This is a genomic window from Caulobacter sp. Root655 (assembly GCF_001427665.1).
Taxonomy (GTDB): domain Bacteria; phylum Pseudomonadota; class Alphaproteobacteria; order Caulobacterales; family Caulobacteraceae; genus Caulobacter.
Genome location: NZ_LMHC01000001.1, coordinates 1 through 55569 on the forward strand (window position 1 = coordinate 1; position 55569 = coordinate 55569).

Consider the following 55569-nt stretch of genomic DNA (forward strand, 5'->3'; position numbering starts at 1 on the left):
TGTTCAGCCCGGATAGAGAGGTGACAGACCAGCCCGGATAGATGGGTAACAGTTCTCGCCTGATAGGTTGGAGGGCTGTGCGATGCCGTGGCGAGAGCGCTGTGCCATGGACGAACGGATACGGTTTATGGGCGATTGGCTGGGCGGGGAGGTGTCTCGCACGGAGCTTTGCGAGCTCTACGGGATCAGCCGCAAGACCGGGTACAAGTGGGCGGAGCGCTACGAGGCGGCGGGGATCGCCGGCCTGGCCGAGCGATCGCGCGCGCCACTGGACCATGGCCGGGCGACGGCGGCGGATCTGGTGGAGAAGATCGTCGATCTTCGACGGGCGCGCCCGACTTGGGGGCCGCGCAAGATCATGGCCAAGCTCGGGATGCTTCATCCGGACCTGGCATGGCCCTCGCACTCGACGGCCCACGAGATCCTCAAGCGGGCGGGACTTGTGTCCGGCCGCCGGCTTCGCCGCCGCCCGCCGCCCTATCCCGGAGTGCTGACGGCGGCCCAGGAGCCCAACCACGTCTGGGCGGTGGATCACAAGGGCTGGATCGTGCTGGGCGACGGCGGCCGCTGCGAACCGCTGACCCTGGCCGACACCTACAGCCGCTTCCTGCTGGCGGCCTCGGCGGGTTCCAGCATCCGGGCCGACCAGGCCAAGCCGGTTATGGAGCGGGCCTTCAGGACCTATGGCCTGCCGCGTGTGATCCGCTCGGACAACGGTCAGCCCTTCGCCTCGACCGGGGCCACCGGCCTGACCCGCCTGTCGGTCTGGTGGATCAAGCTGGGCATTCATCCCGAACGGATCACGCCTGGGCGCCCCCAGCAGAACGGCCGCCTGGAGCGCCTGCATCGCACCCTCCTCGAAGCCATGCGGCCCGCCGCCCGGACGCGCACCGCCCAGGCTCGGCGCCTCGACGCCTTCCGCCACGACTACAACCATGAACGGCCTCACCAGGCCCTGGGCCAAACCCCGCCCGCCAACTTCTACGCCCCCTCGCCACGCCAGATGCCAAGCAGGCTCGCCGACCCCGACTATCCCGCCGGCATGATCACCCGGCGGGTCCGCCCCAACGGCGAGATCAGGCTGCGCGGCGCCAGCGTCCACATCAGCTCCGCCCTCGCCGGCGAGGGCGTCGGCGTCGAACAGACCGAGCAAGGATGGTGCGTCTGGTTCTACCAGGAACCCATCGGGCTCCTCGACCACAGAGGCCAAAAACTGTCACCCATCCAACCGGGCTAAATCGTCACCTCTCTATCCGCTGGACANTGGTTCTACCAGGAACCCATCGGGCTCCTCGACCACAGAGGCCAAAAACTGTCACCCATCCAACCGGGCTAAATCGTCACCTCTCTATCCGCTGGACAAGGGGCCCGCGCCGCAGGCGTGGGAGGGAGAGGGGTTACACCCCTCGCAGGTTCATACCAAAAGCCCTGCCGGCACGCCGGCAAGCGGTGAAACCTCTCACCCTCCCACCGCTTCGCGGCGGGGCCCTCCCTCTCTCAAAGAGAGAGGGGTTCCAGGGGGATCGACGGCGCTCAATCCCCGGGCGGGTCGACGGGGCCGGGAGGTACAAACCGGCCTGTTCCAGGATCTGTCGGAGTCGCTGACGGCTCCTTCCGGGCGACTTTGATCCTCCCCTCTGGGGAGGTGTCGGCGGCAGCAACAGAAAAGGCGGCCGGTTCACACCGGCCGCCCTCAATGTTTCACGTGCGACAATCTGGCGCCGTGGCCGTCCTAGGTGTTCATCGACTGGAAGAAATCGCCGTTGGTCTTCGACTGGCGCATCTTTTCGAGCAGGAACTCGATGGCGTCCGAGGCGCCCATCGGGTTGAGGATGCGGCGCAGGACGTAGGTCTTCTGCAGCTGGTCGCGCGGGGTGATCAGCTCTTCCTTGCGGGTGCCGGATTTCAGCACGTCGATGGCCGGGAAGATGCGCTTGTCAGCCACTTTCCGATCAAGCACGATTTCCGAGTTACCGGTGCCCTTGAACTCTTCGAAGATCACTTCGTCCATCCGGCTGCCGGTGTCGATCAGGGCGGTGGCGATGATCGACAGCGAGCCACCCTCCTCCACATTGCGCGCCGCGCCGAAGAAGCGCTTGGGGCGCTGCAGGGCGTTGGCGTCGACGCCGCCGGTCAGCACCTTGCCCGACGACGGGACAGTGGTGTTGTAGGCGCGGCCGAGGCGGGTGACCGAGTCCAGCAGGATGACGACGTCACGCTTGTGCTCGACCAGGCGCTTGGCCTTCTCGATGACCATCTCGGCCACCTGGACGTGGCGGGTCGCCGGTTCGTCGAAGGTCGAGGCGATGACCTCGCCCTTCACCGTGCGCTGCATGTCGGTGACTTCTTCCGGGCGCTCGTCGATCAGCAGGACGATCAGGTAACACTCGGGGTGGTTGGTCTCAATCGACTTGGCGATGTTCTGCAGCATCACCGTCTTGCCGACCCGCGGCGGGGCGACGATCAGGCAGCGCTGGCCCTTGCCGAGCGGGGCCACGATGTCGATGACTCGGCCCGAGCGATCCTTGATGGTCGGATCGGGCAGTTCCATGTGCAGGCGCTCTTCGGGATAGAGCGGCGTCAGGTTGTCGAAGTGGACCTTGTGCTTGACGTTGTCGGGGCTCTCGAAATTGATCAGGGCCACGCCGGTCAGGGCGAAGTAGCGCTCGCCCTCGCGCGGCGCGCGGATGGCGCCGTCGATGGTGTCGCCGGTGCGCAGGCCGAACTTGCGGATCTGCGAGGGTGAGACATAGATATCGTCCGGACCCGGAAGGTAATTGGCTTCCGGCGAGCGCAGGAAGCCGAAGCCGTCCTGCAGCACTTCCATGGTCCCCGAGCCCGAGATCTCCACGCCTTCCTCGGCGAGGGTCTTGAGGATCGCGAACATCATGTCCTGCTTGCGCATGGAGTTGGCGTTCTCGACCTCGAAGGTCTCGGCGAAGGCCAGCAGGTCGGCCGGGGATTTCTCCTTCAGCTCCTGCAGGGACATGGTCTTCAGACCCATCGCCGCCACGGTGGCGCCGACTTCGGAGTCTTCGTCGCCGCCGGCGTCGTCGCCTTGCGGGTCGACCGAGGCGGCCAGGGTCGTCGTATCGACGATGGGCTCTTCGGCCCCGTTGGCGGTCTCGGTCTGGTTTTCAGTTTGATCGGTCATAGTGACACTCAACGTCGCGCGGCCCGCGAAGGTGCGAGCCGAGCCTTGGTTCTTGCTTGCTCGTCGCTGGAGAGCGCCGAGGGTTCGCGCCATGACGACGGCGCGTATCGGATCTGGGGAACGGACCTTCGGAGCGGGGCTCCGGGGGCGCATCAGGACGAGCGCCGGCCCGTGAAAGGCGGGAACGCGGAGCCTGGGCGCCGCGCCTGGCTGGATGGGAACCACAAGCGGCCCGCCGGGTCAAGCGGAGCGGGGAGATGACGACCGTGGGATCAGTGATTGAGGAACTTCGTCGTCACAGAAAGCACGATGACGATCGCCGCCAGGAACGGCAGCTCGTTGGTCATCCGCCAGAACTTTTCGCTGCGGGTGTTGAGGTCGCCGGCGAACAGCCGGCGCGACTTCGACATGAAGCCGTGCCAGCCGAACAGGAACAGCAGGGTGGCGATCTTGGTCAGCATCCAGGGCTGAGCCAGGAAGCTCCAGCCGCGGATCTGGCTGTTGGCCAGGATCAGCAACAGGCCCATGGCGAAGGTCAGGATCATCGCCGGATTGATGATGATTTTCATCGTCCGCAGTTCGGCCAGCTTGAACACGGCATCCATCTCGGAGCCGCGCTCGGACTTCATGTGGTAGACGAACAGCCGCGGCAGGATCAGCATGCCGGCGATCCAGGCCATCGCGAAGACGATGTGCAGCCCGCGGATCAGGTTGAAGTTGGCGACCAGGAAGTCGATCACGCCCGGGCTCCTTGCGGGTTGGGACATTGAATGCGATCGCCGCCGCAGCGCCAGGCGCAGGCGGCGGCCACGGGGGCGGGCGAGGCAAGCGCGGCCTGTACGATGCGGCCCAGGCTACGGATGAAGCCTGGCGCGACGCCCAGGGCTGGAACCCTGATGTAGACTGGGCAACCGGCCTCGAAAGCCGCCGCGCGATACTCGTGGTCGAGCTCGACCAGGGTCTCGATGTGCTCGGAGACGAAGGCGATCGGCGTCACCACCAGGGCCAGGCCCTGGGCGCTGGCCGCCTTGATCTCGTCCTCGGTCGAAGGGCCGATCCACTTCATCGGCCCGACCCGGCTCTGGTAGGTCACCCGCCAGTCCCAGTCCTCGCCCAGCCGGGCGGCGACGGCCGCGGCGGTGGCCTCGACCTGTCGCTGGTAAGGGTCGCCCGCTTCGATGACCTTTTCCGGCAGGCCGTGGGCCGAGAACAGCAGCCGCGCCGGACCCGGCCGACCAGCCTTGTCATAGGCCGCCTCGATCAGGTCGGCATGGACCTGGATGAAATCATCGTCGGTGGGATAGCAGCAGACGGTCGAAACCCGGCCTGGACCCCTGCGATAGGCGCGCTTCCAGGCCTTCAGCGACGAGCCGGTCGTGGTCGACGAGAACTGCGGATAGAGCGGCAGCAGCACGACCTCGTCCGGGGCGAAGGCCTTCACGGCCTTGGCGGTCTGGTCGGTCAGCGGCTTCCAGTAGCGCATGGCGATGAAGCAGCGGGCCTCGGCCTCCGGGAAGCGCGCGGCCAGGTCGGCCTCCAGCGCCCTCGCCTGCTTTTCCGTCTCCGGCAGCAGGGGCGAACCACCGCCCATCAAGGCGTAGTTCTCCTTGGCCAGCCTGGTGCGCGCGCCAGCGATCAGGGCGGCGATCGGATAGCGCAGCAGGGCCGGGATTCCGATGATTGCCGGATCACGGAACAGGTTGAACAGGAAAGGCCGCACGGCGTCCGGACCGTCGGGTCCGCCCAGGTTGAACAGGACGACGGCGATCTTCCGCTTGGTCATTTACCGGTGACCCGGGCCAGCACCGCCTCGACATGGGCGATCGGCGTGTCGGGCAGGATGCCATGGCCGAGGTTGAAGATGTAGGGGCCGCCGGACCATTGCTCGAGCAGTTGGTCAACCCGGGCCAGCAGCGCGTCGCCGCCGGCCCGCAACAGCAAGGGATCCAGCGCGCCCTGGATGGTCTTGGTCTTCTGGATCGACTGGCCCAGCGCCGCCGAAGCCTGGGTGTCGAGCGCCACGCCCTGCACCGGCACGATCTTGGCGTAGGTCTCGACCAGGGTTCCGGCCCCGCGGGGGAAACCGATCACTGGAGTGGTCACGCCCTTGGCGCGCAGGCCTTCGACGATCGCCGTGTGCGGCTTGACCACCAGGCGCTCGAACTGCGGTTCGGACAGGCCCTCGGCCCAGCTCTCGAACAGCTTCAGCACCTGGGCGCCGGACCGCGCCTGCATGGCCAGATAGTCCACTGTCGCATCGACCAGCACCTGGATCAGGCGGTCAAGCTTGTCGGGGTTCAGATAGGCGAAGGTCCGCGCGCCGCTGCGGTCGCTGGATCCGCCCTCGATCATGTAGGTCGCCACCGTCCACGGCGCGCCGGCGAAGCCGATCAGCGCCCGATCCGGCTCCAGGGCGGCCCGGACCCGGCTCAGGGTCTCGCCCACCGCGCCCAGCGCCTGGCCGGCCTGGCCCGTCAGTTCGGCCATCGACTCGATCGACGGAAGTTCGCCCAGCTTGGGTCCCTCCCCCGCCTCGAACCACACCTTCTGGCCCAGGGCCTGGGGGATCAGCAGGATGTCGGCGAAGACGATGGCGGCGTCATAGGGGAACCGTCGCATCGGCTGCAGAGTGACCTCGGCGGCCTTTTCCGGGTTCAGGCAGAAATCGATGAAGGTCGGCTCGGTGGCCCGAACCGCCCGATACTCCGGCAGATAGCGTCCGGCCTGGCGCATGAACCACACGGGCGGCCGCTCGGCGGTCTGGCCATCCAGGACGGAAAGGAGCTTGGGCTTTTGGCCAGGGGAGATCGAGGACGTCGTCATGATGGGCCTTAAATCCCGTCAGGCCCGTGGGCTCAAGCCCGTATCTCCCCGGAGGCCTTTCTTCCCTTCTTCTTATCTTTAAGAAGATTTTAAGGAAGTTTGTAGGAGATGGTGAGCAAGTGCCTAACGGGGAAAACCCCGTTGCGGCGCACCATGCCCCCCGCCCATCTCATATCCATCCCAGCTTGGCCCACATGTGGGTTCGAGCCTGTGAACTATGGGGACAGTCCGGTAGCCCTTCGAAATTACTAACGAAACGTTAAGATGGTGAATGGCGGCGTAACCATGAGCGCGGACTCATCCCGCGCTTGGGGGAATCGAGATTTCACGGCTTGTGCAAGCAATCCGAGACTGGGGATTGTCCGGAGTCAACGTGACCGTTTAACACAGGGGTGGCCGGTCAAGCCGTAACGGCGCGGGATTCACCCCCGCTCATCCCCAGAGGCCAAGCGAGTGGTTAAGCAACCGTTAACGGATGATCCACAGGAAACCGGCCAGGCTGAGGGCGAACGCGCCGCGCCGAGGTTCGCCACCTACTTCCATATCCACCTGGTGTCGGACTCCACGGGCGAGACCTTGAACGCCATGGCCAGGGCGGTCTGCGCTCGCTTCACCGACATCCTGCCGATCGAGCACATCTACGCCCTGGTGCGCTCCACCCGCCAACTGGACCGGGCGCTCGAGGAAATCGGCGGCGCGCCGGGGGTGGTGATGCACACGATCATCGATCCCAATCTGCGCGCGGCGCTGGAAGAGGGCTGCCGCCGGCTGGAAATGCCGTGCATCGCCGCGCTCGACCCGGTGGTCAGCGCCATGTCGCGCTATCTGGGCGCGCGGATCTCGACCCGGGTCGGCGCCCAGCACGCGCTGAACAACGACTATTTCGACCGGATCGAGGCGCTCGACTACGCCATCGCCCATGACGATGGCCAGGGCGGCCAGGACCTGACCCAGGCCGACGTGATCCTGGTGGGGGTGTCGCGCACCTCCAAGACCCCGACCTGCATCTATCTGGCCCATCGCGGCGTGCGGGCCGCCAATGTGCCGCTGGTGCCGGGACGGCCGCCGCCCGAGGAGCTGTTCCAGCTGAAGAGCACGCTGATCGTCGGCCTGATGACCTCGCCCGAACGGCTGATCCAGATCCGCCGCAACCGCCTGCTGTCGCTGAAGGAGAACCGCGAGAGCGACTATATCGACACCGACGCGGTGCGGGCCGAGATCATCGCCGCCCGCCGGCTGTTCGAGAAGATGGGCTGGCCGATCATCGACGTCACCCGGCGCTCGGTCGAGGAGACGGCCGCGGCGATCATCAACCTGCTGTCCGGCGGCCGCGGCCAGGTCGAGGTGCTGGGTTGACCGCCCTGACCCTGGCCTCGACCAGCGCCACACGCCAGGCGATCCTGCGCAACGCCGGCGTCGCCTTCGAGGCCGTGTCGCCCGGCGTCGACGAGGAGGCGGCCAAGGCCGGCCTGCTGGCCGAGGGCGCGACGCCGCGCGACGTCGCCGACGCCCTGGCCGAGATGAAGGCGTTCAAGGTCTCGACCAAGCGGCCCGGCCTGGTGATCGGCTCCGACCAGACGCTGGACCTGGACGGTGTGTTGCTGGACAAGGTCGATACCCTCGAGGCGGCCCGCGAGCGCCTGCTCCAGCTGCGCGGCAAGGCCCACAAGCTGCACTCGGCCGTGGTGGTGGCCCGTGACGGCCAGCCGATCTGGCGCGTGGTCGAGACCGCCAAGCTGTCGGTCCGCGATTTCAGCGACGCCTGGCTGGACGGCTATCTCGAACGCAACAGCCCCGACATCCTGTGGTCGGTTGGCTGCTACCTGCTCGAGGGCGAGGGTGTGCAGTTGTTTGACCGCATCGAGGGCGACTATTTCGGCATCCTCGGCCTGCCGGTGACGCGATTGTTCGATTTCCTGCGTCTGCACGGAGCCCTGCAAGCATGAGCGCGACCATCACGGGCGCGGCGGTCGTCGCCGGCATCTGCGGCCGGCCGGTCCGCCAGTCCATGAGCCCGGTGATCCACAACGCCTGGATCGCCGCCGCCGGGCTGAACGCCGCCTATGTGCCGTTCGGACCGGGCGAAGAGCAGTTCGAAAGCTTTGTCGAAGGCCTGCGCGGCGGGGCGATCCGCGGGCTCAACGTCACCATGCCGTTCAAGGAGCAGGCCCTGGCCTGCGCCGACCGCTGCAGCGACCTGGCCCGGCTGGCCGGCGCCGCCAACCTGCTGGTCTTCGAAACCGACGGAACGATCGTCGCCGACAACACCGACGGGCCTGGCCTGATCGAGGCGATTGCCGTCCAGGCGCCGGGCTTCGAGCTGACGGCCGCGCCGGTGGTGATCCTCGGGGCCGGCGGCGCGGCGCGCGGGGCGGCCGCCGCCCTGGCCCTGGCCGGCGCGCCCAAGGTCAGCATCGTCAACCGCACCGTGGCTCGGGCCCAGGCCATCGCCCGGACGATCGGCGGCGTGGTCGAGGCGGCGTCCGACCGCGAGCTCGACACCCTGCTGGCCGGGGCGGGTCTGGTGATCAACGCCACCTCGCTGGGTCTCGGCGGCGGCGCGGGCCCGGAGGCGCGCCTCGAGCTGACCCCGAAGGCCGCCGTGGTCATGGACATGGTCTACAAGCCGCTGCGCACCGAGTTCCTGCAACGCGCCGAACAGGCCGGCCGCCGCACGGTGGACGGGCTGGAGATGCTGCTGCGCCAGGCCGTTCCGAGCTTCGAGGCCTTCTTCGGCGCCGCGCCGCCGGCTTCCGTCGATGTGCGGGCCCTGGCCCTGGCCCAGCTGGGCGAGACTTCTCAATGATCATCCTGGGCCTGACCGGATCGATCGGCATGGGCAAGTCGACGACGTCCAGGATGTTCGTCGCCGAGGGCGTGCCGGTCTACGATTCCGACGCCGCCGTCCACGCGCTCTACGCCCAGGGCGGCGCGGCGGTGGGGCCGGTCGAGGCGGCGTTTCCCGGCGTCGTGGTCGATGGGGCGATCGATCGCGCCAGGCTGAGCCAGCGGGTGGTCGGCAAACCCGAAGCCCTGAAAGCCCTGGAAGCCATCGTCCATCCGCTGGTCGGCGCCGACCGCGCCGGGTTCTTCGAAGCCGCCATCCAGGCGGGGGCCGACATCGTGGTGCTGGACGTCCCCCTGCTCTACGAGACCGGCGGCGACAGGAAGGTCGACAAGGTGGTGGTGGTCTCCGCCCCCGCCGACCAGCAGCGCCGGCGGGTCCTGGCCCGGCCCGACATGGACGAGGCCAAGTTCGAGGCCATCCTGGCCCGCCAGACGCCCGACGCCGAGAAGCGGGCCCGCGCCGACTTCGTCATCGACACCGGACAGAGCCTGGAACACGCCCATCAACAGGTTCGCGACCTCCTGTCGCGGCTGCGGACGCCGCCCGCGCTTGATGGCGACGACGAAGCGGCTCATTGAAATCGGATGGCGCGGGAAATCATCCTCGATACCGAAACCACCGGCTTCGATCCGAAGACCGGCGACCGGCTGGTGGAAATCGGCTGCATCGAGGTGGTCGACTACATGCCCACCGGGCGGTCGTTCCACGAATATTGCGACCCGCTGCGCGACATGCCGGCCGAGGCCCAGAAGGTCCACGGCCTGTCGTCCGAGTTCCTGACCGGCAAGCCGAAGTTCCACGAGATCGCCGACCGGTTCCTGGAATTCGTCGGCGACGCGCCGGTCATCGCCCACAACGCCGCCTTCGACCGCAGCTTCGTCAATTTCGAGCTGGAGAAGTGCAATCGCGGGCCGCTGCCGGAAAGTCGCTGGATCGACACCCTGGCCATGGCCAAGAAGCGCTTTCCGGGCATGTACAACTCGCTCGACGCGCTCTGTAAGCGGTTCAAGATCAGCCTCGACAGCCGCGACAAGCACGGGGCGCTGATCGACGCTCACCTGCTGGCCGAGGTCTATCTCGAGCTGCAGGGCGGCAAGGAACGGGCGCTGGAGCTGACGGCGGTGGTCGCCGTCAACGCCGTGTCGGCGGCGCGGCAGGGCGCCTACGGCGCGCGGCCCCGGCCGCTGGCCCCGCGCTCGACCGAGGAAGAGCGCCAGATCCACGCCGCCTTCGTCCAGAAGAACTTCAAGGACAAGGCTGTCTGGATCCAGTTCGGCGTCGGGATCGTCGTCGAGGGCTGAGGCTGGGACATGCACTTGTGCGTGTCCCCATCATGCCCTGCGTCGGTTAGGGACACGCACAAGTGCATGTCCCCGGCCGGGATACCAGACCTCCACTAGACCAAGGGCGTCATGGCGTCGGCCCGGCTCTCCAGCAGGCCCGGCCGATGCGATTTCACCTCCGCCCGCAGGGCCAGCAAGGCAGTCTTCCGCTGACCCGGTGGCGTTCGGCTGACGATCTCGTCGATCTTTTCCAACAGAGCGTCATTCAGCGCCAGTGCGGCCCGGACTCCTTCGAGCATCAGGACGCGAAGGTCGTTGCCTCGGCGGATCTTGCGGCGACGAGGGGGCTTGGACTTGGGCATGGTGGGGTCCTTTCTTCTATGTCAGGGACAGGCGCATGCGCCCGTCCCCAGCCATGGCGCGGCGACCTCGGGCTTTCGCCGCGAGTGGGTGAGGAGGCGCGGAGCGGCCGGGCCAGGCCCGGAGACCGTGAGTGTTGTGTTGCGTTTCGGCGTGGACCGACCGCTCCGCGAAACCGTTATTCTCAAGGGACGGCGACTGAGGGCCTGTTTCATCCCGGTCGACGTTCCCCCTCGGACGCCCGCCGCGGTCCGATCGCCAGGCCCAGGCGGCCCCGCTCGGTTCCATCTCCATCGCCGCTTCGGGTCGGTACCAAGCGCCCTCCTCCGCGACGGAGACAGGATCGATTGTGCGCGCGGTCCGAACCCTGGCGGATCGGTGACGCTGATTATTTTTCAGGGCGTTGAGATCGTTGGGGTTGTTTGTGACGCCGGCGGGGATAGACACGGCTGGATCCCCGTTCGGGGACCGGGCGGAAGCCGCCCATCGAAAACCCTCTCTCTTAGAGAGAGGGAGGGGCCCGCCGCCGCAGGCGGTGGGAGGGTGAGAGGTTTCACCGCTGCCGGAAAATCTCGATTCCTTTCGTTGATCGGCCCAAGTTGCCCAGCCAGACTCTGCCCATGGACAAGACCACCAACGAGATCCTGGTGTTGTTCGGATACGTCGTCCTAAGGTTCCGCAACGAGCAGGTCCTGGCCGATCCCGGTGGAACGGCGGACGACATCCTGACGGCGCTCCGTTCGGCGAGCCTGTAACCTCTCACCCTCCCACCGCTTCGCGGCGGGCCCCTCCCTCTCTCTCCATGAGAGAGGGTTCAAGAAGGCTGTCGCCTTCCGCCAACGCGGAAAGCTGACCACCGCCCCTAGACCAGCAAGTCCGCCGTCACCGGCGCGTGGTCGCTGGGCCGTTCCCACTCGCGCACCGTGTCGTGGACCCGCGACGAGACCTTGCCGTCGATGAACGCCGCGTCGCGCAGGCCCGGGCTGGCGAGAATGTGGTCGAGGCGTAGGCCGCGGTTGGACTTGCGGAAGTCGGCGGCGCGGTAGCTCCACCAGCTGAACAGCTTGTCTGGCTCGGGCGTGGCCAGGCGCGGCAGGTCGAGGAAGTCCATCGAGCCCACGAGGCCTGCAAAGGCCTCCAACTCAATAGGCGTGTGGCTGACGATCTTCGACATCTGGCGGTGGCTCCAGACGTCGTTCTCGCCGGGGGCCACGTTGAGGTCGCCGGTCAGGATCAGCGGCGCCTTGGGGTCGCGCTTCTTCATCTCGGTGGTCAGGGTCTCGTAGAAGTCGAGCTTGTGGTCGAACTTCAGGTTCAAGGCCCGGTCGGGCGTGTCGCCGCCGGCCGGGATGTAGAAGTTGTGGATCTCGACGCCGGCGACGGTCGCGGAGACGCAGCGGGCGTGGCCCTCGCGGCAGGCGTCGAGGACCGGAGCGTCCTCCAGCGGCAGGCGCGAAGCGATGGCCACGCCGTGCCAGCCCTTCTGGCCCATGATCTTCAGGTGCGGCAGGCCCATGTCGATGAAGGCTTGGCGGGGGAACTCACCCTCCTGGCACTTGATCTCCTGCATGCACAGCACGTCGGGGCCCTGCTCGTCGACGAAGCGGGCGGCCTGCTCGGCGCGCAGGCGGACGGAGTTGACGTTCCAGGTGGCGATACGAAGGCGCATGCCGCTCCCTACCTTGGTTTCGGGGCCCGGCAAAGAAAAACGCCCGGACGCACGAAGCGTCCGGGCGAAAGTCGGGTCTCTCATGCCGCCGCCGGGAGGGGATAGTGTCCGGCACGGTTGCGAAGAGCGGGTCGGGCGCTCCTCGCCATGCGTGTTAAATCTGCCACGCCGCACGACTAAGTCAAGCGCAATCGCAATCCAAACTTGCATGTTGTGAAATTGTCGCATTTTGGCGCGGTTTAAGCGTCATAATACAACTAAGGCTTTCCGACGCGGCGGCGAGGATCGGTAAGGACGAACAGCTTGGGATCCAGGCCCGAGGTTTTCTCGAAGTCGACCAGGCGCACGCGGGTTTCTCCGCCCTTCACGTCGGTGACGGTCCAGCCCATCAGGGCGGCGTCGGCGCCAAAGTCGAGGCTGATGCGGCCCAGCGTCTGGCGCTTGGCGTCCTGGGCGGTGATCGTGAAGCCGTCGGCCAGCTTGCGCACGCCGGTGATGGTCACGCCGCGATCCAGCCGCACCTCGCGGGCCAGCAGCAGGGCCAGCGGCGTGCGGCTCAGCGGATAGCTCTCGAAGGTCTTCAGCCGGCTGTCGAAGATGTTGACGTTGTTGCCGTTGGAAACCACCAGCAGGCCGGCCGGGCCGTCATAGGCGAAGCGCGCCTTGCCGGGGCGTTGCAGCCAGATCGTTCCCTGGGTCCGGGTCCCGCGGGCGTCGGTCTGGACGAACCGGCCCTTGGCCGAGCCGAGGGTCTGGATATAGACCGTGGCCTTGTCGACCAGGGCCTGGTCGTCGGCCGACAGCACGGCGGCGGCTTGCTGAGCCGCCAGGGCCTGGCCGCTCAGGGCGGTCGCCAGGCCGAAGCCGGCGGCGGCGAGGACGAAGCGGCGGGTCGGGGTCGTGGTGGTCATGCGATCTCCTAGCCTCCCACCTTTGCCCTGCCCGCGCGTCCGACGAAAGGCCGTCGCGAGACCATTTTCCGGCGCGCGGATGAAGCGTCGTTCATCGACGGCTGGGGACACACACTCGCGGCAAGGCCCCATGAAATCTCGCCGAGGTCTTGCCGCGAGTGTGTGTCCCCGTCCAGGTCGCGCTACATCGGCGGCGGGGGCGGCGCCAGGATCTCCCGCTTGCCGGCATGGTTGGCGGCGCCGACCACGCCCTCCTTCTCCATGCGCTCCATCAGCGAGGCGGCGCGGTTGTAGCCGATCTGCAGGCGGCGCTGGATGTAGCTGGTCGAGGCCTTGCGGTCGCGGGTGACCACCGCCACGGCGTGGTCGTAGAGGTCGTTGGCCCCGTCGCCGCCCGCGAAGGCGCCCTCGATGGCCTCTTCCTGTTCCTCGTCGCCGCCGGCCGTGACCTCCTCCAGATAGTTGGGGATGCCCTGGTCGCGCAGGAACTTGGCCACCGCCTCGACCTCGCCGTCCGACACGAACGGGCCGTGCAGGCGGGTGATGCGGCCGCCGCCGGCCATGTACAGCATGTCGCCCTGGCCCAGCAGCTGTTCGGCGCCCTGCTCGCCCAGGATGGTGCGGGCGTCGATCTTGCTGGTGACCTGGAAGCTGATCCGGGTCGGGAAGTTGGCCTTGATGGTGCCGGTGATCACGTCGACCGACGGGCGCTGGGTGGCCATGATCAGGTGGATGCCGGCGGCGCGGGCCATCTGGGCCAGGCGTTGCACGGCGCCTTCGATGTCCTTGCCGGCCACCATCATCAGGTCGGCGACTTCGTCGATGACCACCACCAGGAACGGCATGGCCTCGGGGCGGATCTTCTCGGTCTCGTAGATCGGCCGGCCGGCGTCATCGAACCCCGTTTGCACGGTACGTTCAAAATGTTCGCCCTTGTCGAGCGCCTCGTTGGCCTTCTCGTTATAGCCGGCGATGTTGCGCACGCCGATCTTGGACATCCGCCGATAGCGGTCCTCCATCTCTCGCACGGTCCATTTCAGGGCCACGACCGCCTTCTTGGGATCGGTGACCACCGGGGCCAGCAGGTGCGGGATGCCGTCATAGACGCTGAGTTCCAGCATCTTCGGGTCGATCATGATGAAGCGGCACTTCTCGGGCGGCAGCTTGTAGAGGATCGACAGGATCATGGCGTTGACGCCCACCGACTTGCCCGAGCCGGTGGTGCCGGCGATCAGCAGGTGGGGCATCTTGGCCAGGTCGGCGATGTAGGTCTCGCCGCCGATCGTCTCGCCCAGGGCCATCGGCAGGCTGTGGGTGGCCTTGTCGTAGTCGGCGGACGACAGCAGGTCGCGCAGATAGACCGTCTCCTTGCGCGAATTGGGCATCTCGATGCCGATGGCGTTGCGGCCCTGGGCCACGGCCACGCGGCACGAGATCACGCTCATCGAGCGGGCGATGTCGTCGGCCAGGGCCACGACCCGAGCGGTCTTGGTGCCGGCGGCCGGCACCAGCTCGTACATGGTGACCACCGGGCCGGGGCGGATCTGGTCGATCTGGCCACGCACGCCGAACTCGGCCAGCACGCTTTCCAGCAGGCGGGCGTTCTGGCGCAGGGCCTCTTCGTCGAACTCGGCCGAGCGCGGCTTGGGCTTGGCCAGCATGGCCAGCTCGGGCAGCTGGAAGCCGCCCTCGTCGGTGAAGTCGAAGGCCTTCTGCTGTTCGCGCTGCTCGCGGGTGTTGACGCGGTTGGGGGTCTTGGGCTGGGCGATGGCCAGGGGGCGGACCTCGAAGCTCGGCTCGAAGGCGTCGTCGTCCTCGGCCGGCGCGGGTTTGGCCGGCTTGCCGGCGCGGCGCGGAATCTGGGCGGCTTCGGGCGCGGCCTCGATCACCGGGGCGGCCGCCTTGCGCGGGGCGCGGGGACGGGCGGCGGCCGGTTCGGGTTGAGGCGCGGCGGGGGCCGCAGCGCGTTCGCGCGGCTGCATCAGGCCATGCAGGGCGTCGGCCACCGCTTCGGGGTCGATGCGGCGCAGGCCGATCGCGTAGCCCAGGGCCACGGCGGCCCCGATTCCCAGCAGCAGGGCGGCGATCAGGTGGGCGCCGGGCAGGCGGGCGAAGGCCAGCAGTCCGGCCACCGTGTTGAGCAGGCCGTCGCCCCAGAAGCCGCCCAGGCCGCGGGCCAGCTTCCAGACGGCGGGGGTCGGCGGGGCGGCCAGCAGGCCGGCCAGGGCCAGCAGGCCCAGGCCGCCGACCAGGGCGCGGAGGCGAAGGTCGCGGCGATGGGCGGCCGGATCGGCCTGCGAGACCCGGGTCATGCCGAACACCAGCATCAGCAGGGCGGCGACCCAGCCGCTCAGGCCCAGCGACTGCATGACGATGTCGGCCAGGGCCGCCCCGGGTCCGCCCAGGGCGTTGGTGGCCGGCAGGCCGGTGGCGGCGTTGAAGCTGGGGTCGGTGGCGTTGTAGGTGGCGACCGCCAGCAGCAGGCCGGCCCCGACCACGCAGATCACCCCACCGCGGAACCGCGCCGACCACGGCTGAGCCCAGCCGTAGCGCACCGCGTCCCAGACCAGTTCAACGCTCGATCGCCGCGCCGCTCGCGCCATGGACAGTCACCTTGCACTCGTAGACCCGGGCAGTTGTGCCGCAAGAGGGTTAAGGGGCGTTTACGCTGACGGTGTGGCGATGTGGTTTGAGGTCGCGGGTTCGCGACCCTTGGGCAAGAGACTTCCCGTCCCCGCGCACCCTTTGGACCATGCTCCTCGGAACAGGTCCGGGCTCCCATCCGCCGAGGACAGGCGAATTGATCGCGTCGAGTTTGGTCCTTCAGAGTAGCACGCGTGATCGTTGCCGGGCGGCGGCGATTTGTATAAAGCCCGCCGTGACGATTTTACTGGCGGACGCTACGTCGGAGCCAGGCATTGGTGCAATCTTGCGAGGGGACAATTTCGATGGTGAACATGAAAAGAACCGCCGCAGTCGCCGCGGCCTTGTTCTGTACTTTGGCGGGATCGGAAGCGAATGCCTCGTCGACCGGACCGAGCACTGTAACTGTTGTGCTGTCAGCCACTGCAGGCTTCGCCATGTTCGAGGTGGACGGGCAGAGGTCGCCGCGGCCAAGTTGCGGAGCCGCGTTTCCGACGAGATTTGCCTTCAATATCACGACCCCCGCCGGCCAGGCGATGCTGTCGACGCTTCTGACCGCCGCCACGGCGCATAAATCGATCGTCGTCTGGGGCAGCGGCGCCTGCGATCAGCCGACGCCCGATACGGAGGGTGTCCTCTATATCGAGATGAGGCCTTGAAATCCGGCTAGCGATCGGTCGCTCGCGCCGACAGGCCTGGCGGATGCGTGGTCAACCTTCCCAACGCGGCTGGAATAGAACAAAAAGAGAACATACGTCCGGACTCGACGTGGCCGGGAGTCATTCTGGCGCGTAACCCGCCGCTGGTTGGCGGGTCAGCTGGGCGCCGGTCATGGACAAGGAGTTGTTGAGTCAGTTGCCGATCATTCTGTCGGCGGTCGCGGGGGTGTTCACCGCCCTGGCGACCTTGGTGTGGGCGTTCCGGCGGCGGCCTTAGCCGCCGGAACCGACCCTTCGTTCTCAGGCCGTGCCCAGATAGTCCTTCTTGCCGATCTCGACGCCGTTCTTGCGCAGGATCGCGTAGGCGGTGGTCAGGTGGAAGAAGAAGTTGGGCTGGGCCTGGCCCTGCAGATAGGCCAGGCCCTTGACCACGCTGGTCTCGCCGCGTCGCACCAGGGTGATGTCGCGGTCCTCGGCGCCCGCGAACCGGGCGGCGTCCAGGCCCTCGACATAGGCGATGGCGCGATCGACGCGGGCGATCAGGTCCTCGAAGCTGGTCTCGGTGTCGTCCCAGGCCGGAACTTCCTCGCCGGCCAGGCGCGCGGCGCAACCCTTGGCGAAGTCGGTGGCGATCTGCGCCTGGCGCAGCAGCGGGAACATGTCGGGATAGAGCCGGGCCTTCAGCAAGGACTCGGGGTCGAGTTTCTTCGCGTCAACATGTGCGGCGGCCTTGGTCAGCACGCCCTTCAGGCCCTTGAGGCCCTGGACGAAGACCGAAACGCTGGCCTGGTGGATGGTGAGGGTCATGGGAACTCCGGGATGGGATGTGGGCTGGTTAGCGTGTGTCGGGGTTGGGTTGAAAGCATCCTCCACATCGTCATCCTCCGACTTGTTCGGGGGACCCAAACGGCGGGGATGACGAGTTTTGGAGGCCGAGTTACGCCGCCGCCGCCTCGGCGTCGTAGCGGGTCCGGGCGGCGCGGATGTCGGCGTGGTTGCGCTCGGCCCAGGTCACCAGCACGGCCAGGGGCTCCAGCAACGAGGTCCCCATCGGCGACAGGCTGTATTCGACGCTGGGCGGCTTGGTCGGGAACACCTGGCGAGCGATCAGGCCATCGCGCTGCAGGTCGCGCAGGGTCTGGGTCAGCATGCGCTGCGAGATGTCGGGCACCGTCCGGCGCAGGACGCCGAACCGGCGCGGCCCGTCGGCCAGGGCGATCAGCAACAGGGTGCTCCACTTGTCGCCCAGATGGTCGATCACGTCGCGCACCGGGCAGGCGGCCGGGCTGAGGTCGGTCGCCGACATCCAGCACTGGAAGGTGTGGGCGAGGCTCGCCGCCGCGCTGGGTGGTTCCCTCAAGGTGCCTATCTCCCACAAAACTGCCGTCTTTACGGCGTCGCCTAGGTCTCACATCTACACGTGGTCTCATTTCGAGACCACAGAAAAGGACAGACCCATGAGCGCCTCCTCTCCCCGCCTCCTGGTCACCGGCGCGGGCGGCCAACTGGGCCGTCGCGTGGTCGAACTGCTGCTCGAGGCCGGGGCCGGCGACATCGTCGCCGCCAGCCGCGATCCCGCCAAGCTGGCCGACCTGGCGGCGCGCGGCGTCGAGACCCGCCGGGCCGACTTCGACGATCCGGCCTCACTGACCCAGGCCTTCGCCGGCGTCGATCGCCTGTTGCTGGTCAGCACCGACGCCCTGGGCCAGCCCGGCCAGCGCATCGCCCAGCACCGCGCCGCCGTCGCCGCCGCCACGGCGGCTGGCGTCAAGCACGTGGTCTACACCTCGGCCCCCGGCACAAGGCCGCAGGTGGGCGGCGGGGTGATCGACGACCACTTCTGGACCGAGCAGGCCCTGGCCGCCAGCCCGACCCTGGGCTGGACCATCCTGCGCCACAACCTCTATGCCGAGCTGATCCTGCAGGGCGCCGGCCAGGCCCTGTCCAGCGGCCTGCTCCATTCGGCCACCGCCGGGGCCGGCCGCGCCTATGTCACCCGCGAGGACTGCGCCCGCGCCGACGCGGCGGCCCTGATCAAGGGCGAAGGTCGCCAGATCCTCGACGTCTCCGGCCCCGCCGCCGTCACCCAGGACCAGGTCGCCGCCTTGCTGTCGCAGCTGTCGGGCAAGCCCGTGGCGCACCAGAACCTGCCGCTGGACGTCCTGCGCCAAGGCCTGGCGGCCGGCGGCCTGCCGCCGTTCGTCGTCGATGTGCTGGCCGATTTCGACCAGGCCGCCAGCCAGGGCCAGCACGCCATCGTCACCGACGTGGTCGAGACCCTGACCGGGCGGGCGCCGACCTCGGTCCAGGCGTTCCTGGAGGCCAACCGGGCGGCGCTGGTCTAGGCGAAGCGGAACAGGCGCGGCGTCGCGGGGGTTTCGTAGGGGTCCCATTCACTCCACCAGGAGCTCCCCGATGAAAGTCAGCGACGCCATGACCAGCCAGGTCTCCACCGCCGCCCCAACCGACAGCGTCCGCAAGGTCGCCCAGGTGATGGCCCACGTCGAAACCGGCGCCGTGCCGATCGTCCTGGACGGCAAGGTGGTGGGCCTGGTCACCGACCGCGACATCGTCCTGCGCGTGGTCGCCGAGGGCCGCAGCTTCGACAGCCCCATCTCCGAGGCGATGAGCGAGGGCGAGGTCCAGAGCGTCAAGGAGGACGACATCCTGGCCGACGCCACCGCCAAGATGGCCAGCCACCAGATCCGCCGCCTGATCGTGCTCGACGAGGCCGGCAAGCTGACCGGCATCCTGTCGCTGGGCGACGTGGCCAAGGACTACGGCGCCAAGCAGGTGGGCAAGACGCTGGAGGAGATTTCGGCGGAGCCGGCGGATGCGACGCAGTAGAAACCTTCTCCCAGAGGGAGAAGGAGGGGCCCGCGCCGATAGGCGTGGGAGGATGAGGGGTTAAGACGTCGGCCGGCGTGCCGGCAGGGCGCTCGGAGAAAACGTTGAGGGCGTGATCCCTCACCCTCACCCTCCCACCGCTACGCGGCGGGCCCCTCCCTCTCCCGCTGGGAGAGGGCGAAAAGAAAAAGGGCGGCCCCGCGAGGAGCCGCCCTTCCTTGTGTCTGAAAGCTCGGAAAGCCTAGACCAGCGACGGGTCGATGGCCTTGCAGGCTTCCATCAGGCCCTTCACCGACTCGACCGACTTGGCGAACATCGCCTTTTCTTCGTCGTTGGTTTCGAACTCGATGACCCGCTCCGCGCCGCCGGCGCCGATCACGACCGGCACGCCGACATAGAGGCCTTCCAGGCCGTACTGGCCGGTCAGGAAGGTGGCGCAGGGCAGGACGCGCTTCTTGTCCTTGATGTAGCTGGTGGCCATGGCGATGGCGCTTTCGGCCGGGGCGTAGAAGGCCGAGCCGGTCTTCAGCAGGGCGACGATCTCGCCGCCGCCGCCGCGCGTGCGCTTGACGATGCCGTCGAGCTCTTCCTGGGTCATCCAGCCCTGGCTGACCAGGTCCGGCAGCGGCAGGCCGCCGACCGTCGAGTGACGGACCATCGGCACCATGTCGTCGCCGTGGCCGCCCAGGGTCCAGGCGTGGATGTCTTCCACCGACACGCCGGTCTTCTCGGCCAGGAAGTAGGCGAAGCGCGCCGAGTCCAGGACGCCGGCCATGCCGATGACCTTTTCCTTGGGCAGGCCCGAGAATTGCTGCAGGGCCCAGACCATGGCGTCCAGCGGGTTGGTGATGCAGATGACGAAGGCGTTGGGGGCATGCTGCTTGATCCCTTCGCCGACGGCCTTCATGACCTTCAGGTTGATGCCCAGCAGGTCGTCGCGGCTCATGCCCGGCTTGCGCGGCACGCCGGCGGTGACGATGCAGACGTCGGCCCCGGCGATCTCTTCGTACGAATTGGCGCCCTTCAGGACGACGTCCTTGCCGAACACGGCCGAGGCTTCGGCGATGTCGAGCGACTTGCCCTGGGGCGTGCCCTCGGCGATGTCGAACAGGATCACGTCGCCGAGTTCTTCACGAGCGGCGATGTGGGCCAGGGTGCCGCCGATCATGCCGGCGCCGATGAGGGCGATCTTCGCGCGAGCCATGGGGTCTCCGTCAGGGCTGTGGACGAGTAATGTCGGGGCGCGGTCTACGCCCGCTAAGGCTCGGCCTCAAGCCCCCTTTCCCGTTTCGCTGCGGTGCGGCAAGACTGTGTGAACAACGATAAGGACGCACGGGGATGAGCAAGACCGATCCGGGGAACTATTTCGAGGACTTCAAGCTTGGCCAGGTGATCGTCCACGCCACCCCGCGCACGATCACGGCGGGCGACGTGGCGCTGTACACGGCGCTGTACGGCCCCCGGTTTTCGCTGTTCTCGTCCGACGTCTTCGCCGCCGATTGCGGCCTGGCCGGCGCGCCGGTCGACCCGCTGATCGCCTTCCACGTAGTGTTCGGCAAGACCGTGCCCGACATCAGCCTCAACGCCGTCGCCAACCTCGGCTATGCCGAGGGTCGGTTCCTGGCCTCGGTGTATCCGGGCGACACCCTGACGGCGCGTTCGGAGGTGATCGGGCTGAAGGAGAACTCCAACGGCAAGACCGGGGTGGTCTATGTGCGCACCACCGGCGCCAACCAGCGCGGCGTGGCGGTGCTGAGCTATGTGCGCTGGGTGATGGTGCGCAGGCGCAACCCGGGCGCGGTGGTCGAGGGCCAGGTGACGCCTCAACTGGCCGGCGCGGTGACCGCCCAGCACCTGACCCCGCCGCCGGGCCTGAACTTCGCCAAATACGACTTCGCCCTGGCCGGCGCCCCGCACGCCTATGAGGACTACGCGGTCGGCGAGAAGATCGACCATGTCGACGGCATGGTGGTCGAGGAGGCCGAGGCCCAGATGGCCACGCGGCTGTGGCAGAACACCGCCAAGGTCCACTTCAACCAGTTCGAGCGGTCCAAGGACCCGTCGGGCCGGCGGCTGGTCTATGGCGGGGTGGTGATCTCGACGGCCAAGGCCCTGTCGTTCAACGGGCTGCAGAACGCCGGCCTGATCCTGGCGATCAACGGCGGCCGCCACGTCGGCCCCTATTTCGCCGGCGGCACGGTGTTCGCCTGGAGCCAGGTGCTCGACAAGGCCGACTTATCTGCGTCTGGGGGCGCCTCGGTCGGCGCCCTGCGCCTGCGGCTGGTGGCGACGGTCGACCGGCCGTGCGCCGACTTCCCGGACAAGGACGAGGCCGGGGCCTATGCGCCGGGCGTCATCCTCGATTTCGACTACTGGGCGGCGGTTCCGAAACGTGGCTGAGTTCGTCCTCGACCCGGCCTTCGTGGCCACGGCCGCCGAACTGGGCGAGCTCCCGCTGTGCCACGCCCGCCTGCAGCTGGACGCCCGCTATCCGTGGGTGGTGCTGATCCCCCGGGTCGGCGAGGCGCGGGAGCTGGAGGACCTGTCCCCGACCGACCGTGCGAGGCTGATCGAGGAAACCGTCCTGGCCGGCGCCGCCGTCCGGGCGGTCGCCGCCGTGCTCGGCCTGGGCGTCGACAAGCTCAATGTCGGCGCGCTCGGCAACGTCACGCCGCAGCTGCACGTCCACGTCCTGGGCCGCCGGGTCGGCGACCCGGCCTGGCCGGGACCGGTGTGGGGGCATTCGGCCGCGATGGCCTATGAGGCCGAGACGCTGGAGCGGGCGGTCGCGGCGGCGCGGCAGGCGTTGGGGATCTGAAGCCCCACAAGTTCCGCTCATCCCGGCGAATGCCGGGATGAGCGGACAATCCCTAACGCTTCTTCTTCCCCGACTTCTTCGCCGTCGCCTTGCCCTTGCTCGTCACGGCCTTGCCCTTGGCCGAGGTCTTGCCGCGCAGCGTGGGGCCCTTGCCGCCCTTCTTGCCCTTCACCGCCACGGCCTTGCCCTTGCCGCCTTTCCTGGCGACGGCGGCGCACTTGGCCTTGGCGGCTTTCAGGGCCTTGCCCTTCTTGCCCTTGGTCGAGCAGGCGGGCGCCCTGGCCGGGGCCTCGGCGACCACCCGGGGCGCGGCGACGACCGGGCGCGGCCAGATCACCGGGCCTCGGCCGGCGGGCGCGTAGCCGGGCGGCAGGGTGGCCTGGGCCACGCGGCGGGCGGTGACGGCGGTGTCGGCGCCGTTCTCGCTCAGCGAGCCGACCCACGCCCCGTCGCCGCGCGGCCGCAGGGTGACGGTCGCCGACTGGCCGGGCCGGGGCGAGAAGCGGGCCGTCAACTCGCCGGTCGAACGGTCCACGAAGTCGATCAGGCCGGTCGAGCCCACGGCGCCGGGACGCCGCACGTCGCGCCAGGCGCCCTCGAGCCCGCCATAGCCGCCGGCCGGGTCGACGATCTGCAGGTCGTACAGCGTCGCCCCGTCGGGTCCGTTCAGCGACCAGGCCCCGTCCATCGGACCTTGCAGGCCCTGGGCGGCGAGGATCGAACCCTTGATCCGCAGGTCATAGGCTTCGGCGATGGGCATGTAGCCGCCGGGCGCGGCGCCAGCCGCCTGGGCGGGCGCCTGTCCGGGCGGGGGCTCCGGCGCGGGGATCGGCAGGATGGTCGGCTTGTGCGGCGGCAGCGGGGCCTGGGCGGCCGGCTCCTCCTCGTCGGTGGTCTGTGGTCCGCTCTGGGCGATCAGGTCGGCCAGGGGATCGACGGCCTGGTCGGCCGAGACCGCGGTGTCCGGCGCCGGCGGGGCGGCCACCAGGGGAATCGCCGCCTGGGGGTCGCCCACGACCGGCGGGGCGGACGGAAGGGGCGTGGCCGGAGCGCTCTGGACGCTGGGCGCGGTCGCGACGGGAGCCTCTTGAGCGAGGACCGGAGTGGCGGAAAACGCCAGCAGGAAGATCAGGAGGGCGCGCATTGAACCGATGTCGTCCTCAGGCCGCCGAGCGTGCGGCGATGGCGGCGGCCACCGCCACCAGCCGCTCGGCCTGAACGAGGTGCAGGCGCTCGGCCATCTTGCCCTCGACCCGCAGCGCGCCCCTGCCGGCGTTCTCGGGCGCGGCGAAGGCGGCGATCACCGCCCGGCTCCAGGTGATCTCGTCCGGCGTCGGCGAGAAGGCGCGGTTGCAGATTTCCAGGTGCTTGGGGTGGATCAGGGTCTTGCCGTCGAAGCCGAAGTCCACGGCCTGGCCGCAGACCGCCTCCAAGGCGTCCAGGTCGTCGATGTCGTTGTGCACCCCGTCCAGGATGGTCAGGCCGTGGGCTCGGGCGGCGGCCACCGACAGCGACAGGATCGGCAGGAAGGCCTCGCGGCCGGGGGTCTGGCGGGCCCGCATCTCCTTGGCCAGGTCGTTGACCCCCATCACCCAGCCGCTCAGCCGGGTGGTCCGCGCGGCGGCGGCGATCTCCCACAGGTGGAAGACGGCCTTGCCGGTCTCGATCATCGTCCAGAGCCGGGTATGGGCGGGCGCCGCGTGCAGGGCGGCCTGGTAGGCGTGGACGTCGGCCGCGTCATTGACCTTGGGGACCAGCACCGCGTCCGGGCCGGCCTGCGCGGCGGCCTTGAGGTCGGCCTCGCCCCAGGGGGTGTCCAGGCCATTGACGCGGATGACGACCTCGCGGGGGCCGAAACCCCCGGCCTTGACCGCGGCCACGGCGGCGGCGCGGGCGGCGTCCTTCATCTCCGGGGCCACGGCGTCCTCCAGGTCGAGGATGATCACGTCGGCGTCCAGGGTGCGGGCCTTGTCCACCGCCTTGGCGTTGGAGGCCGGCATGTAGAGGGCGCTGCGGCGCGGCCGGGCGATGTCGGACATGAGGCTCCCGCTCGAGTTCCTGGTCTTGCCGTTCCTCTTAAGCATCTGGCGAGCGTCACCGGAAGTCGTCACGCATCCTGATGGCTGAACGGTGTCGAGATTCCCCCAAACGGGGGTAAGCTCACGACATGACCACGCGCTATGACGATACCGCCAAGAACGTCCTGGGCCAGGAGCTGCAGCCCTGCTCGCTGAACCCGGTGACAGGCTTCTACCGCAACGGCTGCTGCGAGACCGGGCCACATGACCTGGGCCTGCACACCGTGTGCGCGGTGATGACCGAGGAGTTCCTGGCCTTCTCGCGGGCCACCGGCAACGACCTGTCGACCCCGCGCCCGGAGTTCGCCTTCCGAGGCCTGCTGCCCGGCGACCGCTGGTGCCTGTGCGCCGGCCGCTGGAAGGAAGCCCTCGACGCCGGCGTCGCCCCGCCGGTGGTGCTGGAGGCCAGCCACGAGGAGATGCTGGCGGTGGTGACCCTGGGGGTGCTGAAGGACCACGCGGTGGCGTGATCAGGAGCCGGGGACACGCACAAGTGCATGTCCCCGGTCGAGGATCAAACCAGCGGTTTCAGCTCGCCCAGCATCGTCGGGACCAGCTCCGACACCGTCGGGTGGATGTGCACCGCCCGCTGGATCGTCGTGTAGGGCGCCTTGGCGTACATCAGGTCGAGCATGCCGTGGACCACTTCGTCGCCGTTGAGGCCGAGGATCGCCGCGCCGAGGATCTGCTTGGTCTGCGCATCGACCACCACCTTCATGAAGCCCAGCGTCTCGCCCTTCTCGACGGCGCGGCCGACCCGGGTCATCGGCCGCGCGCCGACCAGGGCCGGGCGGCCCGAGGCGCGGACCTCGGCCTCGGTCATCCCCACGCGGCCCAGCGGCGGATCGATATAGAGGCCGTAGCAGGTGATCCGGTCGCTGACTTTTCTGGGATCCCCTCCCTCAAGATTTGGGTCCAGCAGGTTGGCGGCGATGATCTCGAAGTCGTTGTAGGCGGTGTGGGTGAAGGCGCCCTTGCCGTTGCAGTCGCCCATCGCCCAGACGCCCGGAACCGTGGTGCGCAGCTGGTCGTCGACGACGATGTAGCCGCGCTTGTCCACGGCGATCCCGGCCACTTCCAGGCCCAGGTCGTCGGTATTGGGCTTGCGGCCGATGGCCAGCAGCACGTGCGAGCCGGTGACCTGGGGCGCGCCGGCCTGGCAGGTGACGTGGACGCAGACGCCTTCATCACAGGGGGCGAAGGCGATGCATTCGGCGTTGAGGCGGACGCTGATCCCCTCGCCTTCCAGGATCGTGCGCACCGCGTCGGAGATTTCCGGGTCCTCGCGGCCGATCAGGCGCGGGCCCATCTCGACCACGGTGACCTCGGCGCCGAAGCGCCGGTACATCTGGGCGAACTCCAGGCCGATATAGCTGCCGCCGACGATCACCAGATGCCTGGGAAGCGCGTCGATCTCCATCATGCCGACATTGGTCAGGTACGAGATGTCGGAGAGGCCCGGCATGTCCGGCGCATTGGCCCGGCCGCCGACATTGATGAAGATCTTCGGGGCGCTCAGCAGGTCGTCGCCGACCCGCACGGTGGTGGTCGACTCGAAGCGGGCGTGGCCCTGGATGACCGTGCAGCCCTTCATGCCGTCCAGCCAGGTCGCGAGATTGCGGCGGGCGTTGAGGGTGACGGTCTGGGCGCGGTCGTGGACCGTCTTCATGTCGACCCCGACCTTGACGTCCATTGGGCCGTCGAAGGTCACGCCATAGTCGGCGGCGCGGCGGGCCAGGTGGGCGGCGTAGGCGCTGGCCACCAGGGTCTTGGTCGGCATGCAGCCGGTGTTGACGCAGGTGCCGCCCAGCAGCTTGCGCTCGACCAGGGCCACGGTCTGGCCGGCGGCGGTCAGCCGGCCGGCCAGCGCGGGGCCCGCCTGGCCGCCGCCGATGATGATGGCGTCGAAGGTCCGGGTCGCCATGCCTAGAGGGCCGAGACGATCAGGGCCGCGCCGCCGACCGCGACCAGGTCTTCCAGCAGGGCGGCCGGCAGGTCCTTGCCAAACGCCTTGGCCAGACGGCCGCGCAAGTCGGCGCCGGCCAGCGTCCCGACCACCGCGCCGATCGCGCCGGCGACGGCCCCGCCGATCCAGACATTGGCGGTCATGCCGATCGCCGCGCCAGAGACGGCGCCGGTGAGGACGCGCGTGCCGAACTGCACCGGGACCTTGCGGCTGGGGGTCTTGGGCAACTGGTCGGCGACCAGTTCCAGCACCGCCAGGACGGTGAAGGTCCAGGTGGCGATATTGCCGCCCAGCCAGGCCAGCGGCGTGCCTTGCAGCGGAATGAGGCCCAGATGCGCGCCCCAGGCGACGGCGGCGGGGGCGGTCATGGCCCGCAGGCCGGCCACCACCCCGATCAGCAGGGCGAAGAGATAGAGGGACATCCGAGGCTCCGTCCGTTGAGCGTCACCGTGATCTGGCGCGCGCCCGGAGAAAATCGCAAGTATCGGTGGTGTTCTTGGACGTTCCGGCTCTCGTGGGAAGCGCCCGCCTCACCCCAGCGGATATTCCGTCTCCAGCCGGTAGGCCGAGCCCTCGCTGGTGCGCCAGCTGGAATACAGCCCGAACCGGTCGACTCGGAACGGCGGCGAGCGCAGCAGGTTGTGGCCCTGGATCCAGGCGGCGACCTCGGGGACGGGCGGCCGCTTCAGATAGGCCAGGGTGACGTGCGGCGTGTAGGCCCGGGTCTCGGGCTTGAGGCCGGCCCGGCGGGCGGCGGCTTCGTTGGCCTTGGCCAGGTGGCGCAGGTCGGGGCTTTCGGCGACGCCGGCCCAGACGGCGTGGATCTCGACCCCCTCGCCGAAGTGGCCGACCCCGGCCAGCGACAGGTCGAAGGCCGGGGCCTGGATGGTCTGGAGTTCCTCATCCAGGTCGGCGGCCTGGGTCTCCTGGACGTCGCCGATGAACTTCAGGGTGATGTGAAAGGCCTCCACGGGCCGCCAGCGGGCGCCGTCGATGCCGTACTGGCGCGGAACGAGGTCCTCGCCGAACTCGCGAGGCAGGGCGATGGCGGTGAACAGGCGGATCATGGGCTTTCTTACCTCCGACCGGTCCGTCCGACAAAGCCCTCCCCCCGTGGGGGAGGCGGCCGTAGGCCGGTGGGGGGAGCCATTGGCTTTCTCGGCGAACTCCCCCCTCCGTCGGCTGCGCCGACACCTCCCCCAGAGGGGGAGGACCTGTTCTTACGGACAGGGATTGGGCTGCAGCGCGTGCAGCGCGTTGACCGCCTTTTCCATCTCCTCGGTCCAGGTCACGTCGAAGGCGCCGATATTGGTCTTCAGCTGGTCCATCGAGGTCGCGCCGATGATGGTGGCGGTGACGAACGCCCGCGTGTCGCAGAATTTCAGGGCCAGCTGCGCCGGGTCGAGGCCGAAATGGGCGGCGATGTCGACATAGCCGCGGATCGCCGGCTCGGCGCCGGGGCCCTCGTAGCGCTGCATGCGGTTGTACAGCGCCTTGCGCGAGCCTTCCGGCAGCTTGCCGTCCAGGTACTTGCCGGTCAGGGCCCCCTGGGCCAGCGGCGAATAGGCCAGCAGGCCGACCTGTTCGCGCATGGCGATCTCGGCCAGGCCGTATTCGTAGGTGCGGTTGGCCAGGTGGTAGGCGTTCTGGATCGAGGCGATGCGCGGCAGGCCGCGCGTCTCGCTCTCGGCCAGGAAGCGCATCACCCCCCAGGGGAACTCGTTGGAGACCCCGATCGACCGCAGGGTTCCCTTCTTCACATGGACGTCGAGGGCCTCGAGGATGTCGCCGAAGCTCTCGAAATCCTGCTCGTAGTCCTTGTAGGTCTGGCCGCCGAACACCCGCACCGGCCGATCGGGCCAGTGCAGCTGGTAGAGGTCGAGATAGTCGGTGTTCAGGCGCTTGAGCGAGCCCTCGATGGCTTCGTCGATCTGGGCGCGGGTCTGGCGGGTCGAGCCGCCGTCGGCGCGCATCCAGGCCAGGCCGCCGAATGCGTTGCCCCGGCCGGCGACCTTGGAGGCCAGGACGATCTCCTGGCGCTTGCCGGTCTTCTTCAGCCACGAGCCGATATGGCGCTCGGTATTGCCCTGGGTCTCGGGGCTGGGCGGGCTGGAGTACATCTCGGCGGTGTCCCAGAAGGTCACGCCCTGGCCCAGGGCGTAGTCCATCTGTTCGTGGGCTTCCGCCTCGCTGTTCTGCGAGCCCCAGGTCATCGTGCCCAGGCAGCAGCGCGAGACCTGGATGCCGGTCCGGCCGAGTTCCACGTAATCCATGTCGCCTCGCTCGAGTTTGTCTGGCGTCTATTTACGAACGGGCACGCGCCACGGAAAGCGCAACATCTTGCATGATACTCGCGCTACCCCGATATTCAGGGGGCGTCCGGCAAGGACGTGATGCTTTTCGAAGGGCTTTACCCCGATGAACGACCTCAACCGCGGCTACGCGCGCTCGATCCCGGTGGATCGCGCCGACATGTCGGTTGACGCCGGCCTGCGTAGCTTCATGCTCGGCGTCTACAACAAGGTGGCGCTCGGCCTCCTGCTGTCGGCCGGCCTGGCCTTCCTGACCAGCGCCTACGCGCCGGTCACCAACCTGCTCTACCTGGTGACCCCGGACGGCCGCCTGGCCGGCTTCACCCTGCTGGGCACCGTGATCCGCTTCGCGCCCATCGTGATGATCCTCATCTCGATGTTCGCCATGAAGAACCCGACCGCCCGCTCCTCCGGCATCTTCTACTGGGCGCTGGTGGCGACCATCGGCGCCGGCCTGGGCGTCTGGCTGCTGGCCTATACCGGCGCCTCGGTGGCCCAGACCTTCCTGATCACCGCCATCGCCTTCGGCGGCCTGAGCCTGTTCGGCTACACCACCAAGAAGGACCTGACGGGTTTCGGCAGCTTCCTGATCATGGGCCTGATCGGCCTGGTGGTCGCCTCGCTCGTGCAGGCGATCTTCCACCTGCCGGGCCTGAGCTTCATCATCAGCGTCCTGGGCGTGCTGATCTTCTCGGGCCTGATCGCCTACGACACCCAGAACCTGAAGATGAGCTACTACCAGATGGGCGGAGACCAGCAGTCGATGGCCGTGGCCACCAACTACGGCGCGCTGAACCTCTATCTGAACTTCATCAACCTGTTCCAATTCCTGCTCAGCATCTTCGGCAGCCGCCGTTAGACGCCAGGCCTGAAACAACGAGAGCCCCGGCGGGAAACCGCCGGGGCTTTTTTATTCCTCCCGCATCGCGGGGGAGGTGGCGTCGATGCGACGACGCATCGTGACGGAGGGGGCGTCACGCCGACCTCAATCCACCACCTTGAACCGTCCCTTATCGAACATCCGCAGCACCTGTCCCAGATCGTGGCCGCGCTTCAGCGTCAGGCCGCCCTGGCCGATCACCGCCCATTCGCCCTGCTTGCGGGCCAGGGCCGGGTGCTTCTCGATGCGGTAGAGCGGCGACTCGGCGGCGTGGCGAAACACCGAGAACACCGCGTGGTCGGCCAGGCCGGCCATACCGTAGTCGCGCCACTCGCCGGCCGCGACCATGCGGCCATAGAGCCGCAAGAGCTGGTCGATCTCACGACGCTCGAAGAAAACGACGCCGGCGGCGGGACGGGAATCCAGGGCCATCGAGCGAATCCTAAACCCAAATCGGGTCCCGACGCGAGCGCCGCCGTGCGGGTTTCGCCAAGCGTTGCCGCGGGGCTACAGGGCCGGCCGATAATCCAAGCCCCGTCGCGACCCGCCACGGAATGACCTTAATTCGGACTTTCGACCGCCTGTTTGCCCCAGCAGTTTGACGGTGTCGGCTGATCGGAACCCCTGCGGTTCAGGATCCTGAACAGCCCCCCCAGCCCCCTTTATCGTGGGCCGGTCGGCCGACAGAGCCCTCTAAGAATATCCCTGAGACCCCGCGTGGCGCCCCTCTCCACGCGGGGTTTTCGCGTGTGCGCGGCTCTGGAGCGGGCGAACACACCGGCGACACGAACGGCCGCGAAACGACCTTGATCGCGCCCTTCCGAAGCCCGTTTGCGGCGGCATAAATCCAGTGTCGGCTGATCGGACGCCTCGGGTTCGGACCTGATTGCCCCCCAGCCCCTCCCGGGCTCGAAGCCCCGGTCGGCCGACAATCCCCTCCCCCTAAGAAGCTCGCGCATTCGTCCCCTCGATGCGCGGGCTTTTCTTTTTTGTTCCTCCCCCTCTGGGGGAGGTGTCGGCGTGGCCGACGGTGGGGGGAGTTTGGGCCGGTGGCCACGGCCTGGATTGAGCGCCCACCGGTCGCTTGGCGACCGCCTCCCCCACAGGGGGAGGACCTTCCTTCCTACTTCGTCTCTTCCTGCAGCACGCCGATCACCCGGCCGCCCTTGGCGCCCTGGACGATGATCACCGTCTTCAGCGCGTCGTCGCCGGACGCGGTCAGGCGATACAGCTTGGGCCGGCCGGCCCACGGGCCCAGCCGGGTCAGCTCGCGCACCACGTTGCGATGCACCAGGGTCTGGCCGCGGTTGTCGCCGCGCTTGACGGCGATCTCCTGCTCGCGCGGGTCGTAGCGCACCAGCCAGACCTCGCCGCCGCCACGCGGGGCGGGGCCCGAGCCGACGGCCACGCGGTTGTCGCCGACGAATTCCATGTCCGGCGGGTTGGCCGGAGCCTTGGCCGCGGTCTTGACCAGGGTCTCGACCGCCTCGGCCTTGGCTCCGGAGGCCTGTTCGCGGCCCGAGATCACCACCTGCGGGGTCGGCACGTCGCGCAGCGAGAACTTCTGGGCGTAGGCGCGCTGGCGCGACGCGAAGGCCGGCTTGGCGAAGGTGTCGCTCCAGCCGAGATAGTCCCAGTAGTCGACCGAATAGGTCAGGGCCAGCACGCCCTTGTCGTCGGCCAGGTCGGCGACGACCTGATTGGCCTTGCCGCAGGACGAGCAGCCCTGGGCGGTGAACAGCTCGACGACCACCGGCGACTTGGCGGCGAGCGCCGACCCGGCCGTGAGGCTCGCGAGAGTTGTGACGAGAAGAGTGAGGAAGGCCTGACGCATGTGCGGGGCACTTAAGCCAAGATCGTGGTCGCTGGCCGTTCACGAGGCCGTGAAGGCGGCGTTCTTTGGAGGGTAGAGAGCGGAAGGCGGGGTTTTTCGGGGAAATGGCGCTCGGAACGGTGGTTGTCGCCTTGCGTCCTTCGAGGCCCACTCCGTGGGCGCCTCAGGAAGAGGAGCGTTGTTGCTGAATTCCTCATCCTGAGGTGCGAGGCATAGCCGAGCCTCGAAGGACGCAGGACGTCGCCGCGAGCGACCAAAGAAAAAGCCGGACCCCGAAGGGTCCGGCTCAATCGTCGCGAAGGCCTGTGGGCCTCGGCTCCGTGCTCTAGTCGGCCTTGGCCAGGTTGCGCAGGACGTAGTTCAGCACGCCGCCGTTCTTGAAATACTCAAGCTCGGTCGGGGTGTCGATGCGGCAACGGACCGGGAAGCGGGCGATGCGGCCGTCGGTCGGGCGGTAGAGCTCGACGATCAGCTGCTTGCGCGGCGCCAGGTCCTGCAGGCCGCGGATCGAGACGATCTCCTCGCCCGTCAGTTCCAGCTTCTGCCAGCCTTCCTGCACGAACTGCAGCGGCAGCACGCCCATGCCGACCAGGTTGGACCGGTGGATGCGCTCGAAGCTTTCGCAGATCACCGCGCGGACGCCCAGAAGCTTGGTGCCCTTGGCGGCCCAGTCACGCGAGCTGCCGGTGCCGTATTCCTTGCCGCCGAACACCACGGCCGGACGGCCCTCGGCCTGGTACTTCATCGCCGCGTCATAGATCGACATCACCTCGCCCGAGGGGAAGTGCTTGGTCACGCCGCCTTCGATGTCCGGGGTGATCCGGTTGCGGATGCGGATGTTGGCGAAGGTGCCGCGCATCATCACCTGGTGGTTGCCGCGCCGCGCGCCGTAGCCGTTGAAGTCCAGGGGATCGACGCCGTGGTCGATCAGGTATTGGCCAGCGGGGCTGGTCTTCTTGATCGAACCGGCCGGGCTGATGTGATCGGTGGTGATCGAGTCGCCGAACACCGCCAGGACGCGGGCTTCCACGATGTCGGTGACCGGGGTCGGGGTCATCGACATGTTGGGGAAGTAGGGCGGGTTCTGCACGTAGGTGCTGTCACCTTCCCAGGCGTAGGTCTGGCCGCCGGTGATCTTGATCCCCTGCCAGTTCTTGTCGCCCTTGAAGACGTCGGCGTAGCGGGTGGCGAACATCTTCTCGGTGACCGCCTTGCGCTGGACGGCGGCGATCTCCTCGTTGGTGGGCCAGATGTCCTTCAGGAAGACATCGGCGCCCTTCTTGTCCTGGCCCAGCGGCTGGGTGGTCAGGTCGATCTTCATCGAGCCGGCCAGGGCGTAGGCCACCACCAGCGGTGGCGAGGCCAGGTAGTTGGCGCGGACGTCCGGGTTCACCCGGCCTTCGAAGTTGCGGTTGCCCGACAGCACCGAGCAGGCCACCAGGTCGGCGTCGTTGACGGCCTTGCTGATGTTCTCCGGCAGCGGGCCGGAGTTGCCGATGCAGGTGGTGCAGCCGTAACCGACCAGGTTGAAGCCCAGAGCGTCCAGGTGCTTGGTCAGGCCGGCCTTCAGCAGATAGTCGGTGACCACCTGCGAGCCGGGGGCCAGCGAGGTCTTCACCCACGGCTTGGCCTTCAGGCCCTTGGCCACCGCGTTCTTGGCCAGCAGGCCGGCGGCGATCAGGACGCTGGGGTTGGAGGTGTTGGTGCAGCTGGTGATGGCCGCGATGACCACGTCGCCGTGGCCGACGTCGAAGTTCTCGCCCTCGACCGGCACGCGGGCGCCCGGGGCCTCGGCCTTGCCGAACTCACCGGCCAGGGACTCGGCGAACTTGGCGGCGGATTCGGTCAGCAGCACGCGGTCCTGCGGACGCTTGGGGCCGGCCAGCGACGGCAGGACGGCCGCCAGGTCCAGCTCCAGGCTGTCGCTGAAGGTCGGCTCGGCCACGCCGGGCTCCCACCACAGGCCCTGTTCCTTGGCGTAGGCTTCCACCAGCGCCACGCGGGCGGCGTCGCGGCCGGTGCCCTTGAGGTAGGCCACGGTCGAGGCGCTGACCGGGAAGAAGCCGCAGGTGGCGCCGTATTCCGGAGCCATGTTGGCGATGGTCGCCTGGTCTTCCAGGGTCAGGTTGGCCAGGGCGTCGCCGTAGAATTCGACGAACTTGCCGACCACGCCCTTCTTGCGCAGCATCTGGGTGACGGTCAGCACCAGGTCGGTGGCCGTCGCGCCTTCCGGCATGGCGCCGGTCAGCTTGAAGCCGATGACTTCCGGAATCAGCATCGGGATCGGCTGGCCCAGCATCGCGGCCTCGGCCTCGATGCCGCCCACGCCCCAGCCCAGGACCGACAGGCCGTTGACCATGGTGGTGTGGCTGTCGGTGCCGACGACGGTGTCGGGATAGGCGGTGGTTTCGCCTTCGGCTTCGTTGGTCCAGACGGTTTGAGCCAGGTACTCAAGGTTCACCTGGTGACAAATTCCGGTGCCCGGGGGCACGACGCGGAAGTTGTTGAACGCCGACGAGCCCCAGCGCAGGAAGCGGTAACGCTCGAGGTTACGCTCGTACTCGCGCTTGACGTTGTCGTCGAAGGCCTTGGGGTTGCCGAAGTTGTCGACCATCACCGAGTGGTCGATGACCAGGTCGACGGGGTTGAGCGGGTTGATCTTGGCCGGGTCGGCGCCGAGGGCGACCATGGCGTCGCGCATGGCGGCCAGGTCGACGACGGCCGGAACGCCGGTGAAGTCCTGCATCAGCACGCGGGCCGGGCGGAAGCTGATTTCGTGCTCGACGCTGCCCTTGTTGACCAGCCAGTTGGCGACGGCCTTGAGGTCGTCTTCGCGAACCGAAACGCCGTCTTCGTAGCGCAGCAGGTTCTCGAGCAGCACCTTCATCGACACCGGCAGCTTGCTGGTTTCGGTCAGACCCGCTTCCTCGGCGGCGCGAAGGCTGTAATAGACGTAGGTCTTGCCGCCGACGACAAGTTCGCGGCGGGTTTTGAGGCTGTCTACAGACGCCATTTCGGGAGATCCCTTCTCTGTCCACGGCCGCCGGAAAACCACTCCCGGGATCGCGCGATCGAGGCGGACCCACAGCGTCCATCCCCGCGCCGCGTACGCCCCATCCAATGTGGAGGGTGACGGCCGAGGGCTTCTTAGCCCTCGTCGTCGGCAACGTCCATGCACAGGGCAGGGTCTTGGGGTCATTGGACCTATGTTGAGAACTATTCGCATCAAGGACTTAAGTCTTGTTCGCGGCGAACGGCGGCTGTTCTCGGGGCTGAACCTTGAGATCGGGGCCGGCGAAGCGGTCGCGCTGACGGGACGCAACGGCGCCGGCAAGACCAGTCTGTTGCGGGCGGTGGCCGGACTTCTGCGCCCGGATGCGGGAAACATCGCGTTCGACGGCGCGGCCGGCGAACTGGAGGCCGAGACCGCCCGGGCCGAGGCGCTGCACATGGTCGGTCATCACGACGGCCTGAAGTCGACGCGCTCGGCCTGGGAGGAGCTGCTGTTCCAGACCCGGTGGACCGGCGGCTCGGAGGCCTCGGCCCGCGACGCCGTGACCCGGCTGGACCTGGAGCGCCTGCTGGACCTGGAGGTCCGCCGCCTGTCGGCCGGCCAGCGCCGGCGCGTCGCCCTGGCCCGGCTGCTGGCCAGTCCCCGCTCGCTGTGGCTGCTGGACGAGCCGATGGCTCCGCTGGACGCCGGCCACCGCGAGGGGTTCGGGACCCTGATGGCCGAGCACCTGGCCAGCGGCGGCATGATCCTGGCGGCGGTGCACGATCCCCTGCCCATCCCCAGTCTCAATGTAGAAATTGGCCGATCCATGGAGATCGGAGGATGAGCGCCTTTCTCGTCCTGCTGCGCCGCGAGTTGGCCCTGGCCTGGGGCAAGGGCGGCGGGCCGCTGCTGGCCCTGGCCTTCTACGCCTGCGTCGTCACCCTGCTGCCCCTGGCCGCCGGCCGCGCGCCCGAACGCCTGGCCTCGCTGGCCCCGGGCATCGCCTGGCTGGCCCTGGCCCTGGCGGCCCTGCTGTCGCTGGAGCGCCTGTTCGAGCGCGATTTCGAGGACGGGGCGCTGGACCTGCTGGCCCTTGGTCCAGCCCCCCTCGAGGCGGTAGCCGTCGCGAAATGCCTGGCCCACTGGCTGGCGGCCGGTGCGCCCCTGGCCCTGGCCGCCCCGATCGCCGCCCTGGCCCTGGGGGCCTCGACGGCCATCATCCCGCTGTTGATCGCCTGCGCCCTGGCCGGGGGCCTGGCCTTCTCGTTCCTCGGCGGGCTGGGCGCCAGCCTGGCCCTGGGCAGCAAGCGCGGCGGCCTGCTGGTGGCGGTGATCGTCCTGCCGCTCTATGTGCCGCCGGTGATCTTCGGAGCCGGCGCCCTCGACGCCCTGGCCGGCGGCCTGCCGTGGACCGGCGGGCTGCTGCTGCTGCTGGCCTATTCAGCGGCGGCGGTGGCCCTGGGTCCGATCGCCATGGCGGCGGCATGCAGGAATGCGCTGGATTAGCACCAGAACCCCTCTCTCTTTGCTAGAACCCCTCTCTCTTTGAGAGAGGGAGGGGCCCGCCGCCGCAGGCGGTGGGAGGGTGAGAGGTTTCACCGCCCACCCAGCAAATCCTAGGCCATCGAGCGTCTCAAGAAGGGGGCCAGGCTTCCACCGTCGATGCCGTCAACGCTGTCTTCGCCGGAGCTCTATTCTGAGAGGTTGTAACCTCTCACCCTCCCATGGCTTCGCCATGGGCCCCTCCCTCTCTCAAAGAGAGAGGGATTCTAGATCGGCCCCGCGCTGGCGCAGACCGGCGCCTCGCGCTTCTCGCCCAGCACCACGATGAAGCTGCCGGCGATGATCAGCAGGCCGCCGGCCCCAAGGGCGAAGGTCAGGTGGTCGCCGAACAGCATCACCCCGATACAGGCCCCCATCAGCGGCTCGATATTGATGAACACCCCGGCGCTGGCCGCTCCGACCCGGGCCGAGCCGAACTGCCAGGCGGCGGTGGCCAGCAGGGTGGCCAGCACGCCCTGCCCGACGATCGCCGCCCAGACCGGCGGACTGAGGGCCAGCTTGGGCGGGCCGTGCATGAACAGGGCGATCGGCAGGACCGTGAACGCCGCGATGATCACCGTCACGGCCGGGATCGCCATCGGGGTCGGGGAGGCCGGCGCGCGCCGCAGCACGATCAGCCAGGCCAGGAAGATCAGCAGCGAGCCCAGCGACAGGGCCACGCCCAGCGGCGATCCGGCCCCGTCCGGCTTGCCGGCGATCAGCGCCGCCCCCAGGGTCGCCGCCGCCACGCCGATCCACGAGGCGCGGCTGACCTTTTCGCCCAGCAGCTTGGCCGAAATGGCGATCAGCGCCGGCATGGCCCCGACCAGCAGCGCCGCCAGGGTGACGCTAACATGGGCCAGGCCCTCGAACTGCACCATGAAGGCCAGGCCGTACAACGCGCCGGCCGCCAGGATCACCGGCGAACGGAACAGGGCCCGGGTCTCGGCTCGCGCCAGGGCGAACGGCAAGGCGGCGATGGCCGCCACCGCGAACCGCAGCAGCACCATGTGGGCGGCGTTGGTTTCCGTCAGCACGAACTTGCCGAGCGGGAAGCCCAGGCCCCAGCAGATTCCGGACAGGGCGAGGGCGAGGAAGGCGACGCGGTTCATGGGCGCTTCCTGACGCATTTCGCCTGTCCTGGATATCAGAGCTTCAGCCCGAACCGTGGTCCCAGCGTCGTCATGGTCAGATAGAGCCCTATCGTCACGCCACAACCTGTCAGCAGCGCGGGCCAGAAGCCGACCCCCCGTCGCAGCAGGGCCGGGACGATCAGGAACATCGGCAGCGACGGCAGCACGTACCAGAAGGTGGCCTCGACGTGGGTCGCCATCCGCCCGACGTCATGGGTGTCGCGCCACAGCCAGATCATGCCGAGGATCGAGATCAGCGGCAGGGACGCGACCAGAGCCCCGAAGCCGGGCTGACGGCGGGCGATCTCCGACACCAGGGCGATGATCACGCCCGAGGCGGCGGCCTTGACCAGCAGATACAGCATTTTTCGAGGACCCCTGAGCGAGTGAGGAATGGGCGAGTGAGGAATGGGCGAGCGACGAATGGGCGGGACGCGAGACTGTCGCGGGCCATCAAGCCCTTACGCCGCCGGTCTCCGTCAATCCTGCAACATTCGCCCGGGTTTCTGACATTCCAGCGTTACACGACGGCTCAAGGTTCCGGCCCAGGGACATTCCACCGGAGCTAAACCCATGCGCCTCCAGCCGAGCCGCCTCGCCATCCTGGCCGCGGCCGCATTCAGCCTTTCCACCGCGGCGATCGCCGTCGCCCAGGACGGTCCGCCGCCGCCCGGCCCGCCGCCGATGGCCGATGACGGTCCCGACGGTCCCGGTGGCCCGCCGATGATGCACCGCCACCGCATGGACCCGGAGGCCCGCGCCCAGCACCTTCGCGATGTGCTGCAATTGCGGTCCGACCAGGACGGCGCCCTGAAGGCCTATCTGGCGGCGATCGAACCGAAGGACCACGCGGACTGGAAGCACGACGACGAAGACGGCCCCAGCGCTCCGCTGACCACGCCCCAGCGCCTGGACCGCGAGGCCGAGCACATGGCTCGCGCCGCCGAGGCCTTCAAGGCCCGGTCCGCCGCCACCCGCGGCTTCTACGCCGCCCTGTCGCCCAGCCAGCAGAAGGCGTTCGACGCCCTGGGGCCGATGCTCGGCGGCCATGGTCCGATGATGCGCCGCATCGAGGTGCGCCGCATGAAGGGCGGCCCCGACGGCCCTCCCCCGATCGCGGGTAGGCGCAAGGCGGGCTGAGGAGGCCAGATCGAAGATTGCGGGCGCTCTCCAGGCATTCTAATGCACGCGGATGGGCGCCCGTGATCCTCACCACCCGCTGGACTTCCTGACGAACCCCGAGCGGTTCATGGCGTTCTCCCGCTGGGCCGCGCCGATGTTCGGCGTGCTCGCCGCGATCCTGGCCGCGATCGGCCTGGTCCTGACCTTCGCCGCGCCCGAGGACTACCAGCAGGGCGACACCGTGCGGATGATGTTCATCCACGTGCCGGCCGCCTCGCTCAGCCTGTTCGTCTATCTCTGCCTGGGGATCGCCAGCTTCCTGGCCCTGGTCTTCCGCCACGCCCTGGCCGACGCCGCCGCCGTGGCCTGCGCCCCGCTGGGCGCGGGCTTCACGGCCCTGGCCCTGGTTACCGGCTCGCTGTGGGGCAAGCCGATGTGGGGAACCTGGTGGGTGTGGGACGCCCGCCTGACCTCGGTGCTGGTGCTGCTGCTGTTCTATCTCGGCTACCTGGCCCTGCGCTCGGCGCTGGAGGACGAGCAGAAGGCCGCCCGGGCCGCCGCCATCCTGGCCCTGGTCGGCCTGATCAACCTGCCGATCGTCAAGTTCTCGGTCGAGTGGTGGAACAGCCTGCACCAGGGTTCGTCCACCCTGCTGGCCAAGCCCGGCAACGGCCTGCCGGCGGTCTATGCCTGGCCGATGCTGGTGATGAGCCTGGCCTATCTGTCGGCCTTCGGGTCGCTATGGCTGGTGCGGATCCGGGCCCTGGTCTGGCGGCGCAAGGCGCGGGCCCTGGCCCTGCAAGCAGCTGAAAGCTGAGGATTGGGGGCTAGCCGATGCACTTCGATTTCGACGCCGGAAAATATGCGATCTATGTCTGGCCGGCCTTCGCCCTGACGGCGGGCGCCTTCGTCTGGATGATCGCCGACAGCCTGGCCTCGGCCCGCCGCTGGCGGCGCGAGGCCGAGCGGCTGCAGGCGTTGCGCGACGCCCAGTCCAAGGGTGGCCGGGCCAAGGGCGGCAAGTCGTGAAGCGCTGGCTGGGTTTCGCGCCGCTGGTCGTGCTGGTCGCCCTGGGCGTGCTGTTCGCCGGCTACGCCCTCAAGCACGACCCGCGCGTCCAGCCCGCCGCCCTGGTCGGCAAGCCGGTCCCGGCGGTGGTGCTGCCTGACCTCGACACCGGCGCCAAGGTGGCGGTGCGCGAGACGCCCGGCGGCCCGCGCCTGATCAACTTCTTCGCGTCGTGGTGCGCCCCCTGCCGCATCGAGCAGCCGCAGCTGATGGCGCTCAAGGCCCAGGGCGTCACCGTGGTCGGCGTCGCCTACAAGGACGAGCCCGGCAAGACCCGCGCGTTCCTCGACGAGCTGGGCGACCCCTTCGCGGTCAAGCTGATGGACCGCAGCGGCCGGGCCGGCGTCGAGTTCGGCGTCACCGGCGTGCCCGAGACCTACCTGGTCGGGGCCGACGGCGTGATCCTGGCCAAGCACAGCGGCCCCCTGACCGACGCCGACGCCAGGGACCTGCTGAAGAAGCTGCACTGAAACGCGAAATCCCGGAGCGACCTTTCGGTCGTCCGGGATCGCGAAGGCTGGAAATCAGGCCTCCGGGTTTAGCAGCGCGAACCCTTGCCGACCTGGCTGCCGACATAGGCGCCGGCGCCGGCGCCCAGCAGGGTGCCGGGGGTACGGTTGCCGTTCGACACCGCGTTGCCGATCAGCGCGCCGCCCAGGGCGCCCAGAACCGCGCCGGTGGCCTTGCCGCTCTTGCGGTCGGAGCGGCAGCGCTCGTAGCTGTTGTAGCGGCGGTTGTCATGACGACGGTCGTAACGACGGTCATAGCGATCGTCATAACGGCTCTCGTAGCGATGATGATCGCTGTAGTAGCGACCGTCATGGGCCGAGGCGAAGGTCGGCGCGACCATCAGGCTCAGGGCCGAGGCGCCAGCGGCGATCAGAGAAATGGCGGTCTTCATCGGGTGTCCTTCCGGTGGTTCAAATTCAATTCCGACCAGTCATCGAGCCCCGATCTCGAATGACCTTGGACGCACCCTAGGCCTGCCGGACTGAACCAACCCAAGGCCGGTCCTTCATCTGGCGTTCAGGTTCTGGCCGAATTTTGGCCTGAAATCGCGACCATTAACCGCGCGTTGACCATGCTCGCCGACCTTGCGTTAACCATGCTAGAGTCGCGTCCATGAGCACGATCCGCCCCACCGGCCTGCAGACCGTTCCGCCGAGGCCCGTTTCGACGCAGGGCGCCGGCGGTTCGCGCGCGGCGGCGTTCTTCCAGGCCGCGGTCGGCGACGCCGCCGCCGCGCGCCCGACCGCGCCGCCGATCGCCGTCCAGCTGCAGACCCAGGCCCAGCCGCAACGCCAGCCGCCGGCCCGGCCGTTCGTCCAGCCGACCGAGCCGCCGCAAAAGGTGCTGCGTCCGGGCTCGCTGCTGAATATCCTGGTCTAGACGCACCGTTCACGGGGATCGTGTCGCGCCCGTTTGAGGGTCCAAGGCTCAAGGGGCGCTACCGATATGTCCGACGATCCGAAACCCGCTCGCTCCGCCCCGCCGCGCCGGACCCGGGACGAGACCCGCTCGCTGGTGCTTGAAGTCGCCGCCCGCCGCTTCTCGCGCGCCAGCTACGAAGCCGTGTCGCTGGACGACATCGCCGCCGAGTCCGGCGTGCGCAAGGCCAACCTGCTCTACCATTTCACCTCCAAGGAGCAGCTCTGGTACGACACGGTCGACCACGTGTTCGCCGAGGTGGAGCGGTTCTACGCCGAGCGCGAGGGCGACGACCCCAAGACCTGGGGCGACCTGCGGGGGTTCGTGCGCACCTATTTCGAGGCCTGCCGCCTCAACCCGGCCTATGTGCTGATCCCGCTGATCGAGGGGGCCACGGCCAACTGGCGCAGCGAATGGATCGCCGAGCGCCACCTCAAGCGCCACGTCCACGACTTCGACCTCTATGTGCGCCGGCTGATCGCCGAGGGCGTCCTGCCTCCCATCGAGCCCGTGCACCTGCAGAACATGCTGACCGGCGGCGTGCAGCATTTCGTGGCCAACGCTGCGGTCTGGGAGCGGGCCCTGGGCGTCGACACCCGGGACAAGGCCTTCATCGACGGCTACGCCAACTCGGTGGTGGGCCTGCTCGAGCGGGCCTGGGGCGACCGGACCGAGGCCTGAACTTCCCGCTTGTGCGCGACTGACCCTTGGGTCAGTAATGGACTGACCGATTGGTCAGTCACCGTCGCATGCCGCCACCAAGACGGCAGCGACCCGGAGGGAACATGCCGAAACTATCCGTCGCCGCCTTGCTGGCCACCACCGCCCTGGGCCTGGGCGCGCCCGCCCACGCCGCGACCCCGGCGACTCCGGCCAAGGATCCCGACGCCCGCGCGGCGGCGACCGAAGCGCGGATGACCGACGACGAACGCTTCAGCCTGCTGAGCGGCATCATGCCGGTGGCCTTTCCCGGCATGGCGACGGTGACCATTCCGCCGGGCGTCAAACCCAGCGCCGGCTATGTGTCCGGCGTGCCGCGCCTGGGCGTGCCGGCCCTGCGCGAGACCGACGCCAGCCTGGGCGTTTCCAACGTCATGCAGATGCGCCCGGGCGACGTCGCCACCGCCCTGCCCTCGGGCCTGTCCCTGGCGGCCAGCTTCAACCCCGACCTGGCCTATCGCGGCGGCGCGATGGTCGGCGGCGAGGCCCGGGCCAAGGGCTTCAACGTGCTGCTGGCCGGTGGCATGAACCTGACCCGCGACCCACGCAACGGCCGCAATTTCGAATATCTCGGCGAGGATCCGCTGCTGGCCGGGGTCCTGGCCGGCGAGTCGATCCGCGGCGTACAGAGCCAGGGGGTGATCTCGACCATCAAGCACTTCGCGCTCAACGCCCAGGAAACCCTGCGCATGACCGTCGATGCGCGCATTGATCCCGCGGCCCATCGCGAGTCCGACCTGCTGGCCTTCGAGATCGGCATCGAGCGCGGCCAGCCCGGCTCGGTGATGTGCGCCTACAACCAGGTCAACGGAGCCTATGCCTGCGGCAACGACCCGCTGCTCAACGGCGTGCTGAAGGGCGACTGGGCCTATAAGGGCTGGGTGATGTCGGACTGGGGCGCGGTGCATGACGTCGGCTATTTCGCCGCCGGCCTCGACCAGCAGTCGGGCTCGCAGCTCGACAAGTCCCGGTTCTTCGACGGCCCGCTGAAGGCCGAGGTCGCGGCCGGCCGGGTCTCCAGGGCGCGGGTGTCCGACGCGGTGCGCCGCGTGCTGCGCTCGATCTACGCGGTCGGCGCCGACTGGGAGCCGGTCGATATGGCGATCGACTACGCCGCCAACGGCCAGGTGGCGCGCGAGGCGGCGACGCAAGGCGTCGTGCTGCTGAAGAACGACGGCGCCTTGCCCCTGGCCGCTAGCGCCAAGTCGATCCTGGTGGTCGGCGGCTATGCCGACGCCGGGGTGATGTCGGGCGGCGGCTCCAGCCAGGTCAGTCCGGTCGGCGGCCAGGCCACCTACATCCCGTCCGGCGGTCCCGGCTTCATGGAGGTGCTCGGTCGCCAGGTGATCGTGCCGTCCTCGCCGCTCCGGGCGCTGCGCAAGGCTCTGCCCGACGCCAAGGTCTCCTTCGACAGCGGCTACGCGCCCGAAGCGGCCGTCCTGGCCGCCGCCAAGGCCGATGTGGTCATCGTCTTCGCCACCCAGTGGCAGAGCGAGGGCGTCGACAGCGGCTCGCTCACCCTGGCCAACGGCCAGGACGCCCTGATCGCGGCCGTCGCCAAGGCCAACCCCAACGTCGTCGTCGTGCTGGAGACCGGCAACCCGGTCGCCATGCCGTGGCTGGGCGACGTCAAGGCGGTGGTCGAGGCCTGGTATCCGGGCCAGGAAGGCGGGGCGGCGATCGCCGACGTGCTGACCGGCGCGGTCTCGCCCTCCGGCCGCCTGCCGATGACCTTCCCCAAGAGCCTGGCCCAGACCCCGCATCCGGTGCTGGCCGGCTACGGCGCGCCGGAGGGGACCGCGTTGGCGGTCGACTACAAGGAAGGGGCCGAGGTCGGCTATCGCTGGCTGGCGGCCAAGGGCGAAACCCCGCTGTTCGCCTTCGGCCACGGCCTGTCCTACACCCGCTTCGAGCACGGCGCCCCGGCGCTGACCGTCAGCGGCAAGAGTGTCACCGCCAGGTTCTCGGTGGCCAATGTCGGCGCCCGGGCCGGGGCCGACGTGCCACAGCTCTACCTGGTCTCGGCGGCCGGCAAGCCGCTCAAGCGCCTGGCCGGGTTCAGCCGCGTCGACCTGAAGCCCGGCGAGACGCGCGAGGTGTCGGTGACCGTCGATCCACGCCTGCTGGCCAGCTGGCGTGACGGCAAGTGGCGGATCGCCGGGGGCGCCTATCGCTTCGCCCTGGGCCGTTCAGCCGAGGATCTCGGCGCGCCGGTCGAGGTGGCGCTGAAGGCGGCGGCCTGGTGAGCAGGCCCATCGCCTAACCTCGTCATCCCGGGCCTTGTGCCCGGGATGACGGTGTTCAGGGGAGGCGCGAGGAGTCGAACTCGAGAGCGCTTGGTCCTAAGTCGGCCAGGTTTCCGGGCTCATCGCCAGCACTTCGCCGGCCAGGTAGAGCGAGCCGCAGATCAGCACATGCGGTGTTGGCTCCTGGGCCAGCGCCTTGTCCAGCGCCGCTTCGACCCCGTCGCAGGCCTGGGCTCTCAAGCCCGCCAGTTCGCCCGCCGCCGCCGTCTGGGCGGCGTTGGCGGCGGCCTGGCCTTCGAAGGTCACCGTGTAGAGCCTGGCCCCCAGGGGCGCGAACGGCGCGAAGAAGCCCGTGGCGTCCTTGTTGGCCAACAGGCCGGCGATCAGGGCCACGGGGCGGCCGTCGCGGGCCGCCAGCTCGCCCAGCGCCCGGGCCACGGCCTGGCCGGCATGGGGGTTGTGGCCGCCGTCCAGCCACAGGTCGGCGCCGGCCGCCTTGGCGCGCTGGGCCAGGGGTCCGGCCGTCAGCCGCTGGAACCGGGCCGGCCAGGTCGCGCCGGCGATCCCCTTGGCGATGGCCGCCTCGTCGATGCGCGGATCGTTCAACGCCAGGATGGCGGCGACCGCCAGGCCGGCGTTGGCGAACTGGTGCTCGCCGGGCAGGGCTGGGGCCGGCAGGTCCAGCAGACGGTCCTGCAATTGCACCAACAGGCGGCCGCGCTCGTTCCAGGCGTCGAAGTCGCGGCCCATCATGGTCAGCGGCGCTTCGGCCAGGTCGGCCTCGCGGTCGATGACGGCCTCGGCGTCCTCGGCCTGGCGGGCGCTGACCACCGGGGTGTTGGGCTTGATGATCCCGGCCTTCTCCTGGGCGATGGCCGCCAGGGTGTCGCCCAGGAACTCGCGGTGGTCGATGTCGATCGGGGCGATGACGCTGACGACCGGCGTCACCACGTTGGTGGCGTCCAGCACCCCGCCCAGGCCCACCTCGACCAGGCACAGGTCGGCCGGGACCTCGGAAAAGGCCTGGAAGGCGGCGGCGGTGGTGATCTCGAAGAAGGTGATCGGCAGGCCGGCGTTGGCGGTTTCGACCCGGTCGAGCACCTCGGCGAGATGGTCGTCGGTGATCAGGGTTCCCGCCAGGCGGATGCGTTCGGAAAACCGCACCAGGTGCGGCGAGGTGAAGACGTGGACGCGCAGCCCCGCAGCCTCGGCCATGGCCCGCAGATAGGCGACGGTCGAGCCCTTGCCATTGGTGCCGGCCACGTGGATCACCGGCGGCAGCCGGGTCTGCGGCTCGCCCAGGGCCGTGCAGAGCCGGCGCATGCGGTCCAGCGACAGGTCGATCAGCTTGGGATGCAGGGCCTGCAACCGCGCGAGCGCGGCGTCGTGGGCGCGGAGGTGGTCGGTCATTTTATGAACCTTCCCTCCCCCTTGTGGGGAGGGTGGCCCCGAAGGGGTCGGGTGGGGCTTGATGAGTCAAGGCGGCGGTGAAGCCCCACCCACCAGCTTCGCTGGTCCCCCTCCCCACAAGGGGGAGGGAAAAGCTTCTTGCTAGGCCGCCTTGAGCCCGCGGCCCATCATCAGCGTGCCGAGGATCGAGCCCAGCACCGCCGGCAGTTCCTTGCGCGGGGTGACGCGGTCGACCATGCCCTTCTCGACCAGGTACTCGGAACGCTGGAAGCCCGGCGGCAGGGTCTCGCGGATGGTCTGCTCGATCACCCGGGGACCGGCGAAGCCGATCAGGGCCCCCGGCTCGGCCAGGTGGACGTCGCCGAGCATGGCGTAGGAGGCGGTGACGCCGCCGGTGGTCGGGTCGGTGAGGACCACCACGTAAGGCAGGCCGGCGTCCTTCATTTCATTGATCGCCAGGGTGGTGCGGGCCATCTGCATCAGGGACAGGGCCCCCTCCTGCATGCGCGCGCCGCCGGCGGCGGTGAAGGCCACCAGCGGAACCTGGCGGGCGATGGCGGCCTGCGCGGCGGCGATGAAGCCCTCGCCGGCGGCCATGCCCAGCGAGCCGCCCATGAAGGCGAAGTCCTGGACCAGCACCACGGCCGGGGCGCCGCCGACCACGCCGTGGGCGATGGCCATGGCGTCCTGCTCGCCGGTCGCCTTGCGGGCGGTGGCCAGGCGGTCCTTGTAGGACTTGCCGTCGAAGAATTTCAGCGGGTCCTCGAACACGGCGGGGGTCGGCAGGACCTCGTAGACGCCGTCGTCGAAGGTGAACTTGAAGCGGGCCTCGGGGCCGATGCGCATGTGGCGTCCGGCCGGGGTGACCCACAGGGCCGCCTCCAGGTCGGAGCGGTAGATCATCTCGCCGGTGTCGGGGCACTTGACCCACAGGTTCTCGGGCGTTTCGCGCTTGGCGAACGCGCCGCGCACGCCGGGGGCGATGCGCGACAGCCAGCCGCCGCGTCGCTCGGTCGCGACCTTGGTCTTGTCGCCCTTCTTGGGGCCTTGGGGTTCAGCCATCGCCATAGCCTTCAGCCTCACGCCGTTTCGAGTCGCGCCGACCGCACAGCCTTAGCCAGCTCCGACGCTTTGGATAGAACCTTCTCGGTCACGTTTTCGTTCAACCGCGCCGCCGCTTCGATTTCGTCCACCAGGGCCGAGCCGACCACGGCGGCGTCGGCCACGCGGGCCACGGCGGCGGCCTGGGCGGGGGTGCGGATGCCGAAACCGACGGCGACCGGCAGCCCCGAGGCCGCCTTCACCCGCGCCACGGCCGGGGCGACATCGCTGGCCTCGGCCGACTTGACGCCGGTCACCCCGGCCACCGAGACGTAATAGACGAAGCCCGAGGTGCGGCGGACGACGACCGCCAGGCGGACGTCGTCGGTGGTGGGCGTGGCCAGGCGGATCAGCGACAGCCCGTAGGCGTCCAGGGCGTCGACCAGCGAATCGGCCTCCTCCGGCGGGCAGTCGACGACGATCAGGCCGTCCACGCCGGCTTCGGCGGCGTCATGGGCGAAGCGATCGAAGCCGTAGGACAGGATGGGGTTCAGATAGCCCATCAGGATGACCGGGGTCTCGATATCCTGTTCTCGGAAGGCGCGGACCATGTCCAGGACCGCGCGGGTCTTCACGCCGTTGGCCAGGGCGCGCTGCGAGGCGCGCTGGATGGTCGGCCCTTCGGCCATCGGGTCCGAGAACGGGAGGCCCAGCTCGATGATGTCGGCGCCGGCCGCGGGCAAGCCCTTGAGGATGTCCAGCGCCGTGGCGAGGTCGGGGTCGCCCGCCATGATGTACGCCACGAAGCCGGCGCGGTTCTCGGCTTTCAGCGCCGCGAAACGATGATCGATACGATTGGTTGGCAAAGTTTCAGCCCTAGATCGTTCGCCCGAGAGCGTCGGCCACGGTGAAGATGTCCTTGTCGCCCCGGCCCGACAGGCACAGCACGATCACGCCGCCCGGCCCGATTTCCTTGGCCAGTTGCGGCAGCTTGGCCAGGGCGTGGGCGCTTTCGAGGGCGGGGATGATGCCCTCGAGCTCGGCGCACAGCTGGAAGGCGGCCAGGGCCTCGTCGTCGGTGCAGGTCAGGTACTGGGCCCGGCCGACGTCGTGCAGGAACGAATGCTCCGGCCCGATGCCCGGATAGTCCAGGCCGGCCGAGATCGAGTGGGCGTCGAGAATCTGGCCGTCGTCGTCCTGCAGCAGGTAGGTCTTGTTGCCGTGCAGCACGCCCGGCCGGCCGCCGGTCAGCGAGGCGGCGTGCTTGTCGGTCTCCAGGCCGTGGCCCGAGGCCTCCACGCCGTAGATCTTGACGCTTTCGTCGGCCAGGAAAGGGTGGAACAGGCCGATGGCGTTGGAGCCGCCGCCGACACAGGCCACGACCGCGTCGGGAAGCCGGCCCTCGGCCTCCTGGATCTGCTGGCGGGCCTCGGTCCCGATCACCGCCTGGAAGTCGCGGACCATGGCCGGATAGGGGTGCGGGCCGGCCGCGGTGCCGATCATGTAATAGGTGTCGGCCACGTTGGTGACCCAGTCGCGCATCGCCTCGTTCATGGCGTCCTTGAGGGTGGCGGCCCCCGAGGTAACCGGGCGCACTTCGGCGCCGAGCAGGTTCATACGGAACACGTTGGGCTTTTGCCGGGCGACGTCGACGGCGCCCATATAGACCACGCAGGGCAGGCCGAAGCGGGCGGTGACGGTGGCGCTGGCCACGCCGTGCTGGCCGGCGCCGGTCTCGGCGATGATCCGGGTCTTGCCCATGCGCTGGGCCAGCAGGATCTGGCCCATGCAGTTGTTGATCTTGTGCGCGCCGGTGTGGTTCAGCTCCTCGCGCTTGAAATAGATCTTGGCCCCGCCGAGGTGCTGGCTGAGGCGCTCGGCGAAATAGAGGGGCGACGGCCGGCCGACATAGTGGGTCAGGTAGCCGCGCAGCTCGCTCTGGAAGGCCGGATCGTTCTTGGCCTCGGTATAGGCCCGGTCCAGCTCGAGCACGAGCGGCATCAGGGTCTCGGCCACGTAGAGGCCGCCGTAGTCGCCGAAGCGGCCCTTGGCGTCGGGATAGGCGGACCAATCGTTGGGCTTAGTCGGAACGTTCACGGGCTCTTCCAAAAGGTCGGGCTGCGTCAGGCGCGTTTGACGGCGTCGAGAAACGCCGTGATCAGAGCCGGGTCCTTTAGGCCGGGACCCCGTTCGACGCCAGAGGAAACGTCCACCAGCGGCGCGCCCGAGGCCCGAAGCGCCTCGGCCACGTTCCACGGATCCAGCCCGCCGGCCAGGAAATGCGGCCGCGAGAACCGCTGGCCGGCCAGCAGGCTCCAGTCGAACCGCGCCCCCGTCCCGCCGGGCAGGACCGAGCCCTCCACGGGCCTGGCGTCGAACATCAGGTGCTCGGCCACGCCGTCGAAGGCCCCGGCCCGCTGGACGTCGGCCGACGACGACACCGAGAACGCCTTGATCACCCCGACCCCGGACCGCTGGGCGATCTCGCGGACCCGCGAGGGGGTCTCCTTGCCGTGCACCTGGATCAGGTCGGGCTTCATCGTCGCCATCAGCCGGTCGATCAGGGCGTCGTCGGGGTCGACGGTGACGGCCACGGTCTTGACCGGGCTCTGGCGTAGAGGCGCGACCAGCCGGGCGGCGGCCTCGGGCGTCAGGTTGCGCGGGCTGCGCGCGAAGAACACGAAACCGAGGAACGCCGCGCCGCCGTCGAGGGCGGCGGTCACGCTCTCGGGCGTCGACAGCCCGCAGATCTTGGCCTTGGTCATGGGCGGGAGGTACGGCGTGGGATGGCTGGACGCAAGGGGTGGGTCCTAAGTCCTCCCCCTGTGGGGGAGGTGTCGGCGAAGCCGACGGTGGGGGGAGTCATGCGCTGTCGACCGCCCGCGGGGTCGACCTGCCCAAGCTCCCCCCACCGGCCTTCGGCCGCCTCCCCCAGAGGGGGAGGACTTCTCACCCGCCCGACGCCGAGTCCTTCTCCACCGGGTTCGACAGCCTGGCCCGCATCGCGCAGACCAGCCCCTCCGGCCGGTAATCCATGGTCGCCGCGCCCTTCAGCTCGCCGCGCAGGCTGCGTTCGATCAGGCGGGAGCCGAAGCCCCGGCGGGTCGGCGGGGCCGTCGGCGGGCCGCCGGTCTCGGTCCAGGCCAGGGCCAGGTCCCGACTGCCCGCGTCATAGGTCCAGCACAGCGCCACCCGCCCGTCGGCGTTCGACAGGGCCCCGTACTTGAGGGCGTTGGTCGCCAGCTCGTGGAAGATCAGGGCCATGGTCAGGGCCCCGCCCGGCGCCAGCCAGACCGGCGGCCCGTCGATGCTGAGCCGGCCGCCACGCCCGGTCTGGGTCGCCTCGGCGAACGGCGCCAGAGCCCGCTCGGCCACGTCGCGCAGGCCCGCGCCGTGCCAGCTCTCGCGGGTCAGCACGTCGTGCACCTGGGACAATCCCATCAGCCGCGACTCGAACTTCTCGAAGGCCACGGCCGGGTGGGGCTCGTTCTTCAGGGTCTGGGAGGCCATCGACTGCACGGTGGCCAGGGTGTTCTTCACCCGGTGGTTCAGCTCGTTGATCAGCAGCCGCAGCTGGCCTTGATATTGCTGCTGCTCGGACTCCACCTGCTTGCGGGCGGTGATGTCGGAGATGATCACCACCAGATAGGGGCGCCCGTCGCCGGGATCGACGCGCGAGGCGGTGACGTGGACCCAGACCGGCCCGTCGCGGCCATCGACCCGCCGCTCGATGGCGTAGCTGTCGATCTCGCCGGTCAGCAGGGCCCGGCCCTGGGTGATCGCCGTCGCCACCGTGTCCTCGCCCGGGGCGATGTCCATGAAGGTCGAGGCCAGCAGCGTGTCACGGTCGCGGCGGGTGATGGCGCAGAACCGGTCGTTGACCTCCAGGAACCGGCCGCTGCCCGACACCCGCGCCACGCCCATCGCCGCCTGGTCGAACACCGCGCGGTAGCGGGCCTCGGCGGCCTCCAGCTTCAGCCGGGCCTCGACCGCCCCAGTGACCACCTCGGTATAGAGCACCAGCCCGCCGATCGCCCCGTCGTCGGTGCGCCACGGGGCCATCGACCAGCGGATCCAGTCGACCTGGCCGCGGCGGTCGACATAGCGGTCGCCGTCGCTGTTGTGCAGCTCGACCCCCTCGGCCAGGACCTGGGCGTGCAGCTCGCGCCAGTGCTGGGGGATCTCGGGAAAGACCTCGTAGTGCACGCGGCCCAGCAGCGGCAGGTCGGCGGGCAGGCCCTGGTCGGTCAGGTACTGCCGCGACGCGGCCAGGTAGCGCATGTCGCGATCGAAGATGGCGATGCCCAGCGGCGCGTGCTTCAGCGCGGTGGTGACGCTGGGCGAGACCGGCGATGGCGCGGCGTCCTCGCTCATGCGCCGCCGCCGCCCCGACGGTGGCCGACCGGTCGTCTCGCGATCATGGCGCTCCTTCTCGTCGGTCGGGCTCGCGGGCGCGTCGGGCGAACGAAGCACCCCGGCGCATCATGCCTCCGTTTGGCCGTTTCGCGAAAGACCTGGCGTCCACGTGGGTCGGAGGACCGCGCCCGCCTAGAGCTTCACCCGGAAATGGAAGGCGTCGACGGCCAGGCCCTCGCGGAAATAGAACCGGTGCGCGGCCTCGCGGACCACGTTGGAGATCAGCTCCAGATGCCCGCAGCCCTCGCGCCGGGCCTCGGCCTTCAGCCAGTCCATCAGCGCCTTGCCATGGCCCCGCGAGCGCAGCCGGTCGTCGGCCACCAGGTCATCGACGCTCAGGAAGCGGCCGCAATACAGCATGTCGAGCACCCGATACCCCGCCACGGCCCGCGCCGCGCCGTCCTGCGCCACATAGGCCAGCCGGAACCCGTCGCTGGCCATCAGCCCCCGGATCCGCGCCACATAGGTGTCGCGCGCCAGGAGCGGGCGCAGCTGGGCCATGACCTCGAAGGTGGCGAGGATCTCGGCGTCGGTCTGGGCGAGGATGATCATGGGAGTGATCTAAGCCTTCTCCCCGCGCGGGAGAAGATGGCCCGCGCGACCGGGGACGCGCACTCACGGCGAGGCCTTGGCAAGTCGATCCAGGAACGCGGGGTGAGTGCGTGTCCCCAACGACATCCACGGCCTCGAATTTTCGTCCCGGACAGGCCTTCAAAACAAACTCAGCGGATCCGTTGGGGACACGCACTCACGGTTTTCTCCCTGCGAACCCGGCCGGCGCGCTGCCGTGAGAGCATGTCCCCGGCCGCCATCGCCGCGAGCGCGAGCCAAGAGCGCGGCCGTTCCGTCAACCCCCTCGCCCAGCCGGCCCGCCCCTCGGCGGCCAGGCCGCGCCCTGAAATCCATGGTGGCGAGCCTGCTCTAGGGTCTGACCGTGTCAAGGACGGCGCGCCGCGCCGCCGCGACGCGGTCGCCGGAGGCGATCCTTGACACGGTCAGACCCTAGAGCTCCAATTCCACCAAGGGTTTCAGGACGTGGCGTCATCCGCCGAGGGGCGGATGGCCTATTTCAGCGCCCCGCTAATGAACTCAATGGTCTTCTTCCCGAAAGACCGAGACATCGTGTCTGCATAGTTTGTCCCCGCCCGTTCAGACAGAAGATCGGGATTCAAAACATACATCGAGCCATCCACGGTAAGTACTTTTTCGGCGACGAGTTTGTCCAGAACCGCTCGGCCGGTTCCCTTTGTCATGCGCTCGTGATCCAGTTTTGCTTTGAATCGTTTGAGCGATCCCTTGCTATGAGAACGAAACGCGATAATAAACTTGCGAAGTCGACGAAGAGCTTCGTCTAATCTTGGGTCCTGTATGGTAGTCGGACTGGTTGCAAACGCCGTCCACGGATGCTGTCGAACATCAGGCCAAGATGCGGAGAGCGCAACATCTCCTCTAATCGTCGGAATGGAAGTCATTACGGCTCCATCGAATTCTTCCGCTTCCAGGAAAACGGACGATATTTTGTTTCCTAGCGCTCCTTCAATAACCACCTTGGGCGCAATTATGCTCAATTTTCTACATTGAACGCTCACAGGGGCGACCAAAATTGCTTCCGGGCCGGGGCCAAATTCCACTGCACCCTGCGGGATTGTTATATCGACGTCGTCTACATACGAGCCGAGACGAAATGTGCCTATCTGCTCGGTTTGAAAGCGTAAAATATGCGGTCTGGCTCCTTCTCCTTTTGAGATACTAATTTCGATGTCCGCAGCCAATCTTTCAATTTCGTCTTCGGCCTCGGAGCCATCAATGGAAAGGCTGGCGGACTGTCCGATTGCAAGCTGAGCTCGTACTGACGCGTAAATAACTCCCACATGTTCGGCTTTTAATGATCGTACGTCTTCGACACCGACATCTTTGATGTAAAATTCCGCCAGAAACGGATTCGAAGCTACTCCACGAGAAAGTTCCTTTTCCAAGGCCAATTTGGATAGTTCGGGATCTGCAAGAGCGGCATTAGTAATTACGGCCTCAAAAACCGCAGATGCACCTTCTGCACCATTCAAGAAGGGATGTTCGGCTACCCAAGTTTCGAGCGCGCTCGTGTATATTTGAGCATCTTTGGCGCCCATCGATGGAATCGGGGGAAAAGGGCGACCGTATCGGCGCGCAGCCAGGCGCGTGAGCTGCTCCTCTTCTTTATATAGTCCGCTCGCAACTTTCCGGTCGTCAAATGGCAGATTGGAAAGCTTCTGACGTTCACGTTCCATGATTGCGGAAACGACCGATCGGAGAGTCACCGGATGTACTCCCTTCTCGATATCTGCAATGAGATTGCTAGGATTAGGATCATGCGCAACGCGTTCAGCAACGGCGCTCAAGACAGGCGCATAGCCGGCAAACCGATCTTCATCGCCGTCCGTTCTCTCGCGTAAGCGCTCGAGTATAAGTGCGATTGCACGCCGTTGTGGCACTGCGTGGGTTGGATCTGGGTTTAACGCTCTAAGTTGCGCTTGTGCGAAGTCGACTGCAGCCTCGGGCCCATAGTAGCCAATCTCCAACACTGCTATTGTCGCTTCAGTGTCAGTTAGCGTCAGCCAGGCATCCTGAATGGAGCCAGTTCTACCGAAGAGTACCGTAGGAATTGATCGCCCCACGGCCAGTGCGCCAACATCTTTTAGGAATGCTTCGAAAGCTTCTTGGGTGACCCGGAGACGAGCTTCATCAAGGCCGTCGATCAGAACTGCCGAGTGACCGCTTTCCCAGTCACTATAGAGACCTGATTTGGCAAGCGAACCACTGAGGGTATTTGCTCCAACAGGTTCCGCATCCGCCAAATCGATGTAGATCGCTTTAGTTTCTGACGCGATCTGGCGGGCCAGTGTCGATTTGCCGACGGCACCCGGCGCTGCGACCAGAAGAACTTCAGCAGTCTTTGGATCCTGCTCAGCATCGAAGTCAGAACTTGCGGTAATTGGCGCTTCTCTGAAGGTCTCCAATCCTACGGTTTCGTAGCTCCAACCACGGATGGGCTTCACCGCACCGCTACGCTTCGCTGAAATGCGAGACGTCCAAAAGCTTGCGATTGAGTAGTCGGACATTGTCACCCCCCATGCCTTTCAAGCAAGCTAGAGTGGAATTGGTCCGAATGGAAATCTCAAAAAGCGAGTGTCCGTGAGTTTCGGTTCTCGCCGCCCCCTACTCCGCCGCCACCCCCTCCGCCGGCGCCTCGTACGCCGCCATCATCGCCATGTTCAAAATCTTCGACACCGAAGCCCCCAGCGGACAGATCTGCACCGACTTCGACAGTCCGAGAAGCACCGGCCCAATCACCGTCGCCCCACCCAGGCTCTGCACCAGCTTCGTCGCGATCGAGGCCGAGTGGATGGCGGGCATGATCAGGATGTTGGCGCTATCGGTCAGGCGCATGAACGGGTAGTTGGCCCGCTTCTCGGGGTCGAGCGCCAGTTCGGGCGGCATTTCGCCCTCGTATTCGAAGTCGACGTCCATCTCGTCCATCATGGCCACGGCCTCGCGGACCTTTTCCGAGCGCACGCCCATCGGGTTGCCGAAGGTCGAATAGCTCATGAAGGCGACGCGCGGCTTGAAGCCCAGGCGGGCGACGGCGCGGGCCGCCTCGCAGGCGATCTCGACCAGTTCCTCGGCCTCGGGCAGCTCGGTGACGTTGGTGTCGGCCACGAAGACCGTGCGGCCCTTGGCCAGCACCACCGACATGCCCATGATCCGGCCGCCGTCGGCCGGGTCGACGACGCGCAGCACCTCTTCCAGGGCCTGGTCGAAGCTGCGGGTGACGCCGGTGACCATGCCGTCGGCCTCGCCCAGGGTGACCATCGAGGCGGCGAAGCTGTTGCGGTCCTGGTTGATCAGCCGCTGGACGTCGCGCTTCAGGTAGCCTTGGCGCTGCAGGCGCAGATAGAGGGCGTCGACATAGTCGGGGTTGCGGTCGCTGAGCCGGGCGTTGACGATCTCCAGGTCGACGACGTCGGGGTCCAGGCCCACGACGCGCATGTTCTCCTGCACCAGGTTCTCGCGGCCGCAGAGGATGGCCTTGCCGTAGCCGCCGGTCTGGAAGGCGTAGGCGGCGCGGATGACGCTGGGATCCTCGCCCTCGGCGAACACGATCCGCTTGGGCTTGGCCAGCACGGCGCCGCTGATCTTCTGCAGGAAGCCGGCGGTGGGGTCCAGGCGCTGGGCCAGGCTGGCGCGGTAGGCGTCCATGTCGGCGATCGGCTTGCGGGCCACGCCGGTGTCCATGGCCGCCTGGGCGACGAAGGGCGGGATGTACCAGATCAGCCGGGGGTCGAAGGCCGAGGGGATGATGTATTCCGGGCCGAACTTCAGCTGGCGGCCGTGATAGGCGGCGGCGACCTCGTCGGGCACGTCCTCGCGGGCCAGCATGGCCAGGGCGTTGGCGCAGGCGATCTTCATCTCGTGATTGACCCGGCGGGCCCGCACGTCCAGCGCGCCGCGGAAGATGTAGGGGAAGCCCAGGACGTTGTTGACCTGGTTGGGATAGTCGCTGCGGCCGGTGCCCATGATGGCGTCCTTGCGGACCTTGCGCACCTCTTCCGGGCTGATCTCCGGATCGGGGTTGGCCATGGCGAAGATCACCGGGTTGGGGGCCATGGAGGCGATCATCTCGGGGGTGAAGGCGCCTTTCGCCGAGAGGCCAAGAAGGACGTCCGCCCCGACCACCGCTTCAGCCAGGGTGCGCAGCGGGGTGTCGACCGCGTGGGCGCTCTTCCACTGGTTCATGCCCTCGGTGCGGCCCTGGTAGAGCACGCCCTTGCTGTCGACGGCGATGACGTTCTCGGGCCGCACGCCCATGGCCTTGATCAGCTCCAGCGAGGCGATGCCCGCCGCGCCGGGGCCGTTGAGCACCACCTTCACGTCGGCCAGGTTCTTGCCGGTGATGTGGCAGGCGTTGATCAGGCCGGCGGCGCAGATGATCGCCGTGCCGTGCTGGTCGTCGTGGAACACCGGGATGTCGAGCAGCTCCTGCAACTCGGTCTCGATGCGGAAACATTCGGGGCTCTTGATGTCCTCGAGATTGATGCCGCCGAAGGTGACGCCGATGTTCTTGACCACCGTGATGATCTCGTCGGGATCCTTGCTGCTGATCTCGATGTCGATGGAATCGACGTCGGCGAAGCGCTTGAACAGCACGCTCTTGCCTTCCATCACCGGCTTGGAGGCCAGGGCCCCCAGGTCGCCGAGGCCGAGGATCGCGGTGCCGTTGGAGATCACCGCCACCAGGTTGCCCTTGGAGGTGTACTCGTAGGCCATGTCCGGATCGGCGGCGATGGCGTGGACGGGCACGGCGACGCCGGGGGAATAGGCCAGCG

54 protein-coding genes and 1 pseudogene (1 of these 55 only partly in view) are annotated in these 55569 nt (G+C 68.3%); 23 read left to right on the plus strand and 32 right to left on the minus strand.

The window, feature by feature from the left end; genetic code table 11:
* The first annotated feature begins 106 nt into the window (after positions 1 to 106).
* Positions 107 to 1237 carry an IS481 family transposase gene (locus tag ASD79_RS00005; RefSeq protein ID WP_200952257.1) on the plus strand — a complete coding sequence of 377 codons (1131 nt, stop codon included), beginning with the start codon at positions 107 to 109 and terminating at the stop codon, positions 1235 to 1237.
* A 495-nt stretch (positions 1238 to 1732) separates the two neighbouring features.
* Here ASD79_RS00005 and rho read toward each other — a convergent pair whose 3' ends face one another.
* From rho to hemE, 4 genes are all read right to left on the minus strand, one after another.
* Complete coding sequence (gene rho, locus ASD79_RS00010; RefSeq protein WP_056718874.1) at positions 1733 to 3154, minus strand: transcription termination factor Rho; 1422 nt, start codon at positions 3152 to 3154, stop codon at positions 1733 to 1735.
* A gap of 272 nt (positions 3155 to 3426) precedes the next feature.
* Positions 3427 to 3894: a CopD family protein gene (locus ASD79_RS00015; RefSeq protein WP_056718876.1), complete on the minus strand. Its 468-nt coding sequence runs from the start codon at positions 3892 to 3894 to the stop codon at positions 3427 to 3429.
* The gene (gene hemH / locus ASD79_RS00020) at positions 3891 to 4937 is read right to left on the minus strand and encodes a ferrochelatase (protein WP_056718878.1); all 1047 of its coding nucleotides are present in this window, start codon (positions 4935 to 4937) and stop codon (positions 3891 to 3893) included. The genes ASD79_RS00015 and hemH overlap by 4 nt, the downstream gene beginning before the upstream one ends.
* Complete coding sequence (gene hemE / locus ASD79_RS00025; RefSeq protein ID WP_056718880.1) at positions 4934 to 5977, minus strand: uroporphyrinogen decarboxylase; 1044 nt, start codon at positions 5975 to 5977, stop codon at positions 4934 to 4936. Before hemE ends, hemH begins: the two co-directional genes overlap by 4 nt.
* A gap of 453 nt (positions 5978 to 6430) precedes the next feature.
* On the opposite strand from hemE, the gene ASD79_RS00030 reads away from it, so the two are divergent.
* The 5 genes from ASD79_RS00030 to dnaQ are packed head-to-tail and all read left to right on the plus strand — an operon-like array spanning position 6431 to position 10126.
* The gene (locus ASD79_RS00030) at positions 6431 to 7333 is read left to right on the plus strand and encodes a pyruvate, water dikinase regulatory protein (RefSeq protein ID WP_056718882.1); all 903 of its coding nucleotides are present in this window, start codon (positions 6431 to 6433) and stop codon (positions 7331 to 7333) included.
* A complete protein-coding gene (locus ASD79_RS00035) occupies positions 7330 to 7923 on the plus strand; it encodes a Maf family protein (protein WP_056718884.1) in 594 nt (197 codons plus the stop codon). The genes ASD79_RS00030 and ASD79_RS00035 overlap by 4 nt, the downstream gene beginning before the upstream one ends.
* Entirely contained in the window at positions 7920 to 8783 is an 864-nt protein-coding gene (aroE, locus tag ASD79_RS00040) for a shikimate dehydrogenase (protein ID WP_056718886.1), read from the plus strand. The genes ASD79_RS00035 and aroE overlap by 4 nt, the downstream gene beginning before the upstream one ends.
* Positions 8780 to 9403, plus strand: a complete 624-nt coding sequence (gene coaE, locus ASD79_RS00045; RefSeq protein ID WP_056718887.1) for a dephospho-CoA kinase — start codon at positions 8780 to 8782, stop codon at positions 9401 to 9403. The genes aroE and coaE overlap by 4 nt, the downstream gene beginning before the upstream one ends.
* Positions 9404 to 9409: 6 nt before the next feature.
* Positions 9410 to 10126, plus strand: a complete 717-nt coding sequence (gene dnaQ, locus ASD79_RS00050) for a DNA polymerase III subunit epsilon (protein ID WP_056718889.1) — start codon at positions 9410 to 9412, stop codon at positions 10124 to 10126.
* 95 nt (positions 10127 to 10221) lie between these two features.
* Here dnaQ and ASD79_RS00055 read toward each other — a convergent pair whose 3' ends face one another.
* Positions 10222 to 10470, minus strand: a complete 249-nt coding sequence (locus ASD79_RS00055) for a hypothetical protein (protein WP_056718891.1) — start codon at positions 10468 to 10470, stop codon at positions 10222 to 10224.
* A gap of 651 nt (positions 10471 to 11121) precedes the next feature.
* Between ASD79_RS00055 and ASD79_RS23050 the strand changes: the two are divergent.
* Positions 11122 to 11223, plus strand: a pseudogene (locus ASD79_RS23050) (DUF559 domain-containing protein); the annotation flags it as partial.
* A 107-nt stretch (positions 11224 to 11330) separates the two neighbouring features.
* On the opposite strand, the gene ASD79_RS00065 reads toward ASD79_RS23050, so the two are convergent.
* From ASD79_RS00065 to ASD79_RS00075, 3 genes are all read right to left on the minus strand, one after another.
* Positions 11331 to 12137 (minus strand): exodeoxyribonuclease III, encoded by an 807-nt coding sequence (locus tag ASD79_RS00065; RefSeq protein WP_056718892.1) that lies wholly within the window; start codon positions 12135 to 12137, stop codon positions 11331 to 11333.
* A gap of 257 nt (positions 12138 to 12394) precedes the next feature.
* Positions 12395 to 13048: an outer-membrane lipoprotein carrier protein LolA gene (locus ASD79_RS00070; RefSeq protein ID WP_056718894.1), complete on the minus strand. Its 654-nt coding sequence runs from the start codon at positions 13046 to 13048 to the stop codon at positions 12395 to 12397.
* 182 nt (positions 13049 to 13230) lie between these two features.
* Entirely contained in the window at positions 13231 to 15651 is a 2421-nt protein-coding gene (locus tag ASD79_RS00075; protein ID WP_056718896.1) for a DNA translocase FtsK, read from the minus strand.
* Positions 15652 to 16005: 354 nt separating this feature from the next.
* Between ASD79_RS00075 and ASD79_RS00080 the strand changes: the two genes are divergently transcribed.
* Positions 16006 to 16350, plus strand: a complete 345-nt coding sequence (locus ASD79_RS00080; protein WP_156400297.1) for a hypothetical protein — start codon at positions 16006 to 16008, stop codon at positions 16348 to 16350.
* Positions 16351 to 16650: 300 nt separating this feature from the next.
* Here the strand turns inward: ASD79_RS00080 and ASD79_RS00085 are convergent, their stop codons facing one another.
* Together ASD79_RS00085 and ASD79_RS00090 are read right to left on the minus strand one after the other, a co-directional pair.
* Positions 16651 to 17157, minus strand: a complete 507-nt coding sequence (locus ASD79_RS00085; RefSeq protein WP_056718900.1) for a DUF1993 family protein — start codon at positions 17155 to 17157, stop codon at positions 16651 to 16653.
* Between the two features lie 130 nt (positions 17158 to 17287).
* On the minus strand, positions 17288 to 17710 hold the full coding sequence (locus ASD79_RS00090) for a helix-turn-helix domain-containing protein (RefSeq protein WP_082584748.1): 423 nt from the start codon (positions 17708 to 17710) through the stop codon (positions 17288 to 17290).
* A gap of 97 nt (positions 17711 to 17807) precedes the next feature.
* Between ASD79_RS00090 and ASD79_RS00095 the strand changes: the two genes are divergently transcribed.
* Both ASD79_RS00095 and ASD79_RS00100 read left to right on the plus strand, forming a co-directional pair.
* Complete coding sequence (locus ASD79_RS00095; protein ID WP_056718904.1) at positions 17808 to 18695, plus strand: SDR family oxidoreductase; 888 nt, start codon at positions 17808 to 17810, stop codon at positions 18693 to 18695.
* A 70-nt stretch (positions 18696 to 18765) separates the two neighbouring features.
* Positions 18766 to 19197 (plus strand): CBS domain-containing protein, encoded by a 432-nt coding sequence (locus ASD79_RS00100; protein WP_056718906.1) that lies wholly within the window; start codon positions 18766 to 18768, stop codon positions 19195 to 19197.
* Between the two features lie 241 nt (positions 19198 to 19438).
* On the opposite strand, the gene mdh is transcribed toward ASD79_RS00100, so the two are convergent.
* On the minus strand, positions 19439 to 20401 hold the full coding sequence (gene mdh, locus ASD79_RS00105; RefSeq protein ID WP_056718908.1) for a malate dehydrogenase: 963 nt from the start codon (positions 20399 to 20401) through the stop codon (positions 19439 to 19441).
* 134 nt (positions 20402 to 20535) lie between these two features.
* On the opposite strand from mdh, the gene ASD79_RS00110 reads away from it, so the two are divergent.
* Together ASD79_RS00110 and ASD79_RS00115 are read left to right on the plus strand one after the other, a co-directional pair.
* A complete protein-coding gene (locus ASD79_RS00110; protein ID WP_056718910.1) occupies positions 20536 to 21597 on the plus strand; it encodes a MaoC family dehydratase in 1062 nt (353 codons plus the stop codon).
* Positions 21590 to 22015, plus strand: a complete 426-nt coding sequence (locus tag ASD79_RS00115) for an HIT domain-containing protein (RefSeq protein ID WP_056718911.1) — start codon at positions 21590 to 21592, stop codon at positions 22013 to 22015. The genes ASD79_RS00110 and ASD79_RS00115 overlap by 8 nt, the downstream gene beginning before the upstream one ends.
* Positions 22016 to 22067: 52 nt before the next feature.
* On the opposite strand, the gene ASD79_RS00120 is transcribed toward ASD79_RS00115, so the two are convergent.
* Entirely contained in the window at positions 22068 to 23159 is a 1092-nt protein-coding gene (locus ASD79_RS00120) for a hypothetical protein (protein WP_056718913.1), read from the minus strand.
* Between the two features lie 16 nt (positions 23160 to 23175).
* On the minus strand, positions 23176 to 24054 hold the full coding sequence (locus ASD79_RS00125; RefSeq protein ID WP_056718914.1) for a CoA ester lyase: 879 nt from the start codon (positions 24052 to 24054) through the stop codon (positions 23176 to 23178).
* A gap of 128 nt (positions 24055 to 24182) precedes the next feature.
* On the opposite strand from ASD79_RS00125, the gene ASD79_RS00130 reads away from it, so the two are divergent.
* On the plus strand, positions 24183 to 24563 hold the full coding sequence (locus ASD79_RS00130) for a DUF2237 family protein (RefSeq protein ID WP_056718917.1): 381 nt from the start codon (positions 24183 to 24185) through the stop codon (positions 24561 to 24563).
* 44 nt (positions 24564 to 24607) lie between these two features.
* Here ASD79_RS00130 and ASD79_RS00135 read toward each other — a convergent pair whose 3' ends face one another.
* The 4 genes from ASD79_RS00135 to ASD79_RS00150 all read right to left on the minus strand — a co-directional run bounded on the left by ASD79_RS00135 (position 24608) and on the right by ASD79_RS00150 (position 28332).
* Positions 24608 to 26017, minus strand: coding sequence for an FAD-containing oxidoreductase (locus tag ASD79_RS00135; RefSeq protein WP_056718918.1), 1410 nt, complete (start codon positions 26015 to 26017; stop codon positions 24608 to 24610).
* A 2-nt stretch (positions 26018 to 26019) separates the two neighbouring features.
* Positions 26020 to 26481, minus strand: coding sequence for a DUF4126 family protein (locus tag ASD79_RS00140; protein WP_056718920.1), 462 nt, complete (start codon positions 26479 to 26481; stop codon positions 26020 to 26022).
* Positions 26482 to 26589: 108 nt separating this feature from the next.
* Positions 26590 to 27126: an RNA 2',3'-cyclic phosphodiesterase gene (gene thpR / locus ASD79_RS00145; RefSeq protein WP_056718922.1), complete on the minus strand. Its 537-nt coding sequence runs from the start codon at positions 27124 to 27126 to the stop codon at positions 26590 to 26592.
* Between the two features lie 153 nt (positions 27127 to 27279).
* Entirely contained in the window at positions 27280 to 28332 is a 1053-nt protein-coding gene (locus ASD79_RS00150) for an aldo/keto reductase (protein ID WP_056718924.1), read from the minus strand.
* A gap of 145 nt (positions 28333 to 28477) precedes the next feature.
* On the opposite strand from ASD79_RS00150, the gene ASD79_RS00155 reads away from it, so the two are divergent.
* Positions 28478 to 29230 carry a Bax inhibitor-1/YccA family protein gene (locus ASD79_RS00155; protein WP_007673533.1) on the plus strand — a complete coding sequence of 251 codons (753 nt, stop codon included), beginning with the start codon at positions 28478 to 28480 and terminating at the stop codon, positions 29228 to 29230.
* 126 nt (positions 29231 to 29356) lie between these two features.
* Here ASD79_RS00155 and ASD79_RS00160 read toward each other — a convergent pair whose 3' ends face one another.
* The 3 genes from ASD79_RS00160 to acnA form a co-directional block, all read right to left on the minus strand.
* A complete protein-coding gene (locus ASD79_RS00160) occupies positions 29357 to 29683 on the minus strand; it encodes a DUF2794 domain-containing protein (protein WP_056718926.1) in 327 nt (108 codons plus the stop codon).
* A 691-nt stretch (positions 29684 to 30374) separates the two neighbouring features.
* The gene (locus ASD79_RS00165; RefSeq protein ID WP_056718928.1) at positions 30375 to 31085 is read right to left on the minus strand and encodes a thioredoxin family protein; all 711 of its coding nucleotides are present in this window, start codon (positions 31083 to 31085) and stop codon (positions 30375 to 30377) included.
* A gap of 325 nt (positions 31086 to 31410) precedes the next feature.
* Positions 31411 to 34098, minus strand: coding sequence for an aconitate hydratase AcnA (gene acnA, locus ASD79_RS00170; protein ID WP_056718930.1), 2688 nt, complete (start codon positions 34096 to 34098; stop codon positions 31411 to 31413).
* A 193-nt stretch (positions 34099 to 34291) separates the two neighbouring features.
* On the opposite strand from acnA, the gene ccmA reads away from it, so the two are divergent.
* Both ccmA and ccmB read left to right on the plus strand, forming a co-directional pair.
* Positions 34292 to 34924 (plus strand): heme ABC exporter ATP-binding protein CcmA, encoded by a 633-nt coding sequence (gene ccmA / locus ASD79_RS00175; RefSeq protein ID WP_056718932.1) that lies wholly within the window; start codon positions 34292 to 34294, stop codon positions 34922 to 34924.
* On the plus strand, positions 34921 to 35586 hold the full coding sequence (gene ccmB, locus ASD79_RS00180; protein ID WP_056718933.1) for a heme exporter protein CcmB: 666 nt from the start codon (positions 34921 to 34923) through the stop codon (positions 35584 to 35586). The genes ccmA and ccmB overlap by 4 nt, the downstream gene beginning before the upstream one ends.
* Positions 35587 to 35849: 263 nt before the next feature.
* Here ccmB and ASD79_RS00185 read toward each other — a convergent pair whose 3' ends face one another.
* Positions 35850 to 36734 (minus strand): DMT family transporter, encoded by an 885-nt coding sequence (locus ASD79_RS00185; RefSeq protein ID WP_056718935.1) that lies wholly within the window; start codon positions 36732 to 36734, stop codon positions 35850 to 35852.
* Positions 36735 to 36769: 35 nt separating this feature from the next.
* Positions 36770 to 37120, minus strand: coding sequence for a DUF3147 family protein (locus ASD79_RS00190; protein WP_056718938.1), 351 nt, complete (start codon positions 37118 to 37120; stop codon positions 36770 to 36772).
* A gap of 208 nt (positions 37121 to 37328) precedes the next feature.
* On the opposite strand from ASD79_RS00190, the gene ASD79_RS25375 reads away from it, so the two are divergent.
* From ASD79_RS25375 to ASD79_RS00210, 4 genes are read left to right on the plus strand one after another with little or no spacing between them, the layout of a single operon-like run.
* Positions 37329 to 37895: a Spy/CpxP family protein refolding chaperone gene (locus ASD79_RS25375; protein WP_056718941.1), complete on the plus strand. Its 567-nt coding sequence runs from the start codon at positions 37329 to 37331 to the stop codon at positions 37893 to 37895.
* Between the two features lie 52 nt (positions 37896 to 37947).
* Complete coding sequence (gene ccmC, locus ASD79_RS00200) at positions 37948 to 38694, plus strand: heme ABC transporter permease CcmC (RefSeq protein ID WP_056718943.1); 747 nt, start codon at positions 37948 to 37950, stop codon at positions 38692 to 38694.
* Positions 38695 to 38711: 17 nt separating this feature from the next.
* Positions 38712 to 38906, plus strand: a complete 195-nt coding sequence (ccmD, locus tag ASD79_RS00205; RefSeq protein WP_056718946.1) for a heme exporter protein CcmD — start codon at positions 38712 to 38714, stop codon at positions 38904 to 38906.
* Complete coding sequence (locus ASD79_RS00210; RefSeq protein WP_056718947.1) at positions 38903 to 39415, plus strand: DsbE family thiol:disulfide interchange protein; 513 nt, start codon at positions 38903 to 38905, stop codon at positions 39413 to 39415. Before ccmD ends, ASD79_RS00210 begins: the two co-directional genes overlap by 4 nt.
* 68 nt (positions 39416 to 39483) lie before the next feature.
* Here the strand turns inward: ASD79_RS00210 and ASD79_RS00215 are convergent, their stop codons facing one another.
* Positions 39484 to 39846, minus strand: coding sequence for a glycine zipper 2TM domain-containing protein (locus ASD79_RS00215; RefSeq protein ID WP_056718949.1), 363 nt, complete (start codon positions 39844 to 39846; stop codon positions 39484 to 39486).
* Between the two features lie 221 nt (positions 39847 to 40067).
* Here ASD79_RS00215 and ASD79_RS00220 point away from each other — a divergent pair, with 221 nt between their 5' ends.
* The 3 genes from ASD79_RS00220 (at position 40068) to ASD79_RS00230 (ending at position 43339) form a co-directional block, all read left to right on the plus strand.
* The gene (locus ASD79_RS00220) at positions 40068 to 40334 is read left to right on the plus strand and encodes a hypothetical protein (protein ID WP_056718951.1); all 267 of its coding nucleotides are present in this window, start codon (positions 40068 to 40070) and stop codon (positions 40332 to 40334) included.
* Positions 40335 to 40400: 66 nt separating this feature from the next.
* Positions 40401 to 41054, plus strand: coding sequence for a TetR/AcrR family transcriptional regulator (locus ASD79_RS00225; RefSeq protein ID WP_056718952.1), 654 nt, complete (start codon positions 40401 to 40403; stop codon positions 41052 to 41054).
* A gap of 104 nt (positions 41055 to 41158) precedes the next feature.
* Entirely contained in the window at positions 41159 to 43339 is a 2181-nt protein-coding gene (locus ASD79_RS00230) for a glycoside hydrolase family 3 protein (RefSeq protein ID WP_082584749.1), read from the plus strand.
* A 96-nt stretch (positions 43340 to 43435) separates the two neighbouring features.
* Here the strand turns inward: ASD79_RS00230 and ASD79_RS00235 are convergent, their stop codons facing one another.
* From ASD79_RS00235 to ASD79_RS00270, 9 genes are all read right to left on the minus strand, one after another.
* A complete protein-coding gene (locus tag ASD79_RS00235) occupies positions 43436 to 44749 on the minus strand; it encodes a folylpolyglutamate synthase/dihydrofolate synthase family protein (RefSeq protein ID WP_056718955.1) in 1314 nt (437 codons plus the stop codon).
* 141 nt (positions 44750 to 44890) lie between these two features.
* Entirely contained in the window at positions 44891 to 45817 is a 927-nt protein-coding gene (locus tag ASD79_RS00240; RefSeq protein ID WP_056718957.1) for an acetyl-CoA carboxylase carboxyltransferase subunit beta, read from the minus strand.
* Between the two features lie 11 nt (positions 45818 to 45828).
* Positions 45829 to 46656: a tryptophan synthase subunit alpha gene (gene trpA / locus ASD79_RS00245; protein ID WP_056718958.1), complete on the minus strand. Its 828-nt coding sequence runs from the start codon at positions 46654 to 46656 to the stop codon at positions 45829 to 45831.
* A 10-nt stretch (positions 46657 to 46666) separates the two neighbouring features.
* Positions 46667 to 47887, minus strand: coding sequence for a tryptophan synthase subunit beta (trpB, locus tag ASD79_RS00250; RefSeq protein ID WP_162252317.1), 1221 nt, complete (start codon positions 47885 to 47887; stop codon positions 46667 to 46669).
* A gap of 26 nt (positions 47888 to 47913) precedes the next feature.
* Positions 47914 to 48555 carry a phosphoribosylanthranilate isomerase gene (locus ASD79_RS00255; RefSeq protein ID WP_056718963.1) on the minus strand — a complete coding sequence of 214 codons (642 nt, stop codon included), beginning with the start codon at positions 48553 to 48555 and terminating at the stop codon, positions 47914 to 47916.
* Between the two features lie 184 nt (positions 48556 to 48739).
* Complete coding sequence (locus ASD79_RS00260; RefSeq protein WP_056718965.1) at positions 48740 to 50164, minus strand: sensor histidine kinase; 1425 nt, start codon at positions 50162 to 50164, stop codon at positions 48740 to 48742.
* A 174-nt stretch (positions 50165 to 50338) separates the two neighbouring features.
* Positions 50339 to 50758 carry a GNAT family N-acetyltransferase gene (locus tag ASD79_RS00265; RefSeq protein WP_056718967.1) on the minus strand — a complete coding sequence of 140 codons (420 nt, stop codon included), beginning with the start codon at positions 50756 to 50758 and terminating at the stop codon, positions 50339 to 50341.
* Positions 50759 to 51270: 512 nt separating this feature from the next.
* Positions 51271 to 53304, minus strand: coding sequence for a hypothetical protein (locus ASD79_RS23610; protein WP_156400298.1), 2034 nt, complete (start codon positions 53302 to 53304; stop codon positions 51271 to 51273).
* 97 nt (positions 53305 to 53401) lie between these two features.
* On the minus strand, positions 53402 to 55569 hold the 3' portion of the coding sequence (locus tag ASD79_RS00270; RefSeq protein WP_056718968.1) for an NADP-dependent malic enzyme. It continues 121 nt past the right edge of the window; only the last 2168 of its 2289 coding nucleotides appear in the window; its start codon lies off the right edge, out of view; the stop codon is at positions 53402 to 53404.

Coding starts and splice junctions, on each gene's coding strand:
- ASD79_RS00005 (WP_200952257.1), top strand. CDS start 107: ATGGACGAACGGATACGGTTTATGGGCGATTGGCTGGGCGGGGAGGTG.
- rho (WP_056718874.1), bottom strand. CDS start 3,154: ATGACCGATCAAACTGAAAACCAGACCGAGACCGCCAACGGGGCCGAA.
- hemH (WP_056718878.1), bottom strand. CDS start 4,937: ATGACCAAGCGGAAGATCGCCGTCGTCCTGTTCAACCTGGGCGGACCC.
- hemE (WP_056718880.1), bottom strand. CDS start 5,977: ATGACGACGTCCTCGATCTCCCCTGGCCAAAAGCCCAAGCTCCTTTCC.
- aroE (WP_056718886.1), top strand. CDS start 7,920: ATGAGCGCGACCATCACGGGCGCGGCGGTCGTCGCCGGCATCTGCGGC.
- coaE (WP_056718887.1), top strand. CDS start 8,780: ATGATCATCCTGGGCCTGACCGGATCGATCGGCATGGGCAAGTCGACG.
- dnaQ (WP_056718889.1), top strand. CDS start 9,410: ATGGCGCGGGAAATCATCCTCGATACCGAAACCACCGGCTTCGATCCG.
- ASD79_RS00055 (WP_056718891.1), bottom strand. CDS start 10,470: ATGCCCAAGTCCAAGCCCCCTCGTCGCCGCAAGATCCGCCGAGGCAAC.
- ASD79_RS00065 (WP_056718892.1), bottom strand. CDS start 12,137: ATGCGCCTTCGTATCGCCACCTGGAACGTCAACTCCGTCCGCCTGCGC.
- ASD79_RS00070 (WP_056718894.1), bottom strand. CDS start 13,048: ATGACCACCACGACCCCGACCCGCCGCTTCGTCCTCGCCGCCGCCGGC.
- ASD79_RS00075 (WP_056718896.1), bottom strand. CDS start 15,651: ATGGCGCGAGCGGCGCGGCGATCGAGCGTTGAACTGGTCTGGGACGCG.
- ASD79_RS00080 (WP_156400297.1), top strand. CDS start 16,006: ATGAAAAGAACCGCCGCAGTCGCCGCGGCCTTGTTCTGTACTTTGGCG.
- ASD79_RS00085 (WP_056718900.1), bottom strand. CDS start 17,157: ATGACCCTCACCATCCACCAGGCCAGCGTTTCGGTCTTCGTCCAGGGC.
- ASD79_RS00095 (WP_056718904.1), top strand. CDS start 17,808: ATGAGCGCCTCCTCTCCCCGCCTCCTGGTCACCGGCGCGGGCGGCCAA.
- ASD79_RS00100 (WP_056718906.1), top strand. CDS start 18,766: ATGAAAGTCAGCGACGCCATGACCAGCCAGGTCTCCACCGCCGCCCCA.
- mdh (WP_056718908.1), bottom strand. CDS start 20,401: ATGGCTCGCGCGAAGATCGCCCTCATCGGCGCCGGCATGATCGGCGGC.
- ASD79_RS00110 (WP_056718910.1), top strand. CDS start 20,536: ATGAGCAAGACCGATCCGGGGAACTATTTCGAGGACTTCAAGCTTGGC.
- ASD79_RS00120 (WP_056718913.1), bottom strand. CDS start 23,159: ATGCGCGCCCTCCTGATCTTCCTGCTGGCGTTTTCCGCCACTCCGGTC.
- ASD79_RS00125 (WP_056718914.1), bottom strand. CDS start 24,054: ATGTCCGACATCGCCCGGCCGCGCCGCAGCGCCCTCTACATGCCGGCC.
- ASD79_RS00130 (WP_056718917.1), top strand. CDS start 24,183: ATGACCACGCGCTATGACGATACCGCCAAGAACGTCCTGGGCCAGGAG.
- ASD79_RS00135 (WP_056718918.1), bottom strand. CDS start 26,017: ATGGCGACCCGGACCTTCGACGCCATCATCATCGGCGGCGGCCAGGCG.
- ASD79_RS00140 (WP_056718920.1), bottom strand. CDS start 26,481: ATGTCCCTCTATCTCTTCGCCCTGCTGATCGGGGTGGTGGCCGGCCTG.
- thpR (WP_056718922.1), bottom strand. CDS start 27,126: ATGATCCGCCTGTTCACCGCCATCGCCCTGCCTCGCGAGTTCGGCGAG.
- ASD79_RS00150 (WP_056718924.1), bottom strand. CDS start 28,332: ATGGATTACGTGGAACTCGGCCGGACCGGCATCCAGGTCTCGCGCTGC.
- ASD79_RS00155 (WP_007673533.1), top strand. CDS start 28,478: ATGAACGACCTCAACCGCGGCTACGCGCGCTCGATCCCGGTGGATCGC.
- ASD79_RS00160 (WP_056718926.1), bottom strand. CDS start 29,683: ATGGCCCTGGATTCCCGTCCCGCCGCCGGCGTCGTTTTCTTCGAGCGT.
- ASD79_RS00165 (WP_056718928.1), bottom strand. CDS start 31,085: ATGCGTCAGGCCTTCCTCACTCTTCTCGTCACAACTCTCGCGAGCCTC.
- acnA (WP_056718930.1), bottom strand. CDS start 34,098: ATGGCGTCTGTAGACAGCCTCAAAACCCGCCGCGAACTTGTCGTCGGC.
- ccmA (WP_056718932.1), top strand. CDS start 34,292: ATGTTGAGAACTATTCGCATCAAGGACTTAAGTCTTGTTCGCGGCGAA.
- ccmB (WP_056718933.1), top strand. CDS start 34,921: ATGAGCGCCTTTCTCGTCCTGCTGCGCCGCGAGTTGGCCCTGGCCTGG.
- ASD79_RS00185 (WP_056718935.1), bottom strand. CDS start 36,734: ATGAACCGCGTCGCCTTCCTCGCCCTCGCCCTGTCCGGAATCTGCTGG.
- ASD79_RS00190 (WP_056718938.1), bottom strand. CDS start 37,120: ATGCTGTATCTGCTGGTCAAGGCCGCCGCCTCGGGCGTGATCATCGCC.
- ASD79_RS25375 (WP_056718941.1), top strand. CDS start 37,329: ATGCGCCTCCAGCCGAGCCGCCTCGCCATCCTGGCCGCGGCCGCATTC.
- ccmC (WP_056718943.1), top strand. CDS start 37,948: ATGGGCGCCCGTGATCCTCACCACCCGCTGGACTTCCTGACGAACCCC.
- ccmD (WP_056718946.1), top strand. CDS start 38,712: ATGCACTTCGATTTCGACGCCGGAAAATATGCGATCTATGTCTGGCCG.
- ASD79_RS00215 (WP_056718949.1), bottom strand. CDS start 39,846: ATGAAGACCGCCATTTCTCTGATCGCCGCTGGCGCCTCGGCCCTGAGC.
- ASD79_RS00220 (WP_056718951.1), top strand. CDS start 40,068: ATGAGCACGATCCGCCCCACCGGCCTGCAGACCGTTCCGCCGAGGCCC.
- ASD79_RS00225 (WP_056718952.1), top strand. CDS start 40,401: ATGTCCGACGATCCGAAACCCGCTCGCTCCGCCCCGCCGCGCCGGACC.
- ASD79_RS00230 (WP_082584749.1), top strand. CDS start 41,159: ATGCCGAAACTATCCGTCGCCGCCTTGCTGGCCACCACCGCCCTGGGC.
- ASD79_RS00235 (WP_056718955.1), bottom strand. CDS start 44,749: ATGACCGACCACCTCCGCGCCCACGACGCCGCGCTCGCGCGGTTGCAG.
- ASD79_RS00240 (WP_056718957.1), bottom strand. CDS start 45,817: ATGGCGATGGCTGAACCCCAAGGCCCCAAGAAGGGCGACAAGACCAAG.
- ASD79_RS00255 (WP_056718963.1), bottom strand. CDS start 48,555: ATGACCAAGGCCAAGATCTGCGGGCTGTCGACGCCCGAGAGCGTGACC.
- ASD79_RS00260 (WP_056718965.1), bottom strand. CDS start 50,164: ATGAGCGAGGACGCCGCGCCATCGCCGGTCTCGCCCAGCGTCACCACC.
- ASD79_RS00265 (WP_056718967.1), bottom strand. CDS start 50,758: ATGATCATCCTCGCCCAGACCGACGCCGAGATCCTCGCCACCTTCGAG.
- ASD79_RS23610 (WP_156400298.1), bottom strand. CDS start 53,304: ATGTCCGACTACTCAATCGCAAGCTTTTGGACGTCTCGCATTTCAGCG.